Source organism: Acidovorax sp. sif0632 (genome assembly GCF_019218805.1).
GTDB lineage: Bacteria > Pseudomonadota > Gammaproteobacteria > Burkholderiales > Burkholderiaceae_C > Acidovorax > Acidovorax facilis.
This window is the reverse complement of the sequence record NZ_JAHUWW010000004.1, coordinates 401,569-457,777: the sequence shown is the minus strand read 5'-3', so window position 1 is coordinate 457,777 and position 56,209 is coordinate 401,569. Positions and strand designations below refer to the sequence as shown.

The 56,209-nt window shown below is 65.3% G+C and carries 52 protein-coding genes (1 of these 52 cut by a window edge); 29 read left to right on the top strand and 23 right to left on the bottom strand.

What is annotated here, in order from left to right; genetic code table 11:
* Positions 1 to 166 precede the first annotated feature (166 nt).
* From dut to coaBC, 3 genes are read right to left on the bottom strand one after another with little or no spacing between them, the layout of a single operon-like run.
* Positions 167 to 613: a dUTP diphosphatase gene (gene dut / locus KW832_RS15770; RefSeq protein WP_121505833.1), complete on the bottom strand. Its 447-nt coding sequence runs from the start codon at positions 611 to 613 to the stop codon at positions 167 to 169.
* 2 nt (positions 614 to 615) lie between these two features.
* Positions 616 to 1,086 carry a hypothetical protein gene (locus KW832_RS25705; RefSeq protein ID WP_228899421.1) on the bottom strand — a complete coding sequence of 157 codons (471 nt, stop codon included), beginning with the start codon at positions 1,084 to 1,086 and terminating at the stop codon, positions 616 to 618.
* A gap of 21 nt (positions 1,087 to 1,107) precedes the next feature.
* On the bottom strand, positions 1,108 to 2,331 hold the full coding sequence (coaBC, locus tag KW832_RS15760) for a bifunctional phosphopantothenoylcysteine decarboxylase/phosphopantothenate--cysteine ligase CoaBC (protein ID WP_218300619.1): 1,224 nt from the start codon (positions 2,329 to 2,331) through the stop codon (positions 1,108 to 1,110).
* A 91-nt stretch (positions 2,332 to 2,422) separates the two neighbouring features.
* Between coaBC and KW832_RS15755 the strand changes: the two genes are divergently transcribed.
* The 6 genes from KW832_RS15755 to KW832_RS15730 all read left to right on the top strand — a co-directional run bounded on the left by KW832_RS15755 (position 2,423) and on the right by KW832_RS15730 (position 7,485).
* Entirely contained in the window at positions 2,423 to 4,081 is a 1,659-nt protein-coding gene (locus KW832_RS15755; RefSeq protein WP_108496941.1) for a CTP synthase, read from the top strand.
* A gap of 12 nt (positions 4,082 to 4,093) precedes the next feature.
* On the top strand, positions 4,094 to 4,948 hold the full coding sequence (kdsA, locus tag KW832_RS15750) for a 3-deoxy-8-phosphooctulonate synthase (protein ID WP_218300618.1): 855 nt from the start codon (positions 4,094 to 4,096) through the stop codon (positions 4,946 to 4,948).
* 12 nt (positions 4,949 to 4,960) lie between these two features.
* Complete coding sequence (locus KW832_RS15745) at positions 4,961 to 5,266, top strand: DUF1330 domain-containing protein (protein WP_121420681.1); 306 nt, start codon at positions 4,961 to 4,963, stop codon at positions 5,264 to 5,266.
* A 24-nt stretch (positions 5,267 to 5,290) separates the two neighbouring features.
* Complete coding sequence (gene eno, locus KW832_RS15740; protein WP_108626910.1) at positions 5,291 to 6,577, top strand: phosphopyruvate hydratase; 1,287 nt, start codon at positions 5,291 to 5,293, stop codon at positions 6,575 to 6,577.
* A 23-nt stretch (positions 6,578 to 6,600) separates the two neighbouring features.
* Positions 6,601 to 6,879, top strand: a complete 279-nt coding sequence (locus tag KW832_RS15735) for a septum formation initiator family protein (protein ID WP_121420682.1) — start codon at positions 6,601 to 6,603, stop codon at positions 6,877 to 6,879.
* 111 nt (positions 6,880 to 6,990) lie between these two features.
* Entirely contained in the window at positions 6,991 to 7,485 is a 495-nt protein-coding gene (locus KW832_RS15730; RefSeq protein ID WP_218300617.1) for a hypothetical protein, read from the top strand.
* Between the two features lie 61 nt (positions 7,486 to 7,546).
* Here the strand turns inward: KW832_RS15730 and KW832_RS15725 are convergent, their stop codons facing one another.
* The 3 genes from KW832_RS15725 to KW832_RS15715 form a co-directional block, all read right to left on the bottom strand.
* Entirely contained in the window at positions 7,547 to 8,035 is a 489-nt protein-coding gene (locus KW832_RS15725; protein WP_121420683.1) for a CZB domain-containing protein, read from the bottom strand.
* 229 nt (positions 8,036 to 8,264) lie between these two features.
* Positions 8,265 to 9,257, bottom strand: a complete 993-nt coding sequence (locus KW832_RS15720; RefSeq protein ID WP_121420684.1) for an Hsp33 family molecular chaperone HslO — start codon at positions 9,255 to 9,257, stop codon at positions 8,265 to 8,267.
* A 54-nt stretch (positions 9,258 to 9,311) separates the two neighbouring features.
* Positions 9,312 to 9,836, bottom strand: a complete 525-nt coding sequence (locus KW832_RS15715) for a gamma carbonic anhydrase family protein (protein WP_121420685.1) — start codon at positions 9,834 to 9,836, stop codon at positions 9,312 to 9,314.
* Between the two features lie 110 nt (positions 9,837 to 9,946).
* Here KW832_RS15715 and KW832_RS15710 point away from each other — a divergent pair, with 110 nt between their 5' ends.
* From KW832_RS15710 to KW832_RS15700, 3 genes are all read left to right on the top strand, one after another.
* Complete coding sequence (locus KW832_RS15710) at positions 9,947 to 10,750, top strand: ferritin-like domain-containing protein (protein ID WP_218300616.1); 804 nt, start codon at positions 9,947 to 9,949, stop codon at positions 10,748 to 10,750.
* A gap of 184 nt (positions 10,751 to 10,934) precedes the next feature.
* Positions 10,935 to 12,200, top strand: a complete 1,266-nt coding sequence (locus KW832_RS15705) for an EAL and HDOD domain-containing protein (protein WP_121505827.1) — start codon at positions 10,935 to 10,937, stop codon at positions 12,198 to 12,200.
* Between the two features lie 81 nt (positions 12,201 to 12,281).
* On the top strand, positions 12,282 to 13,562 hold the full coding sequence (locus KW832_RS15700) for an EAL and HDOD domain-containing protein (protein ID WP_218300615.1): 1,281 nt from the start codon (positions 12,282 to 12,284) through the stop codon (positions 13,560 to 13,562).
* 66 nt (positions 13,563 to 13,628) lie between these two features.
* Here the strand turns inward: KW832_RS15700 and KW832_RS15695 are convergent, their stop codons facing one another.
* The 3 genes from KW832_RS15695 to KW832_RS15685 form a co-directional block, all read right to left on the bottom strand.
* A complete protein-coding gene (locus KW832_RS15695; RefSeq protein WP_218300614.1) occupies positions 13,629 to 14,594 on the bottom strand; it encodes a tripartite tricarboxylate transporter substrate binding protein in 966 nt (321 codons plus the stop codon).
* A gap of 61 nt (positions 14,595 to 14,655) precedes the next feature.
* Positions 14,656 to 15,555: a site-specific tyrosine recombinase XerD gene (gene xerD / locus KW832_RS15690; RefSeq protein ID WP_218300613.1), complete on the bottom strand. Its 900-nt coding sequence runs from the start codon at positions 15,553 to 15,555 to the stop codon at positions 14,656 to 14,658.
* Positions 15,556 to 15,634: 79 nt separating this feature from the next.
* A complete protein-coding gene (locus KW832_RS15685; protein ID WP_055398604.1) occupies positions 15,635 to 16,600 on the bottom strand; it encodes a tripartite tricarboxylate transporter substrate binding protein BugE in 966 nt (321 codons plus the stop codon).
* Between the two features lie 127 nt (positions 16,601 to 16,727).
* Between KW832_RS15685 and KW832_RS15680 the strand changes: the two genes are divergently transcribed.
* Together KW832_RS15680 and KW832_RS15675 are read left to right on the top strand one after the other, a co-directional pair.
* Entirely contained in the window at positions 16,728 to 17,633 is a 906-nt protein-coding gene (locus KW832_RS15680) for an AEC family transporter (protein ID WP_121505824.1), read from the top strand.
* The gene (locus KW832_RS15675; RefSeq protein WP_370628720.1) at positions 17,630 to 18,307 is read left to right on the top strand and encodes a GDSL-type esterase/lipase family protein; all 678 of its coding nucleotides are present in this window, start codon (positions 17,630 to 17,632) and stop codon (positions 18,305 to 18,307) included. The genes KW832_RS15680 and KW832_RS15675 overlap by 4 nt, the downstream gene beginning before the upstream one ends.
* 97 nt (positions 18,308 to 18,404) lie before the next feature.
* Here KW832_RS15675 and queG read toward each other — a convergent pair whose 3' ends face one another.
* Positions 18,405 to 19,454: a tRNA epoxyqueuosine(34) reductase QueG gene (gene queG / locus KW832_RS15670; protein WP_218300612.1), complete on the bottom strand. Its 1,050-nt coding sequence runs from the start codon at positions 19,452 to 19,454 to the stop codon at positions 18,405 to 18,407.
* 12 nt (positions 19,455 to 19,466) lie between these two features.
* Between queG and tsaE the strand changes: the two genes are divergently transcribed.
* The 3 genes from tsaE to KW832_RS15655 all read left to right on the top strand — a co-directional run bounded on the left by tsaE (position 19,467) and on the right by KW832_RS15655 (position 21,908).
* Positions 19,467 to 19,985, top strand: a complete 519-nt coding sequence (gene tsaE / locus KW832_RS15665) for a tRNA (adenosine(37)-N6)-threonylcarbamoyltransferase complex ATPase subunit type 1 TsaE (protein ID WP_218300611.1) — start codon at positions 19,467 to 19,469, stop codon at positions 19,983 to 19,985.
* Positions 19,986 to 19,991: 6 nt separating this feature from the next.
* Positions 19,992 to 21,443, top strand: coding sequence for an N-acetylmuramoyl-L-alanine amidase (locus KW832_RS15660; RefSeq protein WP_218300610.1), 1,452 nt, complete (start codon positions 19,992 to 19,994; stop codon positions 21,441 to 21,443).
* 123 nt (positions 21,444 to 21,566) lie between these two features.
* Positions 21,567 to 21,908 (top strand): cupin domain-containing protein, encoded by a 342-nt coding sequence (locus KW832_RS15655; protein ID WP_055393289.1) that lies wholly within the window; start codon positions 21,567 to 21,569, stop codon positions 21,906 to 21,908.
* A gap of 24 nt (positions 21,909 to 21,932) precedes the next feature.
* Here KW832_RS15655 and KW832_RS15650 read toward each other — a convergent pair whose 3' ends face one another.
* A complete protein-coding gene (locus KW832_RS15650; protein WP_255577767.1) occupies positions 21,933 to 23,498 on the bottom strand; it encodes a methyl-accepting chemotaxis protein in 1,566 nt (521 codons plus the stop codon).
* A 309-nt stretch (positions 23,499 to 23,807) separates the two neighbouring features.
* Between KW832_RS15650 and KW832_RS15645 the strand changes: the two genes are divergently transcribed.
* A complete protein-coding gene (locus tag KW832_RS15645) occupies positions 23,808 to 24,047 on the top strand; it encodes a glycine zipper 2TM domain-containing protein (RefSeq protein WP_082437237.1) in 240 nt (79 codons plus the stop codon).
* Positions 24,048 to 24,154: 107 nt separating this feature from the next.
* Here KW832_RS15645 and KW832_RS15640 read toward each other — a convergent pair whose 3' ends face one another.
* On the bottom strand, positions 24,155 to 24,802 hold the full coding sequence (locus KW832_RS15640; RefSeq protein WP_121420696.1) for a DedA family protein: 648 nt from the start codon (positions 24,800 to 24,802) through the stop codon (positions 24,155 to 24,157).
* A gap of 108 nt (positions 24,803 to 24,910) precedes the next feature.
* Here KW832_RS15640 and mutL point away from each other — a divergent pair, with 108 nt between their 5' ends.
* A complete protein-coding gene (mutL, locus tag KW832_RS15635; RefSeq protein ID WP_218300609.1) occupies positions 24,911 to 26,953 on the top strand; it encodes a DNA mismatch repair endonuclease MutL in 2,043 nt (680 codons plus the stop codon).
* A 167-nt stretch (positions 26,954 to 27,120) separates the two neighbouring features.
* Here mutL and KW832_RS15630 read toward each other — a convergent pair whose 3' ends face one another.
* On the bottom strand, positions 27,121 to 28,284 hold the full coding sequence (locus tag KW832_RS15630) for a glycerophosphodiester phosphodiesterase (protein ID WP_121505819.1): 1,164 nt from the start codon (positions 28,282 to 28,284) through the stop codon (positions 27,121 to 27,123).
* 254 nt (positions 28,285 to 28,538) lie between these two features.
* Here KW832_RS15630 and gdhA point away from each other — a divergent pair, with 254 nt between their 5' ends.
* The 5 genes from gdhA to KW832_RS15605 all read left to right on the top strand — a co-directional run bounded on the left by gdhA (position 28,539) and on the right by KW832_RS15605 (position 33,935).
* A complete protein-coding gene (gdhA, locus tag KW832_RS15625) occupies positions 28,539 to 29,882 on the top strand; it encodes an NADP-specific glutamate dehydrogenase (protein ID WP_055393279.1) in 1,344 nt (447 codons plus the stop codon).
* A gap of 140 nt (positions 29,883 to 30,022) precedes the next feature.
* Entirely contained in the window at positions 30,023 to 30,856 is an 834-nt protein-coding gene (locus tag KW832_RS15620; protein WP_218300608.1) for an alpha/beta hydrolase, read from the top strand.
* Positions 30,857 to 31,016: 160 nt separating this feature from the next.
* Entirely contained in the window at positions 31,017 to 32,258 is a 1,242-nt protein-coding gene (locus tag KW832_RS15615; RefSeq protein WP_218300607.1) for a multidrug effflux MFS transporter, read from the top strand.
* Positions 32,251 to 33,282: a tRNA (adenosine(37)-N6)-dimethylallyltransferase MiaA gene (gene miaA, locus KW832_RS15610; protein WP_218300606.1), complete on the top strand. Its 1,032-nt coding sequence runs from the start codon at positions 32,251 to 32,253 to the stop codon at positions 33,280 to 33,282. Before KW832_RS15615 ends, miaA begins: the two co-directional genes overlap by 8 nt.
* A complete protein-coding gene (locus KW832_RS15605) occupies positions 33,279 to 33,935 on the top strand; it encodes an ABC transporter ATP-binding protein (RefSeq protein ID WP_218300605.1) in 657 nt (218 codons plus the stop codon). Before miaA ends, KW832_RS15605 begins: the two co-directional genes overlap by 4 nt.
* 17 nt (positions 33,936 to 33,952) lie before the next feature.
* Here the strand turns inward: KW832_RS15605 and KW832_RS15600 are convergent, their stop codons facing one another.
* A complete protein-coding gene (locus KW832_RS15600; protein WP_218300604.1) occupies positions 33,953 to 35,545 on the bottom strand; it encodes a serine hydrolase in 1,593 nt (530 codons plus the stop codon).
* A gap of 424 nt (positions 35,546 to 35,969) precedes the next feature.
* Positions 35,970 to 36,398 (bottom strand): Hsp20/alpha crystallin family protein, encoded by a 429-nt coding sequence (locus KW832_RS15595; RefSeq protein ID WP_055393269.1) that lies wholly within the window; start codon positions 36,396 to 36,398, stop codon positions 35,970 to 35,972.
* A 322-nt stretch (positions 36,399 to 36,720) separates the two neighbouring features.
* Between KW832_RS15595 and KW832_RS15590 the strand changes: the two genes are divergently transcribed.
* From KW832_RS15590 to KW832_RS15555, 7 genes are all read left to right on the top strand, one after another.
* Positions 36,721 to 39,387, top strand: a complete 2,667-nt coding sequence (locus KW832_RS15590; protein ID WP_218300603.1) for an ABC transporter permease — start codon at positions 36,721 to 36,723, stop codon at positions 39,385 to 39,387.
* Between the two features lie 374 nt (positions 39,388 to 39,761).
* Complete coding sequence (locus tag KW832_RS15585; RefSeq protein ID WP_255577784.1) at positions 39,762 to 40,316, top strand: IPTL-CTERM sorting domain-containing protein; 555 nt, start codon at positions 39,762 to 39,764, stop codon at positions 40,314 to 40,316.
* 27 nt (positions 40,317 to 40,343) lie between these two features.
* Positions 40,344 to 41,270: a collagen-like protein gene (locus KW832_RS25820; protein ID WP_218300601.1), complete on the top strand. Its 927-nt coding sequence runs from the start codon at positions 40,344 to 40,346 to the stop codon at positions 41,268 to 41,270.
* A gap of 1,273 nt (positions 41,271 to 42,543) precedes the next feature.
* Complete coding sequence (locus tag KW832_RS25815) at positions 42,544 to 43,695, top strand: collagen-like protein (protein WP_304505081.1); 1,152 nt, start codon at positions 42,544 to 42,546, stop codon at positions 43,693 to 43,695.
* A 206-nt stretch (positions 43,696 to 43,901) separates the two neighbouring features.
* Positions 43,902 to 44,972: a glycosyltransferase gene (locus KW832_RS15565; protein ID WP_218300685.1), complete on the top strand. Its 1,071-nt coding sequence runs from the start codon at positions 43,902 to 43,904 to the stop codon at positions 44,970 to 44,972.
* 31 nt (positions 44,973 to 45,003) lie between these two features.
* Positions 45,004 to 46,077, top strand: coding sequence for a PLP-dependent cysteine synthase family protein (locus tag KW832_RS15560; RefSeq protein ID WP_218300684.1), 1,074 nt, complete (start codon positions 45,004 to 45,006; stop codon positions 46,075 to 46,077).
* 49 nt (positions 46,078 to 46,126) lie between these two features.
* Complete coding sequence (locus tag KW832_RS15555) at positions 46,127 to 47,248, top strand: lipocalin-like domain-containing protein (protein ID WP_218300600.1); 1,122 nt, start codon at positions 46,127 to 46,129, stop codon at positions 47,246 to 47,248.
* 63 nt (positions 47,249 to 47,311) lie between these two features.
* Here the strand turns inward: KW832_RS15555 and KW832_RS15550 are convergent, their stop codons facing one another.
* The 5 genes from KW832_RS15550 to KW832_RS15530 all read right to left on the bottom strand — a co-directional run bounded on the left by KW832_RS15550 (position 47,312) and on the right by KW832_RS15530 (position 52,046).
* A complete protein-coding gene (locus KW832_RS15550; protein ID WP_055393257.1) occupies positions 47,312 to 48,313 on the bottom strand; it encodes a branched-chain amino acid ABC transporter permease in 1,002 nt (333 codons plus the stop codon).
* A 12-nt stretch (positions 48,314 to 48,325) separates the two neighbouring features.
* Positions 48,326 to 49,210, bottom strand: a complete 885-nt coding sequence (locus KW832_RS15545; RefSeq protein WP_010463953.1) for a branched-chain amino acid ABC transporter permease — start codon at positions 49,208 to 49,210, stop codon at positions 48,326 to 48,328.
* A gap of 98 nt (positions 49,211 to 49,308) precedes the next feature.
* The gene (locus tag KW832_RS15540) at positions 49,309 to 50,505 is read right to left on the bottom strand and encodes an ABC transporter substrate-binding protein (RefSeq protein ID WP_055393256.1); all 1,197 of its coding nucleotides are present in this window, start codon (positions 50,503 to 50,505) and stop codon (positions 49,309 to 49,311) included.
* 57 nt (positions 50,506 to 50,562) lie between these two features.
* On the bottom strand, positions 50,563 to 51,276 hold the full coding sequence (locus KW832_RS15535; RefSeq protein WP_055393254.1) for an ABC transporter ATP-binding protein: 714 nt from the start codon (positions 51,274 to 51,276) through the stop codon (positions 50,563 to 50,565).
* Positions 51,276 to 52,046, bottom strand: coding sequence for an ABC transporter ATP-binding protein (locus KW832_RS15530; RefSeq protein ID WP_055393252.1), 771 nt, complete (start codon positions 52,044 to 52,046; stop codon positions 51,276 to 51,278). Before KW832_RS15530 ends, KW832_RS15535 begins: the two co-directional genes overlap by 1 nt.
* Positions 52,047 to 52,421: 375 nt before the next feature.
* Here KW832_RS15530 and KW832_RS15525 point away from each other — a divergent pair, with 375 nt between their 5' ends.
* Positions 52,422 to 54,236 (top strand): ABC transporter transmembrane domain-containing protein, encoded by a 1,815-nt coding sequence (locus tag KW832_RS15525; protein WP_218300599.1) that lies wholly within the window; start codon positions 52,422 to 52,424, stop codon positions 54,234 to 54,236.
* 164 nt (positions 54,237 to 54,400) lie between these two features.
* Here KW832_RS15525 and KW832_RS15520 read toward each other — a convergent pair whose 3' ends face one another.
* The 3 genes in view from KW832_RS15520 to nuoN are tightly spaced (at most 25 nt apart) and all read right to left on the bottom strand, a layout consistent with a single transcriptional unit that may run on beyond the window.
* Positions 54,401 to 54,886, bottom strand: a complete 486-nt coding sequence (locus KW832_RS15520; protein WP_218300598.1) for a DUF1178 family protein — start codon at positions 54,884 to 54,886, stop codon at positions 54,401 to 54,403.
* A gap of 24 nt (positions 54,887 to 54,910) precedes the next feature.
* A complete protein-coding gene (locus KW832_RS15515; RefSeq protein WP_055393246.1) occupies positions 54,911 to 55,216 on the bottom strand; it encodes a DUF2818 family protein in 306 nt (101 codons plus the stop codon).
* A gap of 25 nt (positions 55,217 to 55,241) precedes the next feature.
* Positions 55,242 to 56,209: the 3' portion of an NADH-quinone oxidoreductase subunit NuoN gene (nuoN, locus tag KW832_RS15510; protein WP_055393244.1), read on the bottom strand. 526 nt of this gene lie beyond the right edge of the window; the window shows 968 of its 1,494 coding nt (coding positions 527–1,494); its start codon lies beyond the right edge, outside the window; its stop codon occupies positions 55,242 to 55,244.

Genomic DNA, 56,209 nt, shown 5'->3' with positions numbered 1-56,209 from the left:
ACGGCTTGCAGGGAATCCGGCCTTGGTGCGCATACCTAGATTGGAACAACGCCCCAGCCCCCTGTCCCGTAGACGCAGGGGCTGCGCCTGCGTCAGTAACAAACCCATCCAAAGGTAAGCGGCGTCTTACAACCCCAACCTGCCACGACCCCATTCAGCCCGGTGCTCAGGCCTTCCCGGTTGACCCGTAGCCACCCTCGCCCCGCTCCGTCGCTGCAAACTCAGTCACCACATTGAACTGCGCCTGCACCACCGGAACGATCACCAGCTGTGCGAGCCGCTCCATGGGCTCCAACGTGAATGCGGTGCTGCTGCGGTTCCAGGCGCTCACCATGAGCTGCCCCTGGTAGTCGCTGTCAATCAGGCCCACGAGATTGCCCAGCACGATGCCATGCTTGTGGCCCAGACCCGAGCGCGGCAGGATCAGCGCGGCGTACCCGGGGTCTTTGAGGTAGACGGCAATGCCCGTGGGCACCAGTTGCCAGGCATTCGGCTGCAGGGTGAGCGGAGCATCCAGGCAAGCGCGCAGGTCCAGGCCAGCACTGCCGGGGGTGGCATAGGTGGGCAATTGGTCCGCCATGCGCGGATCCAGAATCTTCACGTCAATCTTCACGGCTATTTCTTCTTTCCAGTTGTGCGCTGCTGGGCCACTTGCCGCAGCCGCTCCTGCAAGGGCTCCACGCCAGACGCGGCCCCGAAGGCTGCGGATGATAGGGCCTTGGGAGCCACGTCGATCAAACGCCCCAACCCCCACCAGGTGGCCGCCATGACCGCGAGCCCCGGCAAAGACCCTTGACTAAACATGAACAGCGCCACCCCGTGCAAGGCAATCAACACCAGCAGCACGGCGCGCACCGCACGCACAACGCCCAGTAAAGGCTTCAGAACCAGAGCGAGATCCGGCGGACCGGACTGGGGCGCCGGGCGCACCCCACCCGCCCCAGCGGGCTTCTGGGCGGTGGTGGAGCCAGGGGCTGGAGCCTGTACACCTCTGGCAGGTGCAGGCGCGGTCAGCCGTTCCACGTAGCGTGCAAAGTCGCCATCGGGCGGCGTATCCCATTCAGGCTTGGTGGCACCAGTCTTCATACGGCCTCCCGGCAAAGACCTCTAGGAACCCACAGGGGACAACCGCGCCGCAATCTCCCCGATCAGCTGCTGGGCCAGCACCCGCTTGGAAGCCCGGGGCAGCTCGCGGTGCCCTTGGGCGTCCACCAACAGCAGGGCATTGTCATCCTGCCCAAAGGTGGCAGGGCCAATGTTGCCCACCAGCAGCGGCACCCCTTTGCGCGCACGCTTGGCCGTGGCGTGGGCCAGCAGATCATGGCTTTCAGCAGCAAAACCGACGCAAAAGAGATCACCCTCCAGGGCATGCGATGACTTCGCGACCATGGCCAGGATGTCGGGGTTTTCCACGAAACCCAGTGCCGGTGTCTGGCCCGATCCGTCTTTCTTGATTTTCTGGGAGGACTGGCTGGCGGGCCGCCAGTCCGCCACGGCAGCGGTGGCAACGAACACCGACGCCGCCTGCACATGGCGCTGTACAACCGCCAGCATCTCCTGGGCCGACTGCACATTCACACGCTGCACCCCACGTGGCGTGGGCACATGCACAGGCCCGGCCACCAAAGTGACTTCGGCACCGGCCTCGCGGGCCGCACGGGCAATGGCAAAACCCATCTTTCCGCTCGAGAGGTTGGTGATGCCACGCACAGGATCGATCGCCTCAAAAGTGGGCCCCGCCGTCACCAGCACCTTGCGCCCCGCCAGGACCTTGGGCGCGAAGAAGGCAATCAACTCTTCCAGCAGCTCCACAGGCTCAAGCATGCGGCCATCCCCAGTCTCGCCACAAGCCTGGTCTCCGTTGCCCACACCCAGCACCACCGCGCCATCCTGCGCAACCTGGGCCAGGTTGCGCTGCGTGGCCGGATGGGCCCACATCTCGCGGTTCATGGCCGGAGCCAGCAGCAACGGCACCCGCTGCGCAGGGCGGGCCAGGCACAGCAAGCTGAGCAGCTCATCCGCCCTGCCCTGCACCAGCCGCGCGATGAAATCGGCGCTACATGGCGCTATCAGGATCGCGTCGGCCTCACGGCTCAGGTTGATGTGGGGCATGTTGTTGGGCTCGCGCGCATCCCACTGCGAGCCGTACACCGTGCGGCCAGACAGCGCCTGCATGGTGACCGGCGTGATGAATTGTTCAGCTGCCTCGGTCATCACCACCTGCACGGTGGCGCCCTCCTTGATGAGCTGGCGGCACAGATCGGCCGCCTTGTAGCAAGCCACGCCCCCACTCAGACCCAGAACAATGTGTTTGCCAGCAAGCTCATTCATGGCGCGAATTTAGCAGACGGGGGTGACCCTGCCCTCGGGGGTGTCGCCGGGGTGCCATCTATAATCCCAATTTCCCACCACCAAAAAAGACATGACCAAATTTGTCTTCGTCACCGGCGGTGTGGTGTCTTCCCTCGGTAAGGGAATCGCCTCAGCCTCCCTTGCCGCGATCCTCGAATCGCGGGGACTCAAAGTCACCCTCATCAAGCTTGACCCCTACATCAACGTAGACCCGGGCACCATGTCGCCGTTCCAGCACGGCGAGGTTTTCGTGACCGACGACGGCGCAGAAACCGACCTGGATCTGGGCCACTACGAGCGTTTCATCGAAACGCGCATGAAGAAAACCAACAACTTCACCACGGGCAAGATTTACCAGTCCGTGCTGGAGAAGGAACGTCGCGGCGACTACTTGGGCAAAACCGTGCAGGTCATTCCCCACGTCACCAACGAAATCCAGGAATTCATCAAGCGCGGCGCCGGCATCGGCACGCCGGATGCCGTGGATGTGGCCATTGTCGAAATCGGCGGCACCGTGGGTGACATCGAATCGCTGCCGTTCCTGGAAGCCGTGCGCCAGATGAGCCTGCGCATGGGCCCGAACAACGCAGCCTTCGTGCACCTGACCTACCTGCCCTGGATCGCTGCAGCGGGGGAGCTGAAAACCAAGCCCACCCAGCACACCGTGCAAAAGCTGCGCGAAATCGGCATCCAGGCCGACGCCCTGCTGTGCCGCGCCGACCGCCGCATCCCTGAAGAAGAGCGCGCCAAGATCTCGCTGTTCACCAACGTGCCCGAGTGGGGCGTGATCAGCATGTGGGACGTGGACACCATCTACAAGGTGCCCCGGATGTTGCACGAACAGGGCCTCGATGGCCTGATCTGCGACAAGCTGCGTCTGAACACCCCACCCACCAGCCTCAAGCGCTGGGACGACCTGGTGTACGAAACCGAACACCCCCAGGGCGAAGTCACCATCGCCATGGTCGGCAAGTATGTGGACCTGTCGGACAGCTACAAGTCCGTCAACGAGGCCCTGCGCCACGCGGGCATGCGCAACCATGTGCGCGTGAAGATCGACCATGTCGATTCCGAGACCATCGACAGCGCCGACGCGGCCGCCAAGCTGGCCAAGTACGACGCCATCCTGGTGCCCGGCGGCTTCGGCCAGCGTGGCGTGGAAGGAAAGATCGCCACGGCGCAGTTTGCCCGCGAACGCAAGGTGCCCTACCTGGGCATCTGCCTGGGCATGCAGGTGGCCACCATCGAATACGCCCGCCATGTGGCAGGCCTGGCCAACGCCAACAGCACCGAGTTCGACCCCACCACGCCCCACCCCGTGATCGCACTGATCACCGAGTGGAAGGATGCAGACGGCACCATCAAGAAGCGCGATGAAAACTCGGACCTGGGCGGCACCATGCGCCTGGGCGCGCAGAGCTCGGACGTGTCCAAGGACACGCTGGCCCACAGCATCTACGGCGACGTGGTGACCGAGCGCCACCGCCACCGCTACGAAGCCAACGTGAACTACCTGGACCAGCTGCGCAAGGCGGGCCTGGTGATCTCGGCGCTGACCCAGCGTGAAGAACTCACCGAAATCGTGGAGCTGCCGCAAACCGTGCACCCCTGGTTCATCGGCGTGCAGTTCCACCCCGAGTTCAAGTCCACGCCCTGGAACGGCCACCCGCTGTTCAACGCCTTTATCAAGGCCGCAGTGGAACACCAGCAAGCCGCAAAAAAAGCATAAGGGGACTCAAGCATGCAGCTGTGCGGATTCAACGTTGGCCTGGACCAGCGCTTTTTCCTGATCGCGGGCACCTGTTCCATTGAAGGCCTGGAAATGTCGCTCGACGTCGCAGGCCAGCTCAAGGAAGCCTGCGCGCCGCTGGGCATTCCGCTGATCTACAAAGGCTCGTTCGACAAGGCCAACCGCTCCTCCGGCACCAGCAAGCGCGGCGTCGGCATCGACGCTGGCCTCAAGATCCTCGATGAAGTGCGCCGCCAGCTGCAGCTGCCCATCCTGACCGACGTGCACGACACCTCGCACGTGGCCGAGGTGGCCAGCGTGGTGGACGTGCTGCAAACGCCTGCGTTCCTATGCCGCCAGACGGATTTCATCCGCGCGGTGGCGCAAAGCGGCAAGCCGGTGAACATCAAGAAGGGCCAGTTCCTGGCGCCCTGGGACATGAAGAACGTCATCGACAAGGCCCGGGCTGCAGCGGCCGAAGTTGGCCTGTCGGAAGACCGCTTCCTGGCCTGCGAGCGCGGTGTGAGCTTTGGCTACAACAACCTCGTGGCCGACATGACCAGCCTGGCCGAGATGCGCAACTCCGGTGCGCCCGTGGTGTTTGACGTCACCCACTCGGTGCAAAAACCCGGCGGCCTGGGTGCCGTGAGTGGTGGCGCGCGCGACATGGTGCCCGTGCTGGCCCGCGCCGGTGTAGCCGTGGGCGTGGCGGGCCTGTTCATGGAAACCCACCCCCGCCCTGCTGAGGCTTGGTCGGACGGCCCCAACGCCGTGCCGCTCAAGCACATGAAGGCGCTGCTCGAAACCCTGGTGGCACTGGACGACATCACGAAGAAAAGCGGATTTCTCGAAAGCAACTTCAACTAACAGGACGACCCCATGCCAGCTGCCTACATCATCGTGGACATGAAAGTGTCAAACCCCGAACAGTACAAAGACTACATGGCGGCCGCGCCCGCAGCCGTGAAGGCCCACGGTGGCGAATACCTGGTGCGCGGCGGAAAGTTCGAGACCCTGGAAGGCAACTGGACGCCCGCGCGCGTGGCGATGCTGCGCTTTCCCAGTTTCGATGCCGCCAAGGCTTTCTACGACGCCGAGCTGTACCGTGCCGCGCGCAGCAAGCGCGCCGGTGCGACCGAGTTTTTCAATATGGTGCTGGTCGAAGGCGTTGACGCCCCGGTCTGACCTCTATCTATCCAAAGGAAAAAAATGAGCGCAATCGTTGACATCGTAGGTCGCGAAATTCTGGACAGCCGCGGCAACCCCACCGTCGAATGCGACGTGTTGCTCGAATCGGGCGTGATGGGCCGGGCCGCCGTGCCGTCGGGCGCCTCCACCGGCAGCCGCGAAGCCATTGAAATGCGCGACGGCGACAAGAGCCGTTACCTGGGCAAGGGTGTGCTCAAGGCTGTGGAATACATCAACACCGAGATCAGCGAAGCCGTGCTGGGCCTGGACGCCTCCGAGCAGGCCTTCCTGGACAAGACCCTGATCGACCTGGACGGCACCGAGAACAAGAGCCGCCTGGGCGCCAACGCCATGCTGGCTGTGTCGATGGCCGTGGCCCGTGCTGCCGCCGAAGAGTCCGGCCTGCCCCTGTACCGCTACCTGGGCGGCATGGGCAGCGTGCAACTGCCCGTGCCCATGATGAACGTGATCAACGGCGGCGCGCACGCCAACAACAGCCTGGACCTGCAAGAGTTCATGATCATCCCGGTGGGCGCTCCCACGTTCCGTGAAGCCGTGCGCTGGGGCGCCGAAGTGTTCCACGCGCTCAAGAAGATTCTGCACGACAAGGGCATCAGCACCGCCGTGGGCGACGAAGGCGGCTTTGCCCCCAGCGTTGAAAACCACGAGGCGGCCATCCGCCTGATCCTGCAAGCCATCGAAGCCGCTGGCTACACGGCGGGCGAACAGATCGCCCTGGGCCTGGACTGCGCCGCGAGCGAGTTCTACAAGGATGGCCACTACGTGCTGGAAGGCGAAGGCGGCCTCAAGCTGACTGCGCAGCAATGGACGGACATGCTGGCGGCCTGGGTGGACAAGTACCCGATCATCAGCATTGAAGACGGTATGCACGAAGGCGACTGGGACGGCTGGAAACACCTGACCGAACGCCTGGGCGACAAGGTGCAGCTGGTGGGTGACGACCTGTTCGTGACCAACACCAAGATCCTGAAGGAAGGCATCGACAAGCGCATCGCCAACTCGATCCTGATCAAGATCAACCAGATCGGTACGCTGACCGAAACCTTTGCCGCCATCGAGATGGCCAAGCGCGCGGGCTACACCGCCGTGATCTCGCACCGCTCGGGCGAAACCGAAGACAGCACCATTGCCGACATCGCCGTGGGCACCAATGCGGGCCAGATCAAGACCGGCTCGCTGTCGCGCTCGGACCGCATCGCCAAGTACAACCAGCTGCTGCGCATTGAGGAAGACCTGGGCGAAATCGCACAGTACCCCGGCCGCGCTGCGTTCTATAACCTGCGCTGATCCCCATCCAGCCCGAGCGAGCCATGGGCTCCCGCCTTGTGCCTGTGATCCTGCTGGCCCTGCTGGCAGCGCTGCACGCCCAGCTCTGGCTCGGGCGGGGCAGCGTGCCGCGCGTCAACGAGATGCAGCGGCAAATCGATGTGCAAAAGGCTGCCAATGACCAGGCCAAGCTGGCCAACGAGCGCTTGTCGTCCGAGGTGCATGACCTCAAGGAAGGGCTCGACATGGTGGAAGAAAAGGCGCGCAGCGAACTGGGCATGGTCAAGCCCAACGAGGTCTACGTGCAGTTCACGCCACGCTGAGTCCTTGTGCTCACCCCTCCGGGGTTCAGTGCCCCGGCCCCCAAAAACTGCCCTTCGGATGTCTTGATGGTGGATTGGGGACGACGCCCCACCTTCTGCCCCCCTGCCACCGTGCCCCTCCCGCCCACAATTGTTCTCCTCGGCGCGCCCGGCACCGGGGCCCAGGCGCTGCGCGATGCGCTCCACGCGCAACTTGCCCCCGGCTCCGCGCAAATTCTCTGCAACCCTGGCCTGCCCTCTGAGGGGGTCGTGGATGCCAGCCTGATTCTGCTCATGGGGCTGGATCTGCCCTGCCCCACCAGCGAGCGGGCCGCACAGGAAGCCGCCGATGCACGTTTGCGTGCGGATCTGACCCAAGTGGGTATGGGCTATCGCGTTGTGTATGGCCACGGTGAGCAGCGCATTGCCAATGCGCTGAATGCTATAAAAAACATAGCTTCTAGCACTTACCCATCAAGCGCCAGAGGCAATTTCGATTCAGATTCTGGCTCCAGTACCCGCACAGCGCCCCGCCTGCGCGCCTGGAACTGCGAAAAATGCAGTGATCCCGAATGCGAACACCGACTCTTCACTGCACTGATGGGGCGGGACACAGGCTCCACCTAAAACCCGCGACCCGAGGCATATCCCCAAACAACGTGGAGGGGATGGAGGTAGAGGGATGAGATCAGGCCTGCTGCACCAGTCCGCGCTTGAGCTCCTTGAGCAGCAGCACCACTTGGCTGGAGCCATAGCGGTAGCCGCCATGGAGCACCTGCACGGCCTTGTCCCACTCGCCCTGCTGGGCCAGCTCCACCAGCATCGCGGCCTGTTCGTGGAAATACTGGTGGCGTGCCATCAGCACCGCATACGCAGGCTGGTCGCCCAGCAATTCACCGCCCACCCCATGCAGCCAGCGCCCGAGGGCACCCCGGTCACTGCGGCGCACCTCCGCAGGGTCCAGACCCTCGGTGGTGCGGCCTTCCAGGTAGTCCATGAGATGGGTTTTCCAGCGCTCGTGGGCATTGATAGCGGCGTCGATGTCGAGGGCCGCCAGCACGGTGTCCGCGCGCAGCGAATCCTGCGTGCCGGAAGCCCGGCTGCTGTCGCACAGCTCCAGGGAAGGCACAGCCTCTTGCCCCCGGGCACCCCCAAACACACGGCGTAGTAACCCCATAGCTCCTCTTGCACTTGCAGCACCACACCAAGAAAGCGGTGCGGCTGCGGGCCTGCCCCTGGGGTGGCCTTGCAGAGAACCTGCCGTGTGGAAGGCGACATCTTAGGGGCGCACAGCGTGATAAAGCGCGTGCGATTGTCAACGATGGTCATCCGCCCGGCACGTCGGCTGGCCCGTGGAGCGCAGGCAGCCGTGGCTGCGACGGGCGCCGGAAGACCTACCGGATGCCCTACTGGATGCCGGTGGGTCCCGGCGGCTGGCTGACGGTGGGTGGCACAAAAATCTGCGCGGCATCGACCGCGTCAAAGCGGTACTGCTGCCCGCAGAACTCGCAGCCCACCTCGATGTCTTCGCGTTCGGAGAGGATGCTCTCGGCTTCTTCGACGCCCAGGTTGCGCAGCATGTTGCTCACACGTTCACGGCTGCAGGTGCAGGCAAACCGAGGGCCGCTGGCGCCCTGCTGGGGCTCGAAGCGCAGCAGCTTTTCCTCCCAGAACAGGCGGCGCAGGATGGTGTCCACGTCCAGGGTCAGCAGCTCTTCGCGCGTGAGGCTGGCAGCCAGGTGGGCGATCCGGTTGTAGTCTTCGTTGTGGCCGATCTGGTCTTCGTTCTCGCGGTGCGTGAGGCCTGCGGCCAAATTGCCCTCGCCCTTGATCGGCATGCGCTGGATCAACAGGCCTGCAGCCACCTGGTCATTGGCGCCCAGCACCAGGATGGTGTCCAGCTGCTCGGACTGCAGCATGTAGTGCTGCAACACGTCGGACAGGCGCTCCAGCTTCTCGTGGCGGTCGCCATACAGCGGCACCACGCCCTGGTAGGGCTGCTGGCCTGGGTGGCGGTCCTTGGGGTCGAGCGTGATCGCGCAGCGGCCGCCACCGCCCACATTCACCATCTGGCTCAGGGCTGCGCCCTCTGGCACCTCGCTGTTCACGGTCGCCGTGGCTCGCAGGCTCAGGTCCGACTGCACTTCGGCCACGGCGAGCTTTACGGGGCCATCGCCAAACACCTGCAACACCAGTGCGCCGTTGAACTTGATGTTGGACTGCATGAGCACACCGGCGGCGGCCATCTCGCCCAGCAGCTCGCTCACGGGCGCAGGGTAGGCACCCGTGCTGGTGTTGCTGGCGCGGCGGCGCAGGATTTCGGTCCAGGCATCGGTCAGGCGCACGATCATGCCGCGCACGGGCAGGCCGTCGAAAAGAAACTTGTGGAGTTCAGACACGCAGGGGTTCCAGGAGAAAAGTGGACGGCAGCAACGAAAAAAAGTGGCCGCCGCTCAGGCGAGCTTGTGCAGGCCGTTGTGATAGCGGCGCGCGTTGTCGATGTAGTGCTGGGCGCTCTGGCGCAGGCCTTCAATCTGCTCGGGAGTCAGTTCGCGCACTGCCTTGGCAGGGCTGCCGATGATCATGGAGCCATCCGGGAACTCCTTGCCCTCGGTCACCAGCGCGCCCGCGCCCACCAGGCAATGCTTGCCGATCTTGGCGCCGTTGAGCACCACGGCGCCAATGCCGATGAGTGATTCGTCGCCGATGGTGCAGCCGTGCAGCATGACCTGGTGGCCCACCGTCACACGCTCACCCACCACCAGTGGCTTGCCGATGTCTGCATGCAAGACACTGGCATCCTGGATGTTGGAGCCAGCGCCGATGGTGATCGTCTCGGTATCGCCGCGGATCACCGTGCCGAACCAGACGCTGGCGTCTTCGCCCAGCACCACATTGCCCATCACTTGGGCACTGTCCGCCACCCAGGCCGATGCCGCCAACTGGGGCACCATGCCATCGAGTTCGTAAATCGCCATGCACCACTCCAAAAAAGAGGAAAGGCCAGCGTTTGCACAGGCCCAGGGAGGTCGCCAGACGTTACAAAGCGTGCGCCGTGTTCCGCATGGCAGGGCCTAGAATTGTAAGGATGGAGCTTCGCCACCGTGCACTGCAGGTCTTGTGCCTTGCAGACCCTGAACAAAAAGCAGCTGCAGCGCTTGATCTGCAAGCGCAATCAGCTACTCTTTCGATAGCAGAACAATCCCCCACTCCTCCATCTGACGCCAATGCACTGCCTGGCCGTCCCGAGCGGCCGGAGTTGCTTCGCCATACCGACGTCGCCCGCCGTTCGCCGGCCACTCCACAGGGGCGCGCCATTTTGATCCACGCCATTGCGCACATCGAGTTCAATGCCATCAATCTGGCACTCGACGCGGTATGGCGCTTTGACGGCATGCCCCGCAGCTACTACACCGACTGGATGCTGGTCGCTGGGGAAGAGGCCCGGCACTTTCGCCTGCTGCGCGATCACCTGCGCAGCCAGGGCCATGACTATGGCGACTTCCCGGCCCACCAGGGCCTGTGGACGATGTGCGAGAAGACCCAGCACGACATCCTGGCCCGCATGGCGCTGGTGCCGCGCACCCTGGAGGCGCGCGGGCTGGACGCCACGCCGCAGATTCAGGCCAAGCTGCGCCAAGTGGGCACGCCCGATGCGCTGGCCGCCGTGGGCATTCTCGACACCATCCTGCGCGACGAGGTGGGCCATGTGGCCATCGGCAACCACTGGTACCGCTGGCTGTGCGAGCGCCAGGGGGTAGACCCTGAAGCCCACTATGGCACCCTGGTCAAGCAGTACGAAGCCCCCCGCCTGAAACCCCCGTTCAACGAAGCCGCCCGCCGCAAGGCCGGGTTCACTGACAACGAGCTGCGCTGGCTCCAGCAGATCTGACATGGCTTGCGCAAAACAAGGCTCCGTCAAGCGGCCAGTCCCAGGGCGAGAAGGCTGGCGCATCCCGATGTATGCAAGCCCTGTCTGAATTCCTGGTTACAGCGCGCGCCCGCATCGGCTCCTACAATTTGCCGCGCCAGCCCCGCCCGCTGACACTGGCCCCTCTTTCTTCGATACTCCCTCCATGACTTCACCCACTGCCCCCGGCACTCCCACCGCACCGCCCTCCGGCAACCAGTCCTCGGTCGCCATGATCGCGCGGCAGGCCATCGTGAATGCGCAGCAGGTGGTGGTCGGCTATGAGCTGTTCAACCGCTCGCGCAGCGGCGCCGCACACACGGCCGCCACCGACGTGATCCTGGTCTTCACCGCCCTTTCGCACGCTGGCACTGAAGAGCTGGTGGGCAAAAAGCTCATCTTCGTGAACTGCACGCATGAAAGCCTTTCCGGTGGCCACCTCGAACTCGTGGAGCCCGACAAGGTGGTGCTCGAAATTCCTCCACTGGGCCACACTGCGGCCGAAGAAGTCGCCACGCGCCTGCCTATCTTGACCGAGCTGCGCGACCGGGGCTTTCACCTGGCGTTCAACCACACGGTGTTGCAGTCCGCGTATGCCCCGTGGTTGCCGCTGGCGGACTACATCAAGCTGGATCTTTCGGTACTGGCGCCCGACCAGCTGGCCGTGCTGATCAGCTACGCCGGGCGCCACTGCCAGGCCGAACTGATCGCGGAAAAAGTGGAAACTGCTCAGCAGTACGACATGGTCTCCAGCCAGGGCGTGCAGATGTTCCAGGGCTACTGGTTCGCACGGCCCGCGCTGGTCGAGGCCAAGCTGCTGACCCCGTCGCAGGCCAGCATCATTGAACTCATCAACCAGGTGCGCAAACAGGCCAGCACCGATGACATCGAAGAAACGCTCAAGAAAGACGCTGGCCTGGCCTTCAACCTGATGCGGCTGATCAACTCGGCAGGTTTTGGCCTGTCGCGCGAGATCACGTCTTTCCGCCAGGCCGTGATGCTCATGGGCCTGAAAAAACTGTTCCGCTGGGCAGCGCTGCTGCTCACTGCCTCGCGCACGGGCGGCACCCCATCGTCTGTGGGCCAGACCGCCGTGGTGCGGGGCCGCCTCATGGAACTGCTGGCGCTCGAAACCCTTCCGCCCGAAGAAGCCGACCAGGCCTTCGTCGTAGGCATCTTCTCGCTGCTGGACGTGATGCTGTCCATGCCCATGGAATCCGCGCTCGGCCTGCTCAACGTGCCTGAGCCCGTGGCGGCGGCGCTGCTGCGGCGAGAAGGCTTCCTGGGAGACCTGCTGACCCTGGCCGAAGCCTGCGAATCCAGCGACGATGTGGTGTTCGACCGCACGGCGGGCCTGCTGCACCTGACCAGCCAGCAGATCAACTTTGCGCACCTGCAAGCCCTGGCCTGGGCGGACCAACTCACCGACTGAAGCTCATATTGATTGATAGGCGCACGCCACGTGCAGGTCTAGAATCATTGCAGACCCCAGCACATCACTCCAGCAGACCCCATGTCGACCACACCTGAACAAGACGCCCCCGAAGCTGCATCGCCTGCGGTTGACCCTGTAGACGAGAACATCGCCATCATTGCGCGCCAGGCCATCGTGGACGAATCCCGCGCTGTCTATGGCTATGAGCTGTTTGACCGGTCCACCGCCTCCGACGCTCACACAGCGGCCAGCGACGCTGCCCTGCTGTTCAACGCCCTGTCGTACGCCGGCACCGAGGCCCTGGTCGGCAAGAAGACGGTGTTTATCAACTGCACGCACGACAGCCTCTCGGGCGGCCACCTGGAACTGATCCACCCCGAAAAGGTGGTGCTGGAAGTCCCCCCTCTACCCGACGGCGCCACGCCCGAGGAGATCGAAGGCCGCATTCCCACGCTGGAAGCCCTGCGCACGCGCGGTTTTCGCCTGGCGTTCGACCAGCAGGCCCTCAAGCGCGCCTACACCAGCTGGTTGCCCATGGCCTCCTTCATCAAGCTCGACATGCAGGCCTTCAAGCCTGAACTGGCTGGGCCGCTGGTCAAGTTCTCCACCACCCACAGCAAGGCCACGCTGGTGGCCGAAAAGGTGGAAACCGCCGAACAGTACGAGCTGATGCGCGGCCTGGGCGTCAAGCTCTTCCAGGGCTACTGGTTTGCCCAGCCTTCGCTGGTGAAGGCCACCACCATCCGCCCCTCGCAGGCCACGATCATCCAGCTCATCAACCTGGTGCGCAAACAGGCCAGCACGGCCGAGATCGAAGATCTGCTCAAGAAAGACCCCACGCTGTCTTTCAACCTGCTGCGCTTCATCAACTCCTCCGGTTTTGGCCTGTCGTGCGAGATCACCTCGTTCCGCCATGCGGTGATGATCCTGGGCCTCAAGAAGCTGTTCCGCTGGGCGGCCTTGCTCATGACCACGTCCCGCGCCGGCGGCGCGCCCCCCGCCGTGGGCCAGACCGCCGTGGTGCGCGGCCGCCTGATGGAGCTGCTGGCCGCCGAGCTGCTGCCACCCGAAGAATGTGACAACGCCTTTGTGGTGGGCGTGTTCTCGCTGCTGGACACCATGCTGGGGGTTCCGATTGAAAAGGCGCTCGAATCCGTGGCACTGCCCGAGCCCGTGATGGACGCCCTGCTGCGCGGCACCGGTGTGTTCGCGCCCTTCCTGGAACTGACCAAGGCCTGCGAAAGCGGCGACGAAGTGGCCTTTGCCAAGAACGCCGATGCGCTGCACCTGTCCAACCGCCAGGTCAACTGGGCCCACCTGCAGGCACTGACCTGGGCCGAGAGCCTCAACGAAGACTGATTCGTCCCAGAAACACCTTTGCCTGCACGGGCCCTGGTCATCCAGGGCCCGTGGTTTTTCAGGCGGTCATTGATTTCCCTGGATACCCGCCGCGCGGATGATGCGCGCGTTGTTCTCCGACTCCTGCGCAATCTGGCGCGCGAACTCGGCAGCCGTGCCGCCGGTCGGTACGTTGTCCGTGGACTCGAGCTTGTTGCGGATGTCGGGCAGGGCCAGCGCCTTGTTCACCTCGGTATTGATGCGCTCCAGCACGGCCACAGGCGTCTGCGCTGGCGCATAGATGCCAAACAGGGAAGACAGGTTGGCTGCAGGCTGGCCCAGCTCTGCCAGCGTGGGCACCTGGGGCAGCGAGTCGAGCCGCGCTGGTGCGCCCACCGCCAGCGGCTTGAGCTTGCCCGCCTTGATGTGCTGCAGCACGGCAGGGCCCGCGTTGGAGGACAACACCTCGTACTGGCCGCCCAGCGCGTCGTTCATCTGCTGGCCGCCGCCCTTGTAGGGGACATGGGTGATCTGCACCTGGCTTTTGCCCATGATCTGCTCCAGCATGATGTGACCCAGCGACGCCTGCCCCGAGGTCGCCCAGCGCACAGCCCCCGGCTTGGCCTGTGCGGCGGCGATGAGGTCCTTGAAATCCGCCGCCTTGCTGGCGGATGTGCCCAGCAGCAGCACGGGTGAATACATCACGCTCACGACCGGCGCAATGTCCTTTTGGGGATCGAACGGCGACTTGCCCAGGTGCGGATTGAGCGCCAGCGGGCTCACCGCCGCAAAGCCCAGGGTGTAGCCGTCGGGAGCCGCCTTGGCCACCGCGTCCACGCCCAGGCTGCCACTCGCACCGGCCTTGTTCTCGATGACCACGGGGGTGCCGAGTTGCACAGCCAGCTTGTCGGCCAGCGCTCGGGCCACCGTGTCGCTCACGCCGCCGGCGGGGTAGGCCACCACGATGCGAATCGGTTTGGCCGTGGGCCAGGCCTGCGCCATGGCCAGGGTGACCGTGCTCAGCAGCAACGCGCCGACAAATAGTTTTTTCATGAATGTTTCCTTGGGTGAAAGGGCGTGTATCCGCAGGGGCACCACAACCAGGGCGCCTGCGCTACCCGCGCGGATGGTGTTGCGCATGAAGCGATTTGAGCCGCTCGCGCGCCACGTGGGTGTAGATGGTGGTGGTGGAAATATCGGCGTGGCCCAGCAGCAACTGCACCACCCGCAAATCTGCACCGTGGTTGAGCAGATGCGTGGCGAACGCGTGCCGCAGCGTGTGGGGCGACAGTGGCACGGTGATGCCCGCCACCTGCGCCCATTTCTTCACGATGACCCAGAACATGACCCGCGTCATGCCGCCGCCCCGCTGGGTGACGAACAGGTCGTCTGTCTGCTGCCCGCCCAGGATGGCGCTGCGGCCCTCCTGCAGATAGCGGTCCAGCCACTGGCGGGCCACTTCGCCAAACGGCACGAGCCGCTCCTTGCTGCCCTTGCCCATGACCCGCAGCACGCCCTCGTTCAGACCCAGCTGAAAGGTCTTGAGCGTAACCAGCTCCGTCACGCGCAGGCCGCTGGCGTACATCAGCTCCAGCATGGTGCGGTCGCGCAGCCCGAGCGGGTTGCCGACGTCTGGCGCATTCAGCAGGGCTTCCACCTGCGCCTGTGACAAGGTCTTGGGCACGCGCAGGGGCTGGCGCGCAGCCTGCAACCGCACCGTGGGGTCGACCGTGATGCGCCGCTCCCGCAGCGCCCAGTGAAAGTAGCGGCGCAGCACCGTGAGGCGCCGGTTGGCAGACGTAGCGCGGGTCTGCGCATGCCGGGCGGCGAAGTAACCCTGCAGATGGTGCTCGGCCGTGCCGTCCAACGCCTGCGGAGGCTGCTGGTCGGCCAGCCACTGCGCGTACAGCGTCAGGTCACGCCGGTAGGCGGCCAGCGTGTTGCGCGAAAGCCCGTCCTCCAGCCAGAGGGCGTCCACAAAGGTGTCGATGGCGGTCAGGCTGGTGGCAAGCATGCAAAAAACGATAGCACGTAAAAAAGCCGCCCGTGGCAACGGGCGGCTTTGACTGAGAAGTATGGAATACGGCGCTTGCTTATTCCAGCGTCAGCTTCTGCTTGGCGACCACCTGCTTGTAGACCGCGAACTCGGCCTTGATCTGCTCGGCAAACTGCTCGGGCGTGTTGCCCACCACGATGGAGCCGGTGTCTTCGATGCGCTTCTTCACGGCCGGGTCTTGCAGTGCGGTGCGCACGGCGGCGTTGATTTTGTCAACGATGTCCTTGGGCAGTCCCTTGGGGCCCAGGATGCCGTAGTAGGCCATGCGGTTCACGGGCTCCAGGCCCAGTTCCTTGAACGTGGGCACATTGGGCAGTGCGGCAACGCGCTGTGGCGCGGCCACAGCGATGGCCACGAGGCGGTTGTCCTTGATGAAGGGCAGCGCGGATGGAATGTTGTCAAAGATGATCGGCACCTGGCCGGCCACGGTGTCGTTCAGCGCCGGGCCCGCACCGCGGTAGGGGATGTGCGTGACGAAGGTGTTGGACAGGCTCTTGTACAGCTCCATCTGCAGGTGGCCAATGCCGCCCGTGCCCGACGATGCATACGAGTACTTGCCGGGGTTCTTCTGCACTTCGGCCACAAACGACTTGTAGTCCTTGGCGGGGAAGCTGGGGTTCACGGCAATCAGATTGGGCGTGGCCGCAATGTTGATAATGGGCGTGAAGTCCGTCAGCGGGTTGTACGGGGTCTTGGGGTTGATGGCGGGGTTGGCGGCCGTGGTGGACACGGTGGCCACGCCCAGCGTGTAGCCGTCTGGTGCCGAGCGTGCCGTTTCTGCCGCACCCACAATGCCGCCGCCACCGGCCTTGTTCTCCACGATCACGCTCTGGCCCAGGGCCTTGCCCAGCGGGTCGGCGATCACGCGCGCAATGATGTCGGTGGTGCCACCGGGTGCAAACGGCACCTGCAGCTTGATCACCTTGTTGGGGTAGCCCTGGGCGGCTGCGGTGCCTGCGGCGGCAGCCAGTACGGTCAGCGCGAGCCATTGACGACGATGCATGGAGTTCTCCTTCGAGCGGGGGTAACAAACAGCGCTGATGGTATGCGCAATGGCTGCCTTGGAGCCCTGCGGATTCCACATAAGGGCTAACCCGAAGAGACTGACACGGATCAAGTATTCTCGGCACGTGAATTACGCCCAGCTCCTGATCCCGGACTTCTCCCTCATCCTCTGCGGATACCTCATCTGCCGGTACACCGCCCTCAACCGCTCGGTATGGCAACCCGTGGAGAGCCTGGTGTACTACCTGCTCTTCCCTGTGCTGTTGTTCCAGTCCATCGTCAAGAGCCCGGTGGACATCGGCGCTGCGTCCGGCCTCATCGCTGCGGGCTTGACCATGGGCATCACGGGCATTGCGCTGGCCTACAGCCTGCCACACTGGCCCTGGCTGGGCAAGCACATCGACGCACGCGACCACGCGGCCAGCGCGCAGGTGGCGTTCCGCTTCAACTCGTTCATTGGCCTGGCCATTGCCGAGCGCCTGGCGGGCGCTGAGGGCTTGCTGATGATTGCCGTGCTGATCGGCGTGTGCGTGCCGCTGTTCAACGTGGCGGCCGTGTGGCCCATGGCGCGGCATGGCCAGCACAGCTTTGCGCGCGAGCTGGTGCGCAACCCGCTCATCGTCGCCACGGTGTCGGGCCTGGTGGCCAACCTGCTGGGCTTTCAGATTCCGGAATGGGCCAGCCCCACGGTCAGCCGCATCAGTGCGGCGTCGCTCGCGCTGGGGCTGATGGCGGCGGGCGCAGGCCTGCAGTTTGGCCTGCTCTCGCGCGGCAAGGCGCTGAGCGTGGCGGTGTTGTCCATCCGGCACCTGGTGCAGCCCCTGCTGGCGTTTGCGATGGCGCGGCTGTTTGGGCTCAACGCCGTGCAGACCACCATGCTGCTCGCGTTCTCGGCCCTGCCCACTGCCTCTACCTGCTATGTGCTGGCAGCGCGCATGGGCTACAACGGGCCGTATGTGGCGGGGCTAGTGACGCTATCCACATTGCTGGGCATGGTCAGCCTGCCGTTTGCGCTGGGGTTTCTACGATGACCGATTCCCGCAGAGCCCTGGGTTCCGACCCGTTGGCACGCCGCCGCGCGCTGATGGCAAGCCTGGGGGCACTGGCGCTTGTGCCGTTGGTGGGCTGCGGGCGCAAAACCCCGCGCGCGCAATCGTTGCCGCCCGATGCCACCGTGCTGGCCCTGGGCGACTCGCTGACATCGGGCGTGGGTGCCTCGGCCGACACCGCCTACCCGGCCGTGCTGGCACGCCTGACAGGCTGGAAGGTGGTCAATGGTGGAATTTCGGGTGACACCTCGGGCGATGCGCTGACGCGCCTGCCGGGGTTGCTGCAAAAGCACAAGCCGGCGTTGGTGATCGTGAGCATTGGCGGCAACGACTTTCTGCGCCGCCAGAGCGCCACCGCCACCCGCAGCAACATCCGCCAGATCTGCACCGATGCCCAGGCCAGCGGCGCACAGGTGCTGCTAGTGGCGGTGCCCGAGCTGACAATGCTGGCGGCGGTAGGCCGCCTGAGCGACCACGCGATGTACGAAGAGATCGCCGGCGAACTGAAAGTGCCGCTGCACAGCAAAGGCTGGTCGGGTGTACTGGGGCAGGAGCGGCTGCGGGCGGACCAGATCCATGCCAATGCTGCGGGGTATGAAGAATTTACCCAGGGGCTGGTGTTGACCCTCAAAGACACAGGTTTGCTGGCGCGGTAGCCGCAAGAGCAAAAGCAACACGCCCCAGCAAAGCTGGCACCAATGCTCTTATTTTGATAGCTTTTTGCGCTTATCCATCAAGCGCTAGGTGCCAATTTCACTCAAAATTCAGCGCCCAGACCACATGTTCGCGCACCAGCTCGCTGGTGTCGTCGGCGCGGGACTGCAATGCCGCACGCACCGCCTCATCCCCCGTCGCCCGCAGCGCATTGCCCAGCGCCACAGCCACATTGCGCAGCCAGCGCTCGTGGCCAATGCGGCGGATGGGGCCGCCTTCGGTCATGCGCAAAAAGGTGGGCTCATCCCACGCAAACAGGTGCACCAGCTGCTGGCCCGCCAGGCCCTTGCGCTCGTCAAAGTCCGGCAGGCGGCTCACCTGGGCAAACTTGTTCCAGGGGCAAATCAGCTGGCAGTCGTCGCAGCCGTAGATGCGGTTGCCCATCAGGGGCCGCAACTCCACGGGGATGGGCCCGGCGTATTCGATGGTGAGGTACGAGATGCAGCGCCGCGCATCAACGCGGTGCGGCGCAATGATGGCCTGCGTGGGGCACACGTCAATGCACGCGCTGCAGCTGCCGCAATGCGCGGTGACGGGCGCGCTTTTGGGCAGGGCCATGTCCACATAGATTTCGCCGAGGAAGAACATCGACCCCGCCTCGCGGTTGAGCACCAGTGTGTGTTTGCCGCGCCAGCCCTGGCCGCTGCGCGCGGCCAGCTCCGCCTCCAGCACGGGGGCCGAGTCGGTAAACACGCGGTGGCCAAACGGTCCAATCGCCTCGGCGATGCGGTCACTGAGTTTTTGCAGGCGCGCGCGCAGCACCTTGTGATAATCCCGGCCTCGGGCGTAGACCGACACGATGCCCTCCTGCGGGCGCTGCAGGCGCGAAAGCTCCGCCGTCTGCCAGCCATCGGGCGCGTCCATGGCGGTATCGCGCGGCAAGTAATCCATGCGCGCCGTGATCACGCTCACGGTGCCGGGCACCAGTTCGGCCGGGCGTGCGCGCTTCATGCCGTGGGATGCCATGTAATGCATGTCACCATGGAAGCCCTGCGCCAGCCAGGCCTCAAGCCCGGGCTCTGCCGCAGACAAGTCCACCCCCGCCACGCCGATTTGGGAAAATCCCAGCTCGCGGGCCCACTCCTGCATTTGAGGAACGAGTTGACTGTTGCACCACATACCGGCCAGATTGTAGGAAGCGGCAACCATGCTGCTGCCGAAACTGCGCGCCATTTCACCTGGCACAGCGAGGACGACACCACCGCCTTCGCGCAGCGCCTGGCCGCGCAGCCCCTGCTGGCCAATGCCTTTGTAACCCTGCACGGCGACCTGGGCGCGGGCAAGACCACGCTGGTGCGCCACCTGCTGCGCGCGCTGGGCGTAGAGGGCCGCATCAAGAGCCCCACCTACGCCGTGGTGGAGCCACACGAGGCCCCGGGCCTCGCCATCTGGCACTTTGACTTCTACCGCTTTGACGACCCGCGCGAGTGGGAGGATGCGGGTTTCAGGGACATTTTTGCCAACCCCGGTCTCAAGGTGGCAGAATGGCCGGAAAAGGCTGCAGCGCTTACCCCGCTTGCGGACCTTGCTATCCACATTGAAGCAATCGACGACACCGAAAGGAAAGTCACCGTGCACGCCCATACCCCCATCGGGCGTGCCTTGCTGCAAGCACTCTGAGACGCCGTGAACGAACCCACCCTGCCCGCTCATCCCCCCGCTGCCCCCCTGCCCTCGCGCCGCGCTGTGCTGCAGGCGGGCAGTCTGGTGCTGTTGCTGGGCACGCAGCAGATTGCACGCGGCGCCACCATCCTGGCCGTGCGCGTGTGGCCCGCCCCCGAGTATTCGCGCGTGACCATCGAATCCGACGGTGCGCTGGTGGCCAAGCAGTTTTTCGTGACCACCCCGCCCCGGCTGGCGGTGGATATCGAGGGCATCGACCTGAGCCCCGAGCTGCGCGAGCTGGTGGCCAAGGTCAAGCCCGACGACCCCAACATCGCCGGCATCCGCGTGGGCCAGAATGCGCCCGGTGTGGTGCGTCTGGTGGTCGACCTGAAACAGGCGGCCATGCCCCAGGTGTTCACGCTGCCCCCCGTGGCGGCCTACCAGCACCGGCTCGTGTTTGACCTGTACCCCGCCGCACCGGTGGACCCGCTGGAGGCGCTGATTGCCGAACGCCTGCGCGAGGCCCCCGCCAAGCCCGCCCCCGCACCCAATCCGCCGCTGACGGCCGCTGCTGCGGCCAACGCCGCCGCAGCGCGCGTCCCCACAGCGCCCGAGCACGACCCGCTGGGCGACCTGATTGCGCAGCGCAGCCAGCGCCCTGGCCCGCCCGAGCCACCACCCATGGTGGCCACCGCGCCGCCACCGCCAGAACCCGCGCGCCCCGGCAACCGCGCCACATCCACCCAGACCGACCGCATCATCATCGTGGCGCTGGACCCTGGCCACGGCGGCGAAGACCCCGGCGCCATCGGCCCTGCAGGCACGCGCGAAAAGGACGTGGTGCTGCGCGTGGCGCACCTGCTGCGCGACCGCATCAACGCCACCACCGTGGGCGGCAACCCCATGCGCGCCTACCTGACGCGCGACGGCGATTACTTTGTGCCCCTGGGCACCCGCGTGCAAAAGGCGCGGCGCGTGCAGGCCGACCTGTTCGTCAGCATCCACGCCGACGCGTTCACCACCCCCGCCGCCAGGGGCGCCAGCGTGTTTGCGCTGAGCCAGGGTGGCGCCTCCAGCACGGCTGCCCGCTGGCTGGCCAACAAGGAGAACCAGGCCGACCTGGTGGGCGGGATCAACGTGCAGTCCAAAGACCAGCACGTGCAGCGCGCGCTGCTGGACATGAGCACCACCGCACAGATCAACGACAGCCTGAAGCTGGGCACCGTGCTGCTGGGCGAGATCGGCGGCATGGCCAAGCTGCACAAGCCCCGCGTGGAGCAGGCAGGTTTTGCCGTGCTGAAGGCGCCCGATATTCCGAGCGTATTGGTCGAAACCGCCTTTATCAGCAACCCCGAAGAAGAAAAGCGCCTGCGCAGCAGTGCCTACCAGGAACAACTGGCCGATGCGCTGATGCGCGGCATCACGCGTTACTTTGCCAAGAACCCGCCGCTGGCGCGCAGCCGGTCGGTGTAAGAACCTGTTCAAGACACCCCAATGGTGACTCCCCCGCCTTGCGCGGGCCGCGAAGTGCAGGCACAGTAGCCTTCATCGTCCCAGCCCGGCGCGCACCGCGCACCGGCAGGAAAGGAGGAAGTCATGGCACTACCCCACGCCCAATCCGGCCAGATCGTCAGCATGCGCCCCCTGGGCGACCGCTTGCCCGAAACCGTCACCACCGCCATCCTCAAAGCAGGTCAGCTTGAAGTGATACGCGTGGTGCTGCCAGTGGGCAAATCCATGAAAGAACACCAGACCCCCGGCGAGGGCACCGTGTTGTGCATTGAGGGCATGGTGGAATTTGTCAGCGAGCACGGCGTTCAGCAACTGCGCGCGGGCGATTTTGTGCACCTTGCGCCCCGCGCACTGCACTCGCTCAAAGCCGTGGAGGATGCATCGCTGCTGGTCACCATGTGCCTCAAGCCTACCCAAGCAGCATAGGCCCATCCGCCGATCCGCCCCCGCTCAGCGCCCCAGCCGGAACACACTCACAATTTCGGCCAGCTTGGCAGCCTGGTGCTTGAGGCTGTCGGCCGCTGCGGCGCTCTGCTCCACGAGCGCCGCGTTCTGCTGCGTGACCTGGTCGAGCTGCGTGACGGCCTCGCCCACCTGACTGATGCCAATGGTCTGCTCGCCCGTGGCACTCGATATTTCGCCGATCAGGTCACTCACGCGTTTGACCTGGGCGACGATGTCTTCGATGCTCTGCCCCGCGTTACCGACCAGGTGCGTACCAGCATCCACCTTCTCCACGCTGGCACCAATCAGCGCCTTGATTTCCTTGGCAGCCTCGGCACTGCGCTGGGCCAAATTGCGCACCTCGCTGGCCACCACGGCAAAACCCCGGCCCTGCTCGCCCGCGCGGGCGGCTTCCACAGCGGCATTGAGCGCCAGGATGTTGGTCTGGAACGCGATGCCATCAATCACCGCGATGATGTCGGTGATCTTGCGCGATGCGGCCGAAATGTCCTGCATCGTGGCCACCACCTGCCCCACCACCTCGCCGCCCTTCACGGCCGCAGCCGATGCGGTGCCCGCCAGCACGGCGGCGCGCTGGGCAGTGTCGGCATTGTTCTTCACGGTGCTGGTGATCTCCTCCATCGAGGCTGCGGTCTGCTCCAGGTTGCTGGCCTGCTCCTCGGTGCGCTGGCTCAGGTCGGCATTGCCCGAGGCGATTTCGCTGGAGCCGGTGGCAATGCTGTCGCTGCTGTGGCGCACATCGCTCACGATGCGCACCAGCGAGGTCTGCATGGCCTCCATCGCCCGCATCATCTCGGCCACCTCGCCCCGCCCGCTGGCATGGATGGGCTGCGACAGATCACCCTCGCCAATGCGCTGGGCGACGGCGCTCACTTCCCCCAGCGAGCGGCGGATGCGCTGTACCACCACCCACGACAACACCGCCAGCAGCGCCAGCCCCGCCACACCCGCCACCAACACGGTCATGCGGTAGGACTGGATCAAGCCCGCCGCCTCGGCCGCCTGCTCGGCCGAGCGTTGCACCTGGTAGTTCACCATCTTGTCGGCCACGGCGTTGTACTTGTCCAGCACCGGGGCAAAGCTGCCCAGCGCATAGGCGCGCGCCTGGGCCATGTCGCCCGCCTTCTTCAGCGCGAGCGACTTGTCGCGCGTCTCCAGGTAAGACTTGCGGATGGTGGCCAATTCCTCCTGGATGAGCAGCCCCTGCGGGCTGTTTTCCAGCTCGGTGTAGCGCTTTTGCACCTTGCTGGTGTCAGCGGTGGTGGCCGCCACCACGTCCTTGAAGTAGTTCTGCAGGTCATCGCCCTCCGTCTGGACGATGGAGAACACCCGCGTGGAGTTGACGGCAATGTTGCTGCGCCAGCGCAGTGCCAGCTGCAGCCGCTCGACCTGCTCGGTGGCCAGGCGGTCCACCGTATTGCCCAGGGTCTGCACCCGCACCAGGCTCAGGGCCAGGATGAGCACCAGCGCAAAAACAGCCACCCCCACAATCAATCCAATCTGTTGCGCCACCGTCAGCTGCGCACCCATCCCCCGTGGTTGCTGGTCCATGGTGTCCCCTTTTTTAGATGTATGTGATGGGTTTGCAGAGAGAAGAAATGATCTTCCTGCGCCCGCCCGTTGGCAACCACCCCACGGGCCACGTAAACCCTGATCACCGGCCTCTGGCCCATGGGCCAAGGACGCCTTACGGCCAACCGCAGCGCCCGCCCCGCACGAGGCCCCATGTCCTACAGACGCTTGCCACAGCTGCCTACGCCGGGCCCCAGCCGCCGAATGGATAGTGAAGCCACAGGTCGAGCCCCGACGCACCCGCTGCTGGGACCCCAGGCCTGACTCCATTCACAAAGGACTCCTGCCATGAAAATCCGTCACATCCTTCTCGCCACCACCTGCACTGCAGCCCTTGCTCTGGGTGGTTGCGCTTCCAATCCGTCGGGCGCCCAAGTGGGCACCGGTGTAGGCGCCGTGGTCGGCGGTGTAGCCGGCAACGCTGTCTTTGGCGGCCCCGTGGGCACCATTGGCGGCGCGGCGGCCGGCGCCCTCATCGGCCATGAGATCGGCGAAGACCGCGATCAACGCAAGCCCTACCGCCGTTAATTCCCCCTCTGTGCCTGACCCCCTGGGAATCAGGAAAAAAATAGCTGCTAGCGCTTATTTTGTAAGCGCCAGCAGCTATATTTTTTATAGCATTTGCAATTGATAAATCAGGCCGCCTTGGCCTGCCGCCCAGCCCGCCAGGCGCCAAAAATCGCGATCAGGCCGGGCACAAAAATCATCGCCCAGATGATCTTGTCCAGGTTCTCCTTGACCCAGGCAAAGTTGCCAAAGAAGTAGCCAGCGGAGCAAATGCCCAGCACCCAGATGAGTGCCCCGGCCACGTTGAACGCTGTGAACTTGGCCCGGCTCATCTCGGCCACGCCCGCCACAAAGGGCGCAAACGTGCGGATGAAGGGCATGAAACGCGCGAGGATGATGGTGATGCCCCCATAGCGCTCGTAAAAATCGTGCGCCTGGTTAAAGGCCCGGCGGTTGAACCAGCGCGAGTCCTCCCACTGGAACACCTTGGGGCCAAAGAAGCGGCCAATCGAATAGTTGCACTGGTCCCCCAGAATGGCCGCCGCGATGAGCACCGCGCAGGCCAGCGGAAAACTCATCATCCCCGCGCCGCAGAGCGCGCCCACGATGAACAGCAGCGAGTCGCCGGGCAAAAACGGCATGACCACCACACCGGTTTCGACGAACACGATCAGGAACAACAGCGCATACACCCAGGCGCCATAGGTTTGCACAAAGGCTTCGAGGTACTTGTCGACATGCAGGATGAAGTCGATCAGAAAGGTCACCAGTTCCATGGGGTAGCCGGTGGGGCACCGGACGCAAAAAAGTTGCGGGCATTATCCCCATCGGCCAATAGGCACCGGCCGATACCCCTGCGCGGCCCCCGCCCTAAAATTGGCCGGGTGAACGACACCACCCCCACCCTTGCAGCCGCAGAGCCGGCCTCTTTTACGCACCTCACCACCCGCCGCCCCATCCGCGACCTGCCGGACGAGCTGATCAGCCAGATCGCCGCCGGTGAAGTGGTGGAACGCCCCGCCTCGGTGGTGCGCGAACTGGTGGACAACGCGCTGGATGCGGGCGCCACGCAAATCACCGTGCGCCTGTCGGCCGGTGGCGTGCGCCTGATCACCGTGGAAGACGACGGCGACGGCATTCCACACGAAGAGCTGCCCGTGGCCCTGCGCCGCCACGCCACCAGCAAAATCACCAACCTGAACGACCTGGAAACCGTGGCCACCATGGGTTTTCGGGGCGAGGCGTTGGCGGCCATTGCCTCGGTGTCGGAGATGTCGCTGCTCTCCCGCCCCATCGCCCAGTCCAACGCCTTTTTGCTGAACGCCCGCAGCGGCGAACTGCGCCCCGCCGCGCGCAGCACCGGCACCACCGTGGAGGTGAAAGAGCTGTTCTTCTCCACCCCCGCGCGCCGCAAGTTCCTGAAGACCGACGCCACCGAGCTGGCGCACTGCATCGAATCGGTGCGCCGCCACGCACTGGCCCGGCCCGATGTGGGATTTGCCATCTGGCACGAAGGCAAGCTGGTGGAGCAGTGGCGCGCCACCTTCGTGCCTGGCCAGGGGGATGCACAAGATGCGCTGGCCCGCCGCCTGTCGGACGTGCTGGGCGAAGACTTCGTCACCCAGTCCGTCGCCGTGCAGCACCGCGTGGGCCCCGTCATCGTGACCGGCCGCGCAGGCCTGCCCGACGCTGCCCGCTCGCGCCCCGACCACCAGTATTGCTACGTCAACGGGCGCTTCGTGCGCGACAAGGTGCTGACGCACGCCGCCCGGAGCGCGTATGAAGACGTGCTGCACGGCCACAAGCAGCCCATCTACGCGCTGTATGTCGAGATCGACCCGGCGCGCGTGGACGTGAACGTGCACCCCACCAAGATCGAAGTGCGCTTCAGAGACAGCCGCGAGGTGCACCAGGCCGTGCGCCACGCCGTGGAGAACGCGCTGGCAGCGCCCCGCGCCGCAGCGCTGGCGGCGGCTGCAGGGGCTGCCGCTTCAGCAGACACGGGCTCCACGGCACAGGCCCCCATTGAGAATTTCAAGCCAAATCAGCCTCTAGCGCTTAACAGACAAGCGCAAGCAGCTATCAAATTTGAAGAACGTGGCCACCATGTGGCGGACCTGCAGGCGCTGTGGGGACCAAGGAAAGAGGACGTAGCCACACCGTCTGCAGAGCTCACCGCACCGCTGGTGAACTGGGGCGCTGCGGCCAACACCTGCGAGGCAGATGCCATGCCGCAGCCCGTGACGCCCACGTCATTCACCCCCCCTGCTGCGGCCGGGGCCAACAACAGCACCGCGAAAGAAACCACCTGGCCCCAGGGCCAGGGCGGCAACGACACCGCCTGGCCGCTGGGCAAGGCCGTGGCCCAACTCCACGGGGTCTACATCCTGGCCGAAAACGCCCAGGGCATGGTCATCGTGGACATGCACGCCGCACACGAACGCATCGTCTACGAACGCCTCAAGTCCCAGGTGGACAGCGGCGCCCGCATTGCCAGCCAGCCCCTGCTGATCCCCGCCACCTTTGCCGCCACCCCGCAAGAGGTCGCCACCGCCGAAGAATCGGCCGAGGTATTGGCCACGCTGGGCATGGAAGTCGTGCCGTTCTCCCCCAAGACCCTGGCCGTGCGCGCCGTGCCCACCACGCTGGCCCAGGGCGACCCGGTCGAACTGGCCCGCAGCGTGCTGGCCGAACTGGCCGCCCACGACGCCACCACCGTGGTGCAACGCGCGCGCAACGAAATCCTGGGCACCATGGCCTGCCACGGCGCCGTGCGCGCCAACCGCAAGCTCACCATCGACGAGATGAATGCGCTGCTGCGGCAGATGGAAACCACGGACCGCAGCGACCAGTGCAACCACGGACGGCCAACGTGGCGGCAGCTCAGCATGAAGGAACTGGACGCGCTGTTCCTGCGGGGCCGGTAAGGTAACCGCAAAAAAATCGGCCCGAGGGCCGATGGACCACCTGCACATCAAGCCCAGGGGCCGCCACAACCGGCACAGCCCCAGGCCAGAGCACCCGTGGAACCGGCCTTGCCGGCCCACCGGGTACGTCCCCCTTTGGGGGAAGGCGCGCCGGGCCTCAGTGGGCTTCAGTTATCCCGCGCCGCCTTGGCATGGTCCGGGAAGTCGCTGAACACGCCATCCACGCCCAGCTGATAGAACAGCTTGTATTCCGCCTTGGGGTCGCCCTTGAAGTCCGACGCCAGGCGCTTGGCTTCGCTGCGGAAGGTGTAGGGGTGCACCAGCAGGCCCGCGGCGTGGGCGTTTTTCACCACGTCGGTGGCGGGCATCATCACGCGGTCGCGTTCGTCGATCTTGCCGTCGCCATTGAGGTCGTCGGCCTTGCCGTCCTTGTTGGCGTCCACCTGCTTGGAGGGGATCAGGTAGGGCTTCCAGGGGCCGATGCCGTCGGCGTAGGTCTTCACTTCCTTCAGGCCCGCAGGCGTGAGCAGGCTGGCGAAGGTGCGAGTGTCTCCCGCCACGGCAAAGTCGTACGGTTTGTCGTAGGGGGCGGTCAGGTCCATGCTGCCGTCGGGGTTCACGTCGTTCGCGTCCACCAGTTGCACCAGGCGGATCTGGGTCTTGGTGCGCAGGTACTTGAGGTTGGAGACCTCAAACGACTGCACGATGACCGGCGAGCTCTTGGCGGTGTAGCTGTACTTGGCCAGGATGGTGAGGAGGCGGTCTTCGAGTGGCAGGCCCAGGCGGACGTGGTAGGTGGGGTGCTTGGTTTCGGGGTACACACCCACGGTGCGGCCCGCCTTGGCGCCTTCGCTCTTGGCCAGGTCCAGCACCTCTTCCAGCGTGGGGATCTGGTACTTGCCGTTGTGCGACTGGTCGCGGTCGGCCAGGGGCTGGATGGCGCGCAGGGTCTTGATTTCGGCCAGGGTGAAGTCCGAGGCGAACCAGCCTTCTTCTTCCACGCCGTCGACCACTTTCTTGGTCTTGCGGCTGGCAAATTCGGCGCGGGTGGACACATCGGTGGTGCCGGTGATGTTGGGCTCGTGGCGTGCAATCAGCGCACCGTCCTTGGTGGCGACCAAGTCAGGCTCGATGAAATCGGCGCCCATCTCGATGGCCCGCTTGTAGCCTTCGAGCGTGTGGTCCGGCAGGTAGCCCGCGGCACCCCGGTGGCCAATCACCAGGGGCTTGTCGCCACTCAAAGTGGGATAGGGGTTGTCATCGCTGCCACCGCAAGCAGCCAGCGTGGCCACCAGGGCCAGCGCACCCAACTTAGCACCGGAAATGTGCATGCTCTTCTCCTCGTTGTGTTTAGAACCGCCGAACTGTGGGCGCCCCCTGTGACAAGGCGATGACGCCCGTTTTGCGAATGGATGACAGCTTCACCGCACCATCCAAACGCACCAAAAAGTGGCAATCACCCTGCCACATTCCCCACCATTGTGCAGAGTCATGCGCATAAACGTATAACTTTTAGACATAATTCGATGTTGCAGCGCGCCATGGCGTGCCACCGCCCCTTGATCTTCAGAAAGTTTTTTGAAATATGAAACACGCGTCCGCAGGCAGCTTCCTCTCACACGTCGCCCTTCGCAACCCAGGACAGCCCGAGTTTCTGCAAGCTGTCACCGAGGTGATGGAAAGCCTGTGGCCCTTCATTGAAGAACACCCCCGCTACGCCGAGCACGGCCTGCTGGAGCGCCTGGTGGAGCCCGAGCGCATCGTCATGTTCCGCGTGTCGTGGGTGGACGACCACGGCAGCGTGCAGGTCAACCGGGGCTACCGCATTCAGCACAGCATGGCCATTGGCCCGTACAAGGGTGGCATCCGGTTCCATCCGTCGGTCAACCTCTCGGTGCTGAAGTTTCTGGCGTTTGAGCAGACCTTCAAGAACGCTCTGACCACCCTGCCCATGGGCGGCGGCAAGGGCGGCAGCGACTTTGACCCCAAGGGCAAGAGCCCGGGAGAAGTCATGCGCTTTTGCCAGGCCTTTGTGTCCGAGCTGTTCCGCCACGTGGGTGCCGACACGGACGTGCCAGCGGGCGACATCGGCGTGGGCGGCCGCGAGGTGGGCTTCATGGCCGGCATGATGAAAAAGCTCAGCAACCGGGCCGACTGCGTGTTCACCGGCAAGGGGCTGTCGTTTGGCGGCTCGCTGGTGCGCCCCGAAGCCACGGGCTACGGCACGGTGTACTTTGCGCAGGAAATGCTCAAGTCCAAAGGCCGCTCGCTCGACGGCTTGCGTGTGTCGGTCTCCGGTTCGGGCAACGTCGCGCAATACGCCGTCGAAAAGGCCATGGAACTGGGTGCCAAGGTCGTCACGGTCTCGGATTCGAGCGGCACCATCGTGGACGAAGACGGCTTCACCCCTGCCAAGCTGGCCGAACTCATGGAAGTGAAGAACCATCTGTATGGCCGCGTGAGCGACTACGCAGCCCGCACCGGCGCCACCTTTGAAGCCGGGGTACGCCCTTGGCATGTACCAGTGGATGTGGCCCTGCCCTGCGCCACCCAGAATGAGCTGGACGCGAACGACGCGGCGGTGCTGATCAAGAACGGCGTGGTCTGCGTGGCCGAGGGCGCCAACATGCCGTCGACCATCGACGCAGCCAAGGCGTTTGAGGCTGCAGGCGTGCTCTACGCCCCGGGCAAGGCCAGCAACGCAGGCGGCGTGGCCACATCGGGTCTGGAGATGAGCCAGAACGCCGCGCGCCTGTCCTGGCCGCGCGAAGAGGTGGATGCGCGCCTGCTGCAGATCATGCAGGGCATCCACGCTGCCTGCCTGCACTATGGCAAACGCAGCGATGGCACCGTGAGCTATGTGGACGGCGCCAACATCGCCGGTTTTGTGAAGGTGGCCGACGCCATGCTGGCGCAGGGCGTGGTGTAACCCCGGTTCCAAAGGCAAGGCAACCGAAGATGGGACAAGAAGGCGCGTTGCCCGCCATTTCGCTCCATTTGCAGGAAACGGGCACAAACCCTGCTTCGCCGGTCAGAACTTTCTGACGCGAAGCCGAGTCTGTCTCCACCATGAAGCGCACCCCCCTCCTGGTTACCCTGACCTTGGCCATCGCCGTGACGGCGGGCTGCGCCACCCTCGACGCCAAGCAGCGCGAATGGATCTTCCAGCCCAGCGACCGCAGCTGGGGCGGTGCACAGTCCACGGCGGACATGCAGGATGTCTGGATCGACTTCCAGTCCGACGCCAGCGGCAAGGCCGAGCGCCTGCATGGCCTGTGGCTGGCCCATGAGCGCGCCGATGCGCCCGTGCTGCTCTATTTGCACGGTGCACGCTGGAACGTGGCGGGCTCGTCGGGCCGCATCCGGCGCATGCAGGAGCTGGGCTTTTCGGTGCTGGCCATCGACTACCGGGGCTTCGGCCAAAGCAGCGCCGGGCTGCCGTCCGAGGCGACCGCCAGCGAAGATGCCCGCGCCGCGTGGGACTGGCTGGCCCAGCAGCAACCGGGCAAGCCCCGCTACATCTTCGGCCACTCGCTGGGCGGCGCCATTGCCATCGACCTGGCCCGCCAGGTGTCCGACGAACAGGGCACCATGGTGGAAGGCACGTTCACCAGCATCCCCGATGTGGTCAGCACCTTCAAATGGGGCTGGTTGCCGGTGTCGGGCCTGATCACGCAGCGTTTTGAATCCGTCCGCAAGGTGGCCGAGATCGGCTCGCCCCTGCTGGTGGTGCATGGCAGCCAGGACAGCCTGATCCAGCCCGCCCTGGGCCGCAAGCTCTTCGAGGCGGCGCAGGAGCCCAAGCAGTTTGTGCTGGTGGAAGGCGGGTCGCACCACAACACCAACTCGGTAGGGCAACCAGCGTATCGGCAAGCCATGGCATCGCTGTTCAAGCTGAGGTAGAGACACCCCCCTGAGGCGCTGCGCGCCTTCCCCCCGCTCTCGCAGCGCTGCGCGCTGTGGGCAGGGGGACGCAGCCCTCGCTGCGGGGCGGCCCTTGCTCGGCTGCCCTGGCCTGGGCCGCGCCGGTATCGAAGGCCCTGTCTGGTACGCTCCAGCGGTTATGTCCGCTCCCTCTACCGCAGCTGCTGGCGCTGCTCCCCCTGCCTCCATCAACCCAGGCATGGCCATCCTGGTGCTGGCCATGCTGCTCTCCATTCAGCCCGTCACCACTGACCTGTACCTGCCCGCATTGCCCGCCCTCACGCGCAGCCTGGGCGCTCAGATGGCCGCGGCACAGCTCACGCTCAGCGGGCTGCTGCTGGCGTTTGGCTGCTCGCAAATGGTGTGGGGGCCGTTGTCAGACCGCTTTGGCCGCCGCCCCATCCTTCTGGCGGGGCTGGGCATCTACACCGTAGCCTCGCTGGGTAGCGCCTTTGCGCCCACCATGACACTGCTCATCGTGTGGCGCATTGCCCAGGGTGCCGCCATGGGCGCGGTGGTGATGTGTGCCCGGGCCATCGTGCGCGACCTGTACACCCCGCTCGATGGCGCGCGCGCCATGTCCAAGGCACTCACCGGGCTCGGGATTGTGGCCTGCATCTGCGCACCACTGGGTGGGGTGCTGAGCGAGTGGCTGGGCTGGCGCGCGGCGCTGATGGCGCTCACGGTGTATGCCGTGGCCACGCTGGCACTGGTGGCGCTGCGCTTGCCCGAGACCCTGGCGCACCGCAACCCCAAAGCCCTGCAGCCCCGCGCCCTGGTCGGCACCTGGATGCATGTGTTGCGCAGCCCCACATTCTGGGCGTTCTCGCTGCAGACCACAGCCACCTATGGCGGGCTGTTCACCTTTCTGGCCGCGTCCTCGTTTGTCTTCATCGACGTGCTGGGTCTCACGCGCACGCAGTTCGGGTGGACGATGGCGTCGGCCTGCGTGGCGTACCTCGCGGGCACTTTCCTGTGCCGGCGCCTGCTGGTACGCCAGGGCCTGCTGCGCACCGTGGCCATTGCTGGTGCGCTGAGCGCGAGCGGCGGTACGCTGATGGCGGCCGTGGCCTTCATGGGCTGGCACCAGCCGTGGGCGCTGCTGCTGCCCTTTTACCTGTTCATGCTGGGCCACGGCATCCACCAGCCCTGCGGGCAAAGCGGTGCGGTGGGGCCCTTCCCCAAAGCGGCTGGCGTGGCGTCCGCACTCAATGGTTTCATGATGATGCTCGCCGCGTTCGGAATCGGCGGCTGGCTGGGCATGCGGCTGGACGGCACGGTGTGGCCGCTGGTCAACGGCATCTGGTTCTGGTCGGTGGTGCTGGCCCTGATCTCGTGGACGCTGGTGCAAAAATTTGGAGCGCCGCGTGAGCATGCCTGAGCCCCTGCTGCACGCCGCTCTGCCCGCCATCGCACTGGCAGGCCCCACAGCCTCGGGCAAGACGGCGGGTGCCCTCGCGCTGGCGGCTGTGCTGGGCAAGCAGGGCACGCCGGTGGAGATCATCAGCGTGGACTCGGCCCTCGTTTACCGGGGCATGGACATCGGCACCGCCAAGCCCACGCCCGACGAGCTTGCTGCCGTGCCGCACCACCTTATCGACATCCGCGACCCGCTGCAGGCCTACAGCGCGGCCGAGTTCGTGCAGGACGCCACGCGGCTCATCGCCGAGATCCGTGCGCGCGGCGCCCTGCCGCTGCTGGTGGGCGGCACCATGCTGTACTTCAAGGCGCTGTTTGACGGCATTGACGACATGCCCGCCGCAGACCCTGCCGTGCGCGCACAGATCGAAGCCCAGGCCGCCGAGCAGGGCTGGCCCGCACTGCATGCCGAGCTGGCCCGCGTAGACCCCGTGACGGCCGCACGCCTGGCCCCGGCCGACAGCCAGCGCATTCAGCGCGCGCTGGAGGTGTGGCACGTATCCGGTCAACCCCTGTCGAGCTTTCACACTACTAAAAAGATAGCTGGTAGCGCTTATGGGATAAGCGCTAGAGCCTTGTTTTCCTTAGAACCTGACGACCGCGCCTGGCTGCACGGCCGCATTGCCCAGCGTTTTGACGCCATGCTGGCCAGCGGCTTCATCGACGAAGTGCGGGCCCTGCGCGCGCGCGGCGACCTGCACCCGGACCTGCCCTCCATGCGCTGCGTGGGCTACCGCCAGGCGTGGGAAGAGCTGGACTTCCAGGCGGCCAAGGGCCCCGACGCGCCGCTGAACCTCGCCTTTTTGCGCGAGCGCGGCATTGCGGCCACACGCCAGCTGGCCAAGCGCCAGATCACCTGGCTGCGCAGCATGCACGAGCGCCACACCATCGCCTGCGACCAACCCCACGCCGTCGCCCAGCTCGTGCAGGCCGTGCTGCAGCGGCTGCTGCAGCAGCCGGGCGGACAAGAACCCGCCACCCCATGACACTGCTGCGCGCTGAACAACTGGGCAAACACTACGGTGAAACGCCGGTGTTCTCGCACGTGAACTTCACTGTCGAGCCGGGCGAGTTCGTGGCCATCGTGGGCGATTCGGGCGTGGGCAAGTCCACCCTGCTCAACTGCCTGGCGGGGCTCGACACCTGGGACACCGGCCGCATCACGCACGGCGCCACCGACCTGGGCCAACTAAGCGACACAGAGCGCGCCCTGTGGCGCCGCGCCCATGTGGGTTTTGTCTTCCAGGCCTTTCATGTGCTGCCGCACCTGGACGTAGCGCAGAACGTGGCCCTGCCGCTGATGCTGCTGGGCCAGAAAGACCCGACGCGCGTACAGCAGATGCTGGACGCCGTAGACATGGCCGACCTGGGCGCGCGGCTGCCGCAGCAGCTCAGCGGGGGGCAGCTGCAGCGCGTGGCGATTGCCCGTGCCCTCGTGCACCGCCCCGCCCTGCTGCTGGCCGACGAACCCACCGGCAACCTCGACCCCACCACCGCCGCTCGCGTGATGGACCTGCTGCTGGCGCAGACACGCGGGCATGGGGCGTCGCTGGTGCTGGTCACGCACTCCGACGCGGCGGCAGCCCGGGCCGACCGGGTGCTGCGGCTGCGCAGCGACGGCATCAGCGCGGGCGGCTGACTGAGAGGCCTGCCTGTTCAGGGCTCCAGGCGGGGCGCCCGGAAGCGCCCGTTCTGGTGCAGCACCACGGCACGCACCTCGCCGCTGGGATAGCGCTCAAACTCCAGCTCGGCCCGTACCGCGTCATACGCAAACCGGTCTGGCTGCCCCGGCAGCGGATAGACCGTGAAGCGCGGCTGCGAGCCCAGGCGCACCTGCAGACGACCGTCTTCAGCCTGCACATCCAGCACATTGCCGCCCCGCAGCCGGTAGCGGCCCAGGTAAGGGGCCAGCACACCCTGGGCCTGGGGTGGTACCAGGCCAAGCACCGGCTCTTCGGACCGGATTGCTGTCAGGCGTGCCCCAAAGCGTGTGTAGTGAAGCACTGTGGGTCGGCCTTCCGTATTGCGCTCCAAGCGGAACTGGCGGCCGGTGGCTGGCTGCGTGAACGCATCCGGCCCCAGCACCTGCAGCGGCTCAAACACCCCACCCGTGGGGCGGGCTTGCAGTTGCCCATCCACCATGGCAAGGCTCAGGGCGACGGCAGGAGATACGCGGTACACCCCTTCGTACGGGGTAAGCACGGTCGCATCGGTGGCGGGCTGACCGGGCGGCACGGGGTAACGCTGCTTCAACAGTGGCGTCATCACATCCTGCTGTGCGGCACGCGCGTTGCCCACCAAGGCGATCACCGCCTCACCCCTGTCGGGCGCCAGCAACCACACGCTGCGAAAACCCCCGGTACCGCCGCCATGCAGCCAGGTGCGCACCCCATCGCGCTCGCGCAGCATGATGGCGTAGCCGATCTGGCCACCGTCGTGGTCCGCAAGCGGTGTGAACAGGCGCTCGGCCGCTGGGCCCAAGGGCCCTTGCGCGCCCGCCAGCAGCGCGCGGCTGAGCACCAGCATGTCGGCCGTGGTCGAGCGCAAGGCGCCCGCACCGGCAAAGGCATCAAACTCCCACACCGACACCCGCGTCTCGCCCTCGTGCGGTGCAGCAAGGCGGGGTGCCTTGTCGCCCAGCGACTGCACCGTGTCCTGCATGCCCAGCGGGCCGGTGATGCGCTCGTGCACCAGCACCGCCCAGGGTTTGCCGTAGCGCTGGGCCAGCAGCTCGCCCAGCACCGCAAAACCGAAGTTGCTGTATGCGCCAGCGCACGGCGGCGACTGGGTCAGCCGTGCATCGGCCAGGGCTTGCCAAAGGCGGGGGCGGTCGTAGCGCAGATAAGGATTGGCGGGATCGGAATTGTGGCGGAAGTCCGCCGGCAAGCGTGGCAGGCAGGAGGTGTGGGTCACGAGTTGGCGCAATGTGATGGCGGCCACCGGGGCGGGCAAGGCGGGAGCCAGTGCGGATGAGCCATTGAGCAGCCGGCCCAACGTGTCGTCCAGCGCCAGATCGCCGCGCTCTACGGCCTGCGCCAGCAGCAGGCCGGTAAACACCTTGCTGATCGAGCCCACTTCAAACAGAGCCTGCGCGGGTGCATCCGCCGTGCGGTTGCGGGCTGTGCCGAAATGCGCCCGCCCCCCGTGCCACACGCCCACCTCAGCCGCGCCGCGCAACGGGCCCAGCGCTGCAGCCGCCATGGCGTCCGCAGGGCCCGACCAGTCGAAACGGGGTTGAGGGGCAGGCACAGCGGGTGTGGTTGCAGCGTGCCCGGCAAACGCTATCCACAGCGCCCCGGCAGCAAGGGCTTGCCACGCAAGGCGGCGTACCGGGGCAAGGACTCCATCACTGCAAACCATTTGATCGCCTCCCTGAAACGCACCACGGTTCGGGTGCCATGGCCGACATGGTCGCATGCACTGGCTGTGGGCAGGCTTAAGAAGTGGTTCAACATCTATTGGGGAGCGCCATCCGGCGGCGCTCCGGACGGCCATCCGACGCTCCACGGGCCACAGAGATCCCGGCCACGCAGCCCCATGGATCTGCATGCGGCAGGCCGTTGGCGGGCGACCCAACCGCCGGTTGAGGTTCGTCTTGCGCCCACGGAATCAACCAACCCACTCGCCCTGGGAGGGGCGGTGGATTGCATTTTTTCGCGCAAGTCCGATGGAGTTACTCGATGTTCAACCGCTGCGCCGCCTTGTTCACCTTCTTGGGCAGGTTCAGCGTCAGCACACCGTTGTCGTATTTGGCCTTGGCTTGTGCAGCGTCCACATCGGCGGGCAACTGGAAGCTGCGGGCCACCGCGCCGTAGTAGCGCTCCGAGCGCAGCACCTTCTCGCCTTCGCGCTTTTCATCGTGCTGGCGCACCTCGGCGCGCAGGCTGACCACATTGCCTTCGAGCGAGACATGGATGTCTTCCTTGGCCACGCCGGGCACTTCGGCCAACACGGTGTAGCCGTCCTCGGTTTCCTTCACGTCCACCTTGATCTGGCCGGGGCTGGGCAGGTTGTCGCCGTGCAGCGGGCGCACGTAAAAGCCCGGTGCAATGTCCTTGAAGAAGTCGTCAAACAGACTGCCGCGTGTCACAAGAGAGTTCATGGTTTTGCTCCTGAAAAGGGGTTGAGACAAACAACTGGGCCTGCGCAGGAGGGCGGGCCCCTGAGAAGGTGTGAACGAACCCCACATGCCCTCACATCCCGCCAAAACGCTCCCGCTCGTTGTGGCAAATGCTCGCCATGGCCCGAGCTATGGCTGCGCTTTGCGCCTAGATCGGAAACGTTTTGGCAGCCTGCTCGGGCACGCGGGGCTCATTCACACCTTCTGGCTCCAAGATAGGCGCAGCCTTTCGGCACTTCAAGAGGATGCAAAACGCAAGGTTGACCTGCATCAAACGCTGCTGGGACCAGCCCCTGCGGCCACAATGCAGGCCATGCTTGCATTGCTCCGCACCTTCTCCTGGCAGGACCTGCGCCACCACCCCTGGCGCAGCGCTGCAGCGGTGGCGGCGGTGATGCTGGGCGTGGCGCTGGCGTTTGCGGTGCATGTGATCAATGCGTCGGCGCTGGACGAGTTTTCGCAGGCGGTGCGCGCCGTCAACGGTCAGCCCGACCTGGAATTGCGCGCCATGCAGGGCGATCTGCCCGAGGCGTTGTATGGGCAGCTTGCCACGCACCCCCAGGTGGCGCGCGCCAGCCCGCTGCTGGAGCTGTCGGCCGTGGCGCGAGCCCTGCGGCCACAGCCAGGTGCTGCAAGCGTGCCCTCCCCCACCAGCGCCCCGCTGCGCGTGCTGGGCGTGGACGCCCTGCTGCTGCCCACCATGGCGCCCGCGCTTATGCCACGGCCTTGGGCGGGCGCTGACCGGCTGGCCCTCTTCGCACCGGCCACCGTGTTCCTCAATGCGGCGGCGTTGCAGGCACTGGGTCTGCCCACCACGCCCACCTCATCGACTGAACCGGCACCGCAACTCCTTCTGCAGGCCGGGCTGCAGCAATGGCCGGTGCAGGCGGCGGGCACGGTGGCCGCCGGGGGCGCACCCCTGGCGGTGATGGACATCGGTGCGGCGCAGGATCTGTTCGGCCGCGCGGGCCAGCTCAGCCGCATCGACCTGCAGCTGCAGCCGGGCACCGACCGCAGCGCGTGGGAGCAAGCCGTGCGCGCGCTGCCCGGCTGGCCGTCGCAGGTGGTGTTTGCGCAGCCGGGCGACGCGGCGCAGCGCATCAGCAATCTGTCGCGCGCCTACCGCGTGAACCTCACGGTGCTGGCGCTGGTGGCCTTGTTCACGGGCGCATTTCTGGTGTTCTCGGTGCTGGCGCTCAGCGTGGCGCAGCGTGCGCCGCAGTTTGCGCTGCTGGCCGTGCTGGGCGCGACACCGCGCCAGCGCCTGGCGCTGGTGCTGGCCGAATCCGCCGTGCTGGGCCTGGTGGGCAGCGCCGCCGGCATTGCCCTGGGCACGACCCTGGCCGCCGCCGCGCTGCGCCTGCTGGGTGGGGACCTTGGCGGTGGCTACTTTGCGGGGGTGCAGCCGGCTCTGCAGTGGAGCGCGCCAGCAGCCCTGGCCTATGGCGCACTGGGTGTGCTGGCTGCACTGGTGGGGGGCTGGTGGCCCGCGCGCGCCGCGCAGACACTGCCGCCCGCGCAAACCTTGAAAGGCCTGGGCACCGTGTCCAGCCAGGCGGGCAAAGGCTGGATAGGTATTATTTTGATAGCTATTGGCGCTGTACTGACGAGCGCTCCGCCCATTTTTGGCATACCACTTGCCGCGTACCTGGCCATCGGCCTGTTGCTGGTGGGCGGCATTGTCGTACTGCCCTGGGCCATGGCCTGGCTGTTGCACCACCTGCAGCCGCTGGCCGCACGCCACACCCTGGCGCTGCTGGCACTGGAGCGCGCGCAGCGCATGCGTGGCACGGCAGCTATCGCAGTGGGCGGCGTGGTGGCCAGCCTGAGCCTGGCCGTCGCACTGACGGTGATGGTGTCGAGCTTTCGCGGCTCGGTCACGCAGTGGCTGGACGCAGTGCTGCCATCGCCCCTGTATGTGCGCTCGGCCCTGGGTGTGCCGGGCAGCGAGGCTGCACTGCTGCCTGCGGGCTTCGCCGAATCCGTCGCGCAATTACCTGGACTGGCGCGTGTGCAAGCCCTGCGCGCGAGCCCGCTGCAGCTGGATGCGACGCGCCCCGCGCTCACGGTCATCAGCCGCCCGCTGGGTAACGATCCGGCGCAAAGTCTGCCACTGGTGGGCGAGGCCCTGCGCGTGCCCGCGGGGCGCACTGGCGTCTACATCAGCGAGGCGGTGGTGGACCTGTATGGGCTACGCCCTGGTATGGAGTGGCCTGCACTTTCTGATGCTTTTAGCCCCCTGGCGCTTGATAGACAAGCGCAACAAGCTATCTTTTATATAGCAGGCGTATGGCGCGACTACGCCCGGCAGTCGGGCGCCGTGGCCATGGACCGCACCGTATGGCTGCGCCTGACCGGCGATGCCCGCACCAGCGATCTGGCGCTGTGGCCCGCCGAGGGAGCAGACATCGCAGCGTTGCAGGATTCGATCCGCGCAGTGGCAGCCGCGCAGGCGGGCCGTGTGCCCACGGCCCGGGAGAGCGCCAGCGCGGTGGACGGGGCCCTGGTGGAGTTCGTCTCCGCAGGCGCTATCCGTGAACGGTCGCTGCGCATCTTCGACCGCAGCTTTGCCGTCACCTACTGGCTACAGGCCGTGGCCATCGGCATCGGCCTGTTTGGTGTGGCCGCCAGCTTCAGCGCCCAAATCCTCGCGCGCCGCAAGGAGTTCGGCCTGCTCGCCCACCTGGGCCTCACGCGGCGCCAGATCCTGGCTGTGGTGGCCGGCGAAGGCGCCGCCTGGACGGGCGTGGGCGCGGCCGCAGGCTTGCTGCTGGGCCTGGGCGTATCGGTGGTACTGGTGCACGTGGTCAACCCGCAGAGCTTTCACTGGACCATGGACCTCAGCCTGCCTACCGGGCGGCTGCTGGTCTTGTGCGTGGCCGTGGTCGCATCGGGCACCGTCACGGCGTGGCTTGCAGGGCGGGCTGCGGCGGGGCGGGATGCGGTGATGGCTGTGAAGGAAGACTGGTAGCCAGCGGAACACAGCCCTGCAACGGCCCACCAGGCCCATGCAACAAATTGGTGCAGACACGTCACACCGACCAAATTTTGTTTGCAAATTGCAAACTCTTTCACGAAGATAGTAAACACGCTACAAAAATCATCGCGCTGTAACCCGCACACAGGCCGCAGGCATCCGCCCGAAACGCGCCTCACTGTGGTGCAGCGTTTGCCTGATCAACGAGGGAAAATCCAATGCAACGAAAGATTTCACGCCTTTTGGCCGGTTGTGCCATGGCCTTGTGCTTGTGCGCCCCTGCGGCAGCGCAAATTGTCATTCCACCCGGCGCCTCGCTGGACGCTCCAAGTGGCTCCATCGTTGATTTGAGCTGTAGCACCGTGGATATGCAAGGCACGCTCAACATCGGCGGCACGCTGAGTGTAGACAGCGACGTTACCTTCGGCTCCAGTGCCATCGTCTCCGGCAGCAACGGGATCATCTCGGTGGGTGGCAATCTCTCCGCCACAGGCCCCATCGACACCGGCAACAACACAGTGGTGCTGCGCGACGGCTGCATCGGCAACACCAGCCAGATCAGTGGCAATTTCGTGTTCCAGAACCTGACCCTGTCCAGCACCACGGGCCGCACCTTTGTCATCCCCGCAGGCGCCAACATCACCGTGCTGGGCACCCTGACGCTGCAAGGCGCGCCCGGACAAAACATCCAGCTGGTGTCCTCGGGCGGCGGCACTGCCGTCATCAACCTGGGCCCCGGCGCAACGGTCACCCGCAACAACGCCACTGTCAATGGCGGCGTGCAAATCGGCGGCGCGGCAGCAGCCACCAACATTCCAACTTTGAGCGAATACGGCCTCATGCTGATGGCATTGTTGATGGGCTTGGCAGCCTTGTGGCACCAACGCCGTGTCCCAGGCGCAACGGGCAATCGACGCATCTGAAACTGCCGGAACCAGGAGTTTTCATCCATGAAGTCATCGTTTCATCCTCTGCGTCTGATCTGCGCCCTGAGTGCTGTCTATGCGCTGCACACGCCCCTGGCCCTGGCTGCCGATATCAGCTTCACCCCGCCCAGCGGCGGCGGTTTTGTGATCAAGAGCCCGGGCGGTGCCCAGGAACGGTTTCGTGTGCAGGGCACTGGCGAGGTTACCGTCCCCGGCCTGAACGGTGCCCCCACCGCCAACAACCTCACCTGCTTTGATGGCGCCGGGCGCTTAGGGCCTTGTGCGGCAGGTATTGGCTCTGGCGCCACGGGTGCCACAGGCCCCACCGGGGCGACCGGTGCAACGGGTGCATCCGGCCCCACCGGGGTCACTGGCGCCGCAGGAGCTACAGGCGCAACCGGCGTCACAGGCCCAACCGGTGCCACAGGGGCTACTGGCGCTTCTGGCACCGGTGCCACTGGCGCAACAGGAGCCACCGGGGCCACTGGCGCTACCGGCGCAACGGGTGCTACTGGGGCCACCGGGCCAACGGGTGCCACCGGTGCCGACAGCACCGTGCAGGGGCCTACGGGGCCTCAAGGTATCCAGGGCATTCCTGGGCCTACCGGCGCTACCGGTGCCGACAGCACCGTGCCCGGGCCACAGGGTAACCCCGGCGCGACTGGTGCCACAGGGCCAACCGGCGCTACGGGCGCCACAGGGGTTGCTGGACCACTGACGCTGACTACGGTCACCGCCAATGGCTCCTGGCTCGCTAATGCTGGTGCGGTTTCGGTGACTGCAACGTGCACGGCAGGAAAAACGGTGGTCAGTGGGGGATGTCGTATGACGTTAAACGCCGCTGATCACTACTTTGGGGGGGGCTACCCAGCTGCAGCCGACCAATGGACCTGTGAGTACAGTGTTTTCGCAAACCCGGCTGAAGCCACGGCCTACGCCATCTGCCAGTAGTTGAGGACCTTCCCCACCGCGTAACGCACACGGGGCATGGATGCAACAACGCACATGCCCCGTCCAACGCACGGGATGGAATGTCTTGTGACGAGCCCTGCAACCCACCGGTGTGGGGCCGTCGGCTTCATCACGACTCGGTTCGCCTTCGCGGTTGCCGACAAGCAGCGGCTTGCATCACGGGGTGATGCCTGACTTGGCATTGTCCCGCCACTCTTCCCAGAGCTTCATCCAGAAGCCATATCCTCAACAAGCCCAGCACACCACCATGAAGCCCAAGTACCAACCACGCTACCTGTTCGCTGTGCTGGGAGCCGCCTACGCACTGCACACCCCCCTGGTCTTGGCTGCCGATCTCAGCTTCACCCCGCCCAGCGGCGGCGGTTTTGTGATCAAGAGCCCGGGCGGTGCCCAGGAACGGTTTCGTGTGCAGGGCACTGGCGAGGTCACCGTCCCCGGCCTGAACGGTGCCCCCACCGCCAACAACCTCACCTGCTTTGATGGCGCCGGGCGCCTCGGGCCTTGTGCGGCAGGTATTGGCTCTGGCGCCACCGGTGCGACAGGCCCTACCGGGGCTACCGGACCCACAGGCAATGCCGGACCCACGGGGGTCACCGGCGCGGCCGGAGCCACGGGCGCGATGGGCGCTACAGGCCCCGCAGGTGCCACCGGAGCGACTGGCGCCTCTGGCACAGGTGCCACTGGCGCAACAGGTGCGACCGGAGCTACGGGGGCGACTGGCTCTACCGGGGCCACCGGAGTAACAGGCGCCACTGGCGCAGACAGCACGGTGCCCGGCCCCCAAGGTGTTCAGGGCGTTCAGGGAGTCCAAGGACCTGTCGGGCCTACTGGGGCAGACAGCACTGTGCCAGGGCCACAGGGCATCCAAGGGCCTCAAGGGATTGCAGGCCCCACAGGGCCAACGGGGGCAACCGGAGCAACGGGGGCAGGAACAGTGACACTGACCACCTACACGTCTACCGCTGAAACGCTTGTCGGCGCTTGGTACAACGTTACCGCGACCTGCGGTGCAGGCAAAACCATAGTCACTGGCGGCTGCAATACCACCGATGGCGATGTAGTGTCGAAAGGCGATGTCTTGGGCGCAAGCTATCCAGGATCCACCACCACATGGGTTTGCAAGTTCGCCATTACTGACCCGCAAGTCACGCATACAGCGTTTGCTATATGCCAGTGATTTTGAGTTTCTAGCCTGAGCCGATTTCCAGTCGATCACAACCTCAGCAACGCGGGCAAAAAGCGCATTCAAACCATGAAAACCTCATTTCACCCTCTGCGTCTGATCTGCGCCCTGAGCGCTGTCTATGCACTGCACACGCCGCTGGCCCTGGCGGCGGACTTGTCCTTCACGGTACCCAGCGGTGGTGGGTTTGTGGTCAAGAGCCCCGGCGGCCAGGAACGGTTTCGCGTGCAGGACAGTGGCGAGGTGCGCGCACCCGGTCTGAGTGGTGCCACACCCAACACCAGCCTCACCTGCTTTGATAGCGCCACAGGTCGCCTGGGCCCTTGTGCGGCAGGTATTGGCTCTGGCGCCACGGGTGCCACAGGCCCTACCGGTCCGACCGGCGCAACAGGCGCTTCCGGCCCCACTGGGGTCACGGGCGTCGCGGGAGCTGCAGGCGCAACCGGCGTCACAGGCCCAACAGGTGCCACAGGGGCTACTGGCGCTTCTGGCACCGGTGCCACTGGCGCAACAGGAGCCACCGGTGCTACCGGTGCAACGGGCGTCACAGGGCCTACCGGAGCAACGGGTGCCACCGGCGCCGACAGCACCGTGCAGGGGCCTACGGGGCCTCAAGGTATCCAGGGCATTCAAGGACCTGTCGGGCCAACGGGTGCCGATAGCACGGTGCCCGGCCCCCAGGGCATCCAAGGGACTCAAGGGATTGCAGGCCCCACAGGGCCAACGGGGGCAACCGGAGCCACTGGGGCCGCAGGCGGCGGAGGCGGCGGCATCCTGTTCGGCACCGCGGCGATCATGCCAGCGACGACCGATTCGGCCGCTTTTGTGCCTTTTGGCATCGGAGGCATGTCTGGCGGCAACTTTGACTATTCGCGATGTGCGTTCACTGCAGGGTCGGCCTGCACCATCGACCCAACGGTGTTCGCCAATGCCTCGTCCCCAGCCTTTGCGACCTGCACCACCACAAAGCTGCACGTGAGAAACTACACGGCCGTGCCAACGATTCCCCTGACGGTGACGCTCTATAAGAACGGTGCCTCGACGGGTCTGAGTTGCACGGTGGGCGCTACACCTGCTGCCACCTGCACCAGCACCACGGCGGTGGCCCTCTTGCCCACTGACAACATTGCGCTGCAGATGAGCACAACCAACGTTGGCGGCTTTACCTCTGGGGGAAGCGCGATCGAAGGAACCGCCATCAGCGCCGTGCATTGCGAGTGATTCAAGAGCCCGGCCCCGGCATAACCGGCCCCAGTCAATGCGATCCGTAGCTTTCTGGTTGCTTGCTTGCAGATAGGATGGAGACACCGCCCCCGCCAGAGGACAACTGGCGGGGACCGCGCCGACTGCCAACACCGGCCTGCGCGCAATCTGCCGGGGTCCGGATTCCCCGCCTCTAAAGCCCACGCTGAAGACCTATGCGACACATGCCCCCCGTCGTGCTCAACATGATCATCAAGAACGAGGCCCCGGTGATCACCCGGTGCCTCGCTTCGGTCAAGCCCTGGATAGACCACTGGGTCATCGTGGACACGGGCTCCACCGATGGCACGCAGGACATCGTCCGCGAGTTCATGCACGACGTTCCCGGCACGCTGTTCGAGCGCCCCTGGAAAAACTTTGCGCACAACCGCAACGAAGCACTGGAGTTGGCACGCCCCTATGGCGGCTACCTGCTCTTCATTGATGCCGACGAGCAACTGCGTGTGCCGCCCGACTTTTCCTGGCCCGCGCTCTCGGCCGACGGCTACACCCTGACCTGCCACATGGACGGCTGGGAATACCAGCGCAACAGCCTGATTGCCACACGCATCGGCTGGCACTGGGAGGGCGTGCTGCACGAGTACCTGACCGCCAAGCAGCACGGCCCCTGGCAGACGCTGCAGGGGCCGGTCATTCACGTCTCCCATGATGGCGCCCGTGCACGCGACCCGGAGACTTACCTGCGCGACATGGCCTTGCTGGAGCAGGCCGTGCGGGACGACCCCACCAACACGCGCAACGTGTTCTACCTGGCCCAGAGCTGCCGCGATGCCGGGAAGATCGAGCCCAGTTTGTTGTGGTACCAGCGCCGGGTGGACATGGGGGGCTGGGAAGAAGAGCGCTGGTACGCCCTGTTCCAGATCGCCGTGCTGCACGAGCGCAACCAGGCCCCCACCTCCACCGTGCGCGAGGCCTATCTGGCCGCCTACGCAGCCCGCCCCCAGCGGGCTGAACCGCTGTGCGAACTGGCCCGCTACCACCGCGAACGTGGCGAACATGCGCTCGCCACGGTGTTTGCGCTGCAGGCGTCGCAGATCGCGCAACCCGCAGACATTCTTTTTGTGGACACACAGGTGTACGCCTGGCGTGCACTGGACGAGCTGGCCGTCAGTGCCTTCTACACCCCCCACCGTGATCTGGGCCGTGCCGCGCTGCAGCGGCTGCTGGCCGAACGCCGCTACCCTGAGGCACAAGCCCAGCGCATAGAGGCCAACCAGGCGTTCTACGGGCTTTGACCACCCTGGTGACCCGATGAGGGCTGCGACAATGCAGCCCATGCAGAAACAGCCCTCCGCTTCTCCCTGGCTCCACGAAGCCATCGCCCGCATCGAAGCCGACTACCAGCGCAGCGCCGACACGCACCTGATCCCACTGCGCCTGCCTGCCTTTGCCGTGCATGGCATTGACTTGTACCTCAAGGACGAATCCACCCACCCCACAGGCAGCCTCAAGCACAGGCTGGCACGGTCGCTGTTTCTGTATGCACTGTGCAATGGCTGGGTGCATGAGGGCTCGACCATCGTCGAATCGTCCAGCGGCTCCACCGCAGTGAGCGAAGCCTACTTTGCGCGGCTGCTAGGGCTGCCGTTTGTGGCGGTGATGCCGCGCACCACGTCACCCGAAAAAATTGCGCAAATCGAGTTCCATGGCGGGCGTTGCCACTTTGTGGACAGCGCGGGTGCGGTGTATGACGCGGCCCGGGCGATTGCCGAGGAAACGGGCGGCCACTACATGGACCAGTTCACCTATGCCGAGCGGGCGACCGACTGGCGGGGCAACAACAACATTGCCGAAAGCATGTTCACGCAGATGGCGCGCGAGCCGCACCCGGTGCCGCGCTGGATTGTGGTGGGTGCGGGCACGGGCGGCACCAGCGCCACCATTGGCCGCTATGTGCGCTACCAGCGCCATGCCACGCAGGTGTGTGTGGCCGACCCGGCGGGATCGGTGTTCAGCGCCTACCACCGTACGGGCGATGCGCAGCTCACGGCGCCGGGCTCGCGCATCGAGGGCATTGGGCGGCCACGGGTGGAGCCAAGCTTTATCCGCACGCTGGTGGACCGCATGGTGGATGTGGCGGACTGCGAATCCATCGCGGCCATGCGCGCGCTGTCGCAGTTGCTGGGGCGGCGTGTGGGGCCGTCCACGGGCACCAACTTTGTGGCCATGCTCACGCTGGCCAGCGAGATGCGTGAGCGGGGCGAGCGCGGCTCCATCCTGTCGCTGCTGTGTGATGCGGGCGAGCGGTATCTGCCCACGTACTTCGACACCGAGTGGGTGGACCGCACGTTTGGCGACTGTTCGGCGGCGCAGCAGAAGGTGGATGCGTTGATGGGCTGAGCGCCCTGCCCCGTCCCGTAATTCCATCCCGTACATCGATCCCCACACCATGCACAGCTCCACACGCCGCCAGTGGCTGATGGGGGCCAGCCTGCAGGCAGCCGGGTTGGGCGCGCTGCTCTGGCCGGGTGCGGCGCAGGCGCTGCCCGCGCGCACGCTGGCCTTTCCGCGCGACCACGGCAGCCACCCGGAGCTGCGCACCGAGTGGTGGTACATCACCGGCCATGTGCAGGCGCAGGGCCAGCCGTGGGGGTTTCAGCTCACGTTTTTCCGGTCGCGGGTGGACGCCACGCAGGGCCTGCAGTCGGCGTTTGCGGCCAAGCAGCTGTTGTTTGCACATGCAGCCATCACCGACGTGAAAGGCCAGCGCCTGCGGCATGACCAGCGCATTGCGCGTGCGGGTTTTGGCGTGGCGCAGGCCAGCGAGGCGGACACGCGCATCCGGCTGCAGGACTGGACGCTGGAGCGCAGTAATGTGCCGGGCAGCACTCCCGGTGAGGCGCCGCGCAGCCGCTACACCACGCGCATCACCGGCAGCGAGCTGGGGCTAGAGCTGCAGTTCGACAGCACGCAGCCCGTGCTGCTGCAAGGCCAGCAAGGCCTGTCGCGCAAGGGGCCGGAAGCGACGCAGGCGAGCTACTACTACAGCCAGCCGCAGCTGGCCGTGAGCGGGCACCTGACAGTGGCGGGCCGCCGCATGGCGGTCGAGCCGGGCACCGGCCGCGCGTGGATGGACCACGAGTGGAGCGAGGCACTGATGCACCCCGAGGCCCAGGGCTGGGACTGGATCGGCATGAACCTGGCCGACGGCAGCGCATTGACGGCCTTCCGCCTGCGGCGCGCGGATGGGTCGGCGCTGTGGGCCGGGGGGTCGTGGCGGGCCCCCGGGCAGCCCGTGCAGGTGTTTGGTGCGCAGGCCGTGGTCTTCACCCCGCTGCGCACCTGGGCCAGCCCGCACAGCGGCGCGCGCTACCCGGTGCAGTGGCGGGTGCTGACGCCGGTAGGGCAGTTTGAGGTGCGCGCGCTGTTGGACAACCAGGAGCTGGACAGCAGTGGGTCCAGCGGCGCGATTTATTGGGAGGGGCTGTCCGACCTGCTGGACGGCAGCGGACAGCCCGTGGGCCGGGGCTATCTGGAGATGACCGGATATGCAAAGCCGCTGCGCCTGTAAGGGCGGAAGCGGCTTTTTGAGCAGCATCCAGGTAGCAGCCCGCCGTTGCGGGCCATGACGGGGTCAGTGCTTGGCAGTGTTGCCCGCGCGGCGCTGTGCCAGCCAGGCAATGATTTCGCCCATGATGCCCCGGCGGAAGGCCAGCACGCAGATCACGAAGATCAGCCCCGTGACCATGGTGACGGATTCGCCCAGGGTCTTGAACCACTCCACGCTGGTCAGCGCCGCCAGCAGGTTGCCGAATTCACCGATCTTGTTTTCGAGCAGAACCACCACGGCCGAGCCGATGAGCGGGCCCGACAGTGTGCCCAGGCCGCCCACCAGCGTCATCAGGATGACCTGACCCGAGGCCGTCCAGTGCACGTCCGACAGCGTGGCAAAGCCGAGCACAAGCGTCTTGAGGGAGCCCGCCAGCCCCGCCAGCGCAGCCGACAGCACAAAGGCCAGCAGCTTGAAGCGGTGTGTGTCGTACCCCAGAGAGATTGCGCGGGGCTCGTTCTCTTTGATTCCCTTGAGCACCTGGCCGAACGGCGAGTGGATGGTGCGCACGATAACGAGGAACGCAGCCACCACGATGACCAGCGCCACGTAGTACATGACCAGATCGTCCTTCAGATCGATCAGGCCAAAGAGCTTGCCGCGCGGCACGCCCTGCAAGCCGTCTTCACCCCCGGTGAAGGGCGCTTGCAAGCACACAAAGAACAGCATCTGGGCCAACGCCAGCGTGATCATTGAAAAATAAATGCCCTGGCGGCGGATGGCCAGCCAGCCAAACAGCAGGCCCAGCAAAGCCCCCCCGGCCGTGCCCAGCAGCAGGCCCACCTCGGGCGTGAGGCCCCACACCTTGATGGCATGCCCCGCCACGTAGGCCGCCCCGCCCAAAAATGCTGCATGCCCGAATGACAGCAGGCCGGTGTAGCCCAGCAGCAGGTTGAACGCCGAAGCAAACAGTGCAAAGCACATGAGCTTCATCACAAAGATGGGATAGGCACCAAGGAAGGGGGCGGCAATCAGGCCCAGCAGTAGCAGGCCGTAGCCGATGGTGGCAGTGTTCTTGAGATTCATGCTGGCTGCCCCTTATTTTTCTTTGCCGAACAGGCCGGCGGGGCGGATGAGGAGAACGATGACCATGATGACAAACACCACGGTGGACGATGCTTCGGGATAGAAGACCTTGGTGAAGCCTTCGATGACGCCCAGGCCCAGCCCGGTCAGGATGGAGCCCATGATGGAGCCCATGCCGCCAATCACCACCACGGCAAACACCACGATGATGAGGTTCTGGCCCATGAGCGGCGTGACCTGGTAGACCGGGGCCGCCAGCACGCCAGCGAAGGCAGCCAGCGCGGCGCCAAAGGCGTAGGTCAGGGTCACCATCACGGGCACGTTGATGCCGAAAGCTTCCACCAGGCGTGGGTTTTCAGTGCCCGCGCGCAGATAAGCGCCGAGCTTGGTCTTCTCGATCACATACCAGGTGGCCAGGCACACCACCACCGAGGCCACCACCACCCAGGCCCGGTAGTTGGGCAGGATCATGAAGCCCAGGTTGGTCGCGCCTTCCAGCAGCTCAGGGGTGTCATAGCCCAGGCCCGACACGCCATAGATGGAGCGGAACACGCCTTCGATCAGCAAGGTGAGGCCGAGCGTGAGCAGCAGGCCATAAAGATGGTCCAGCTTGTAGATCCAGCGCAGCAGCAAGCGCTCGATCAACACCCCAAACAAGCCCACCACCAGCGGCGCCAGCACCAGCATCCACCAATAGTTGATGCCGAAGTAGTTCATCGCCATCCAGGTCATCAGGGCGCCCGTCATGAACAGCGCCCCGTGGGCGAAGTTGATGACGTTGAGCAGGCCAAAGATCACGGCCAGGCCGAGACTGAGGATGGCGTAGAACGACCCATTGACCAGCCCCAGAAGGAGCTGGCTCAACAGGCCCGGCAATGAGACACCAAAAATTTCCATGGGAGGCAGCGGCAGGTGGAGGGGGTTCAGGTCAGGGGGCACAACGCGCCAGGCCAGCCCATCTGGGCGGCTGAGCGCGTTGAGTCCGGCTCAGGGCTTTACTTCCAGAGCGCGCACTTGCTCTCAGCCTTGGTGGTGAACACCGTGTCGCCGGGCAGCTTCTTGACGAGCTTGTAGTAGTCCCAGGGCTTGGTGGACTCCGAAGGCTTCTTCACTTCCATCAGGTACATGTCATGCACGTAACGGCCATCGGGGCGCAGTTGGCCAGACGCAAAGAAGTCGTTCATCTTCATGCCCCGCCATGTGGCCATGACCTTGTCGGCATCCACCGTCTTGGCTGCTTCCACGGCCTTGAGGTAGTTCATCGTGGCGGAGTAATCGGCCGCCTGGATTTCGGTGGGCATGCGCTTGGTCTTCTCGAAGAAACGCGCGGCAAATTTGCGCGTGTCGTCGTTCAGATCCCAGTACCAGCTGGTGGTGAATTGCAGGCCTTCGGTGTTGCGCAGGCCCAGGCTGTGCACGTCGCTGATGAAGATCAGCAGACCCGCCAGCTTCATGCTCTTGCCAATCCCGAACTCCTTGGCAGCCTTGATGGCGTTGATGGTGTCGCCGCCAGCATTGGCGAGACCCAGAATCTGTGCCTTGGAGTTCTGCGCCTGCAACAGGAAGGACGAGAAGTCGGACGCGTTGAGCGGGTGGCGCACGGTGCCCACCACGGTGCCGCCCTTGGCCTTGACCACCGTGCTGGTATCGGCTTCGAGTGCATGGCCGAACGCATAGTCTGCCGTGAGGAAGTACCAGGACTTGCCGCCGGTATCCACGATGGCCGAACCCGTGCCCTTGGCCAACGCCACGGTGTCATAGGCATAGTGCACGGTGTAGGGCGTGCACTGGTCGTTGGTCAGCGCCGAACTGGCGGCGCCGTTGTTGATGTACACACGTTTCTTTTCGGCCGCCACCTTGGCCGATGCCAGGGCCGTGCCAGAGTTGGTGCCACCAAACAGCATGGTCAGGCCCTGGGTGTCGATCCACTCGCGGGCCTTGGAAGCCGCGATGTCGGCCTTGTTCTGGTGGTCTGCGGTGAGCAGCTCGATGGGCATGCCCAGCACCTTGCCGCCAAAATCATCAATCGCCATCTGGATGGCCACCGCACCGTTCTTGCCCTCCACGTCGGCGTACAGGCTGGACATGTCGGTGATGAAGCCGATCTTGACCTTGTCTTGCGCATGCGCGGCCGAGGTGGCCAGGCCAGCGGCGCCCAGCACCAGTGCCAGCGTTTTGAGTTTGTTCTTCATGGATTGTCTCCTGTGGGTGTGGTTGAAGAAAACGGGAAGCAAGACTTCGGGGCGCGTTCAAACGCCCAGCAGTTCGGTGAGCACGGGCATCTTTTCTTCCAGCTCCGACGCGCCAAATTTTTCGACGATGCGGCCGTGCTCCATGACGTAAAAGCGGTCGGCGAGCGGTGCGGCAAAGCGGAAGTTCTGCTCGACCATGACCACGGTGTAGCCTTTCTCGCGCAGCATCATGATCATGCGGGCCAAGGCCTGCACGATGACCGGCGCCAGGCCCTCGGAAATCTCGTCGAGCAGCAGCAACTTGGCGCCAGTGCGCAGAATGCGGGCCACGGCCAGCATCTGCTGTTCGCCGCCCGACAGGCGTGTTCCCTGGCTGTTCTTGCGCTCGGCCAGGTTGGGGAACATGGCATAGATCTCCTGCACCGACATGCCGGGCGTGCCGGTCTTCAGTGCCGGGGGCAGGAGCAGGTTTTCTTCGCACGACAGGCTGGAGAAGATGCCGCGCTCTTCCGGGCAGTAGCCCACGCCCAGGTGCGCAATGCGGTGCGTGGCCATGTGGATGGTCTCCACACCATGGATCTTGACCGAGCCCTTGCGCGCACCGGTCAGGCCCATGATGGCGCGCATGGTGGTGGTGCGGCCCGCGCCGTTGCGGCCCAGCAGCGTGACCACCTCGCCGGGCTGCACAACGATGTCCACACCATGGAGCACGTGCGACTCGCCGTACCAGGCTTCAAGGTTCTTGATTTCGAGGGCGGGAGCGGCAGCCATCAATGCGCTCCTTGGAGTTGACCGTCGGTGGTGCCCATGTAGGCTTCCATGACCTGTGGGTTGTTCGAAACTTCTTCGTAGGGCCCCTCAGCCAGCACTGCGCCGCGCTGCAGCACGGTGATGCGGTCCGCAATGGTGGAGACGACCTTCATGTTGTGCTCGACCATCAAGATGGTGCGACCGGCAGAGACCTTTTTGATCAGCTGGGTGACGCGGTCCACGTCTTCGTGGCCCATGCCCTGGGTGGGCTCGTCCAGCAGCATCAGCTCGGGTTCCATGGCCAGTGTGGTGGCGATCTCCAGCGCGCGCTTGCGGCCGTACGGCAGGTTGACCGTCACTTCGTCGGCCAAGTCTTCCAGGCCCACTTCTGTCAACAACTGCATCGCGCGGTCGTCCAGTTGCGACAGGGTGCGCTCGCTGCGCCAGAAGTGGAACGAGGTGCCCAGCTTGCGCTGCAGGCCCAGGCGCACGTTCTCCATCAGCGTGAGGTGGGGGAACACCGCCGAGATCTGGAACGAGCGGATGACGCCGCGGCGCGCGATCTGTGCGGGCTGCTCTCGCGTGATGTCGTGCCCGTTGAACCGGATGGTGCCCGAGGTGGGTGTGAGAAACTTGGTCAGCAGGTTGAAACACGTGGTCTTGCCTGCGCCGTTGGGGCCGATCAGCGCATGGATGGAGCCCCGGCGGACGGCCAGATTCACATCGCTGACGGCGGTGAAGCCCTTGAACTCTTTGGTCAGGCTGTGGGTTTCAAGAATGACGTCGCTCATTGCGCCTGGGTCGCTCCGTTGGGTGCTGGGGAAAGAAGCCTTGGCCAGCAAGGTCCTCATACATGCGTTGTGATCGCAGTGCATCGTATGCCCCCCTACCCCGCAGTAGATACTGGGACTAATGCCTATGTATAAACGCCTACGCTTTCGGACATCGCGACCTGCGGCGGTGCCCATGGCAACGGTGCACAGGCACGGCATCGCCCGCCCTTGCTGGTTTTGGAGGCGATACCCCGCACAAAGCGGTCTGTGGCTCGCCCCCGCTCACGCGTCAGCCCGCCAGGCAGAACACTGACTTTTTTCTTACATCTTGTCTTGCCAGTGCCACGATGGCGCGCCCAGCGGCGCATGGACGGTCCCTCTACACTGACCCCCATGGCTTCCACCCCCACTCAACCCTCCAGCGGCGCCCCACGGTCCCTGACGGGCCTCCTTCCCTTTCTGCGACCGTACCGCGCACGCATCGCGCTGTCGGTGGTGTTCCTGGTACTGGCAGCGCTTGCCACCCTGGCCTTCCCCCTGGCCTTGCGCAACCTGGTCGATGGTGGCCTGGTGAACCCCGACAAGGGGGCCCAAACCATGGCACTGCGCAATCATTTCGAGGCGCTGTTTGCCGTGGCGGTGGCACTGGGGGTGTTCTCCGCCGCGCGGTTTTACATGGTGAGCTGGCTGGGCGAGCGGGTGACCGCCGACCTGCGCAACGCGGTATACGGACATGTGCTGCAACAAAGCCCGCAGTTCTTTGAGACCACCCAGACCGGCGAAGTGCTGTCGCGCCTGACCACCGACACCACGCTGGTACAGACCGTCGTCGGCTCCTCCCTGTCGATGGGACTGCGCAACGCCGTGATGGGGGTCGGGGCGCTGGCCATGCTGGTGTGGACCAACCCCTACGTCATGTCGGTGGTCATGGTGGCCGTGGTGCTGGTGGTGCTACCCACCATGTGGATCGGCAGGCGCGTGCGGCGCCTGTCGCGCGACAGCCAGGACCGGGTGGCCGATTCCAGCGCCATAGCGGCCGAGGTGCTCAATGCCGTGCCGGTGGTGCAAAGTTACACGGCAGAACCCCGCGAGACCACCCGCTTCATGCAGGCCACCGAGAACGCGTTCCAGGTCGCCATCAAGCGCACCGGGGCCCGCGCCCTGCTCGTGGCCTTCATCATCATTGCAAACGCCGCACTGCTGCTCTGGGGGCTGTACCGGGGCACGGAGGCGGTGTTGGCGGGCAAGATGACAGCCGGGCATCTGGGGCAGACCGTGGTGTATGTGATCTTGCTGGCCGGTGCCGTGGCCGTGCTGGGCGAGGTCTATGGCGATCTGCTGCGCGCTGCGGGCGCCACGGAGCGGCTGATGGAATTGCTCGCGACCCGATCGCCCGTGGCAGACCCGATCGCGCCGCAGGACCTGCCTGTATCGGAACGGGGGCTGGAGGTGGAGTTTGAGAACGTGTGGTTCCACTACCCCTCGCGCCCCGACCAGCCCGCGCTGCACGACTTTACGCTGCACCTGGCGCCGGGCGAAACGGTGGCGCTGGTGGGCGCCAGCGGCGCGGGCAAAACCACGGTGTTCCAGCTGCTGCAGCGCTTTTACGACGTGGACACCGAGGCACAGGGCCAACCCCAGGGCGCCATCCGCCTCAACGGTGTGGACATCCGCCAACTGCGCCTGGAAACCCTGCGCTTGCACACGGGCACCGTACCGCAGGACGCCGTGATTTTCTCGGCATCGGCCATGGACAACATCCGCTACGGGCGCCCCCAGGCGACAGACGAAGAAGTCATGGCAGCCACACGTGCCGCCTTTGCACACGACTTCATCATGGCGCTGCCCGAGGGCTATGGCACTTTCCTGGGTGAACGGGGCGTGCGGCTGTCCGGCGGCCAGCGACAGCGCATTGCCATTGCCCGGGCCATGCTCAAAAACCCGCCCCTGCTCCTGCTAGACGAAGCCACCAGCGCGCTGGACGCAGAGAGCGAACGCATGGTGCAGGCGGCGTTGGATACCGCCATGCAGCGCCACACAGGTCGGCGCACCACGCTGGTCATTGCCCACAGGCTGGCCACGGTGCAGAACGCGGACCGCATTGTGGTGCTGGAACATGGGCGCATCGTTGAGCAAGGCACCCACACGGCCCTGCTGGCGCAAGGCGGCGTCTATGCCCGCCTGGCGGCGTTGCAGTTCACGGTGTAACGCCCGCACTGTCAGATCGCGGCCAACAGTGGGGGTTTACGGAGGGTTTCCGGCTAATCCCAGGCCGCCCGTCATATTGATATCAAATTGATAGCAATACTGTCTTACCCATCAAGCGCCAGCAGCCTAAAACATTTAATATTTTGGGCCCAAGCATCGATGGCCTACTGGAGCGTTTCCTTGGCGGCGGCGGGCAGAGGCAAGGGCATGACGGCGATCCCCTCCTCCAGCAGCTCCATCGCCTCATCCGGAGTGGCCTGCCCGCGAATCGCACGCTCCTGCACCTCACCGTGGTGCATGCGCCGGGCCTCTTGCGCAAAGCGCGCACCCACATCCTCAGTATTCGCGACGATCTTGCGGGCAAGGTCCAGCCAGGCAGCCTGTAATGCGGGGGGAAGTGCCGGAGAGTTTCCGACCTGAAGACTGCCGCCCTCGGGTGCGGCAGACGGTGTAGGCACGGCTGACGGTGCAGCTGGCTCGCGCGCCCCCAGGTTCAGCCGGGGAGCACTCAAGCGTTTTTCAATGTGATCGTCCGCGCACAGCGGGCATTGCACCAATCCACGTTGCTTCTGGCCCTGGAAATCGTCTTCCGACGCGAACCAGCCTTCAAAGACATGGCCCTGCCGGCATTGGAGATCAAGCACCTTCATGGCAAACCTTGGGCACGCTGGCCATCAGCCGTGGCGGCGCAGCAGGTAACGATAAACAAAACCTGGAAAGGCGAGTGTAAGGAACAGCGTCCCGGTGATCGCATAGAACTCCCAGCCTTGCGAAGCAATCTGCCCGGCCCTGCGCTCCAGCAACAGCGCCAAGCCACCCACCAGAAAGTACAGCAGGATCAGCTCGCCCAGGCGGCCCACCAGCGGCTTTCTCGGATTGGACTGTGGCCCTACCGCCAGCCAGCGGTGGTTGACAAAAGGCAGGTTGGCAGCAATGAACGCTGCCACGATGACCAGCCAGACGGACCCGGTAAGCGACACAGGAACAGCAGGCAGTGGGGAACGCTTAGGTGGCCAGCGCGCGCACGACAGCGTCAGCGCAAAGGGCCATCAAGCCGCCGGGCAGAAGGCCCAGCACCAGCAAGAGCGCGCCGTTAAGGGTCAGCACCACACGCACATCCGCCGGGGCGGACACGTTCGAGGCCGTCAACGGTGCGTCGAAGTACATGACCTTCACCACCCGCAGGTAGTAGAAGGCGCCGATCAGCGACATGATCACCGCGAACACCGCCATCGCGATGTACAGGGTCTGGCCTGAGGCCACCAACGCCTGCAGCACGGCCAGCTTGGCGTAGAAACCGACGAGCGGCGGAATACCGGCCATCGAGAACAGGCAGACGGCCATCACACCGGCGTACAGGGGGCTGCGCTGGTTGAGGCCGGCAAAGTCCGAAATTTCCTCGCTTTCGAAGCCTTCGCGGGCCAGCAGCAAGATCACGCCAAAGGCTGCCAGCGTGGTGAGCACATAGGTCACCACGTAGAACATCGAGGCGCTGTAGGCGTTCTCAACGGCCGTAGCATCCACATTGCCGTTCACCACACCCGACATCAGACCCAGCAGCACAAAGCCCATTTGCGAGATGGTGGAGTACGCCAGCATGCGCTTGAGGTTGGTCTGCGCGATGGCGGCCAGATTACCCACGAGCAGTGAGCCAATCGCCAGCACTGCCAGCATTTGCTGCCAGTCGATGGCCAAGGGCAACAACCCGTCCACCAGCAGGCGGATGGTGATGGCAAACGCCGCCAGCTTGGGCGCGCCACCGATCATGAGCGTGACCGCCGTGGGAGCGCCCTGGTAGACGTCGGGAATCCACATGTGGAAAGGCACGACACCCAGTTTGAAGGCTAGGCCGGCCACCACGAACACGAGGCCGAAAACCAGCACCTGGTGGCGAATCTGGCCCGAATTGACGGCCTTGAACACCTGGCCGATATCGAGCGAACCCGTGGCACCGTAGATCATGGACAGGCCGT

Excerpts from the sequence above, each read along its gene's own strand:
- coaBC (WP_218300619.1), bottom strand. The coding sequence starts at position 2,331 with ATGAATGAGCTTGCTGGCAAACACATTGTTCTGGGTCTGAGTGGGGGC.
- KW832_RS15590 (WP_218300603.1), top strand. The coding sequence starts at position 36,721 with ATGCAGGCCATGCTTGCATTGCTCCGCACCTTCTCCTGGCAGGACCTG.
- KW832_RS15640 (WP_121420696.1), bottom strand. The coding sequence starts at position 24,802 with ATGGAACTGGTGACCTTTCTGATCGACTTCATCCTGCATGTCGACAAG.
- KW832_RS15595 (WP_055393269.1), bottom strand. The coding sequence starts at position 36,398 with ATGAACTCTCTTGTGACACGCGGCAGTCTGTTTGACGACTTCTTCAAG.
- KW832_RS15645 (WP_082437237.1), top strand. The coding sequence starts at position 23,808 with ATGAAAATCCGTCACATCCTTCTCGCCACCACCTGCACTGCAGCCCTT.
- xerD (WP_218300613.1), bottom strand. The coding sequence starts at position 15,555 with ATGCTTGCCACCAGCCTGACCGCCATCGACACCTTTGTGGACGCCCTC.
- KW832_RS15675 (WP_370628720.1), top strand. The coding sequence starts at position 17,630 with ATGACCGATTCCCGCAGAGCCCTGGGTTCCGACCCGTTGGCACGCCGC.
- miaA (WP_218300606.1), top strand. The coding sequence starts at position 32,251 with ATGCCTGAGCCCCTGCTGCACGCCGCTCTGCCCGCCATCGCACTGGCA.
- KW832_RS15530 (WP_055393252.1), bottom strand. The coding sequence starts at position 52,046 with ATGAGCGACGTCATTCTTGAAACCCACAGCCTGACCAAAGAGTTCAAG.
- KW832_RS15630 (WP_121505819.1), bottom strand. The coding sequence starts at position 28,284 with ATGCACATTTCCGGTGCTAAGTTGGGTGCGCTGGCCCTGGTGGCCACG.
- KW832_RS15745 (WP_121420681.1), top strand. The coding sequence starts at position 4,961 with ATGCCAGCTGCCTACATCATCGTGGACATGAAAGTGTCAAACCCCGAA.
- KW832_RS15725 (WP_121420683.1), bottom strand. The coding sequence starts at position 8,035 with ATGGGGTTACTACGCCGTGTGTTTGGGGGTGCCCGGGGGCAAGAGGCT.
- KW832_RS15565 (WP_218300685.1), top strand. The coding sequence starts at position 43,902 with ATGCCCCCCGTCGTGCTCAACATGATCATCAAGAACGAGGCCCCGGTG.
- KW832_RS15620 (WP_218300608.1), top strand. The coding sequence starts at position 30,023 with ATGAAGCGCACCCCCCTCCTGGTTACCCTGACCTTGGCCATCGCCGTG.
- KW832_RS15655 (WP_055393289.1), top strand. The coding sequence starts at position 21,567 with ATGGCACTACCCCACGCCCAATCCGGCCAGATCGTCAGCATGCGCCCC.
- eno (WP_108626910.1), top strand. The coding sequence starts at position 5,291 with ATGAGCGCAATCGTTGACATCGTAGGTCGCGAAATTCTGGACAGCCGC.
- KW832_RS15550 (WP_055393257.1), bottom strand. The coding sequence starts at position 48,313 with ATGAATCTCAAGAACACTGCCACCATCGGCTACGGCCTGCTACTGCTG.
- kdsA (WP_218300618.1), top strand. The coding sequence starts at position 4,094 with ATGCAGCTGTGCGGATTCAACGTTGGCCTGGACCAGCGCTTTTTCCTG.
- KW832_RS15560 (WP_218300684.1), top strand. The coding sequence starts at position 45,004 with ATGCAGCCCATGCAGAAACAGCCCTCCGCTTCTCCCTGGCTCCACGAA.
- KW832_RS25820 (WP_218300601.1), top strand. The coding sequence starts at position 40,344 with ATGAAGTCATCGTTTCATCCTCTGCGTCTGATCTGCGCCCTGAGTGCT.
- KW832_RS15535 (WP_055393254.1), bottom strand. The coding sequence starts at position 51,276 with ATGGCTGCCGCTCCCGCCCTCGAAATCAAGAACCTTGAAGCCTGGTAC.
- KW832_RS15525 (WP_218300599.1), top strand. The coding sequence starts at position 52,422 with ATGGCTTCCACCCCCACTCAACCCTCCAGCGGCGCCCCACGGTCCCTG.
- KW832_RS15685 (WP_055398604.1), bottom strand. The coding sequence starts at position 16,600 with ATGCATCGTCGTCAATGGCTCGCGCTGACCGTACTGGCTGCCGCCGCA.
- KW832_RS15615 (WP_218300607.1), top strand. The coding sequence starts at position 31,017 with ATGTCCGCTCCCTCTACCGCAGCTGCTGGCGCTGCTCCCCCTGCCTCC.
- KW832_RS15695 (WP_218300614.1), bottom strand. The coding sequence starts at position 14,594 with ATGAAAAAACTATTTGTCGGCGCGTTGCTGCTGAGCACGGTCACCCTG.
- KW832_RS15605 (WP_218300605.1), top strand. The coding sequence starts at position 33,279 with ATGACACTGCTGCGCGCTGAACAACTGGGCAAACACTACGGTGAAACG.
- KW832_RS25815 (WP_304505081.1), top strand. The coding sequence starts at position 42,544 with ATGAAAACCTCATTTCACCCTCTGCGTCTGATCTGCGCCCTGAGCGCT.
- KW832_RS15585 (WP_255577784.1), top strand. The coding sequence starts at position 39,762 with ATGCAAGGCACGCTCAACATCGGCGGCACGCTGAGTGTAGACAGCGAC.
- KW832_RS15710 (WP_218300616.1), top strand. The coding sequence starts at position 9,947 with ATGGAGCTTCGCCACCGTGCACTGCAGGTCTTGTGCCTTGCAGACCCT.
- KW832_RS15520 (WP_218300598.1), bottom strand. The coding sequence starts at position 54,886 with ATGAAGGTGCTTGATCTCCAATGCCGGCAGGGCCATGTCTTTGAAGGC.
- KW832_RS15650 (WP_255577767.1), bottom strand. The coding sequence starts at position 23,498 with ATGGACCAGCAACCACGGGGGATGGGTGCGCAGCTGACGGTGGCGCAA.
- KW832_RS15755 (WP_108496941.1), top strand. The coding sequence starts at position 2,423 with ATGACCAAATTTGTCTTCGTCACCGGCGGTGTGGTGTCTTCCCTCGGT.
- KW832_RS15540 (WP_055393256.1), bottom strand. The coding sequence starts at position 50,505 with ATGAAGAACAAACTCAAAACGCTGGCACTGGTGCTGGGCGCCGCTGGC.
- KW832_RS25705 (WP_228899421.1), bottom strand. The coding sequence starts at position 1,086 with ATGAAGACTGGTGCCACCAAGCCTGAATGGGATACGCCGCCCGATGGC.
- KW832_RS15705 (WP_121505827.1), top strand. The coding sequence starts at position 10,935 with ATGACTTCACCCACTGCCCCCGGCACTCCCACCGCACCGCCCTCCGGC.
- KW832_RS15700 (WP_218300615.1), top strand. The coding sequence starts at position 12,282 with ATGTCGACCACACCTGAACAAGACGCCCCCGAAGCTGCATCGCCTGCG.
- queG (WP_218300612.1), bottom strand. The coding sequence starts at position 19,454 with ATGCAGGAGTGGGCCCGCGAGCTGGGATTTTCCCAAATCGGCGTGGCG.
- KW832_RS15555 (WP_218300600.1), top strand. The coding sequence starts at position 46,127 with ATGCACAGCTCCACACGCCGCCAGTGGCTGATGGGGGCCAGCCTGCAG.
- gdhA (WP_055393279.1), top strand. The coding sequence starts at position 28,539 with ATGAAACACGCGTCCGCAGGCAGCTTCCTCTCACACGTCGCCCTTCGC.
- KW832_RS15735 (WP_121420682.1), top strand. The coding sequence starts at position 6,601 with ATGGGCTCCCGCCTTGTGCCTGTGATCCTGCTGGCCCTGCTGGCAGCG.
- KW832_RS15715 (WP_121420685.1), bottom strand. The coding sequence starts at position 9,836 with ATGGCGATTTACGAACTCGATGGCATGGTGCCCCAGTTGGCGGCATCG.
- KW832_RS15545 (WP_010463953.1), bottom strand. The coding sequence starts at position 49,210 with ATGGAAATTTTTGGTGTCTCATTGCCGGGCCTGTTGAGCCAGCTCCTT.